A 54,863-nucleotide genomic window follows, 5' to 3' on the forward strand; every position below is an offset into this window, starting at 1 on the left:
AGCGCCGAACGCGACCGGTCCGCCGGATACCGGGCGATGATCTCCCGCGCCCGGACGCGGGTCGTTTCGGAAAAGCTCATCGGTCACAACCACCCATCACGGGGTCCAGCGAGGCGCCGCCGGCGATCACGTCGGCGATCAGGCCACCCTCGGCCATGGCCGGGAGGGCCTGGAGGTTGATGAAGCTCGGTTCCCGGTAGTGCACCCGGTAGGGCCGGGTGCCGCCGTCGGACACCGCGTGCACGCCCAGCTCGCCGCGGGGCGACTCGATGCCGACGTACACCTGGCCCGGCGGAACCCGGAAACCCTCGGTGACGAGCTTGAAGTGGTGGATCAGCGACTCCATCGACTGACCCATGATCTTCGCGACGTGCTCCAGCGAGTTGCCCATGCCGTCGACGCCGATGGCGAGCTGCGCCGGCCAGGCGATCTTCTTGTCGGACACCATCACCGGGCCCGGCTTCAACCGGTCGAGCGCCTGCTCGACCAGCTTCAGCGACTCGCGGATCTCCGCCAGTCGGACCAGGTAGCGACCCCACACGTCACCGTCGGTGTGGGTCGGCACGTCGAACTCGTACGTCTCGTAGCCGCAGTACGGCATGGTCTTGCGCAGGTCCCAGGCCAGGCCCGCGGAGCGCAGCACCGGGCCGGTCACGCCGAGCGCCAGGCAGGCGGTCACGTCGAGCACCGCGACGTTCGTGGTGCGCTCGATCCAGATCGGCTGGCCGGAGAGCAGGTTCTCGTACTCCTTGAGCTTCTTCGGCATCAGCGCCAGGAAGTCGCGGATCTTGCGGATCGCGTCGTCCGGCACGTCCTGCGCCACGCCGCCCGGCCGCACGTACGCGTGGTTCATCCGCAGGCCGGTGATGGTCTCGAAGATGTCGAGGATGTACTCCCGCTCCCGGAAGCCGTACAACATCATGTTGATCGCGCCCAGCTCCATGCCGGTGGTGGCCAGCCAGACCAGGTGCGAGGAGATCCGGTTCAGCTCCATCATCAGCACCCGGATCGTGGTGGCCCGCTCGGTCACCTCGTCGGTGACGCCGAGCAGCTTCTCCACCGCGAGCGCGTACGCCGTCTCGTTGAAGATCGGGGAGAGGTAGTCCATCCGGGTCACGAACGTCGAGCCCTGGACCCAGTTGCGGTACTCCAGGTTCTTCTCGATGCCGGTGTGCAGGTAGCCGACGACCGAGCGGGCCTCGCGGACCGTCTCGCCCTCCAGCTCCAGGATCAGCCGGAGCACGCCGTGCGTGGACGGGTGCTGCGGACCCATGTTGACGACGATCCGCTCGTCGTTGATCGGGTCGGTGCCGGAGACGACCTGGTCCCAGTCGCCACCGGTGACGGTGAAGACCTTGCCCTCGGTGGTCTCGCGCTCGGTCGCGTAGTTCGACGTGGTCACTGGTACGACCTCCTCCGGTCCGGCGGCGGGATCTCGGCGCCCTTGTACTCCACCGGGACGCCGCCGAGCGGGTAGTCCTTGCGCTGGGGGTGCCCCTCCCAGTCGTCCGGCATGAGGATCCGGGTCAGGTTGGGGTGGCCGTCGAAGACGATGCCGAACATGTCGTACGCCTCCCGCTCCTGCCAGTCGGCGGTCGGGTAGACGGCCGTGACGCTCGGCAGGTGCGGGTCCTCGGCGGAGACCGCGGCCTCCAGCCGGACCTGCCGGCGGTAGGTCATCGAGGTCAGCTGGTAGACCACGTGCAGCCGGCGCTCGTCGGCGCCCAGGTAGTCCACACCGGACACCGAGGAGCAGAGCTCGAAGCGCAGCGACAGGTCGTCGCGCATCACCTGGCAGACCTCGGCGATCCGCTCCGGCCGCACGTGCAGGGTCAGCTCACCCCGGTCGACCACGACCTTCTCGATCGCGTCGCCGAAGGCCGGGTAGGCCTCCTCCAGCGCGTCCCGCACCTCGTCGAAGTAGCTCCCGTACGGCCGGGCGGCCTCCTCGATGGGCTTGCGCTGGCGGACCAGGCCGCCGTAGCCGGAGACGTCGCCGGTGCCCTGGTTGCCGAACATGCCCCGGCCGGCCGGGGAGGCCGGCGGGTACTCGGCCGGCGCGGTGGAACTGGCCCCGGCGGGGGTGGTCGGTACCGGCACCCCGCCGTCGTTGTTCCGGTCGTTCGGCGAGGTCATTTCGGGCCCCCCTGCGTCTGGAGGTGGTTCTGCGCCTTCATCCAGTTCTCGATCCGCAACTGCTCCTCGCGCCCCTCGCGGACCGCCTTCGTCCACTCGGCGCGCCGGGCCTTGTCGTTGCGGTACGACGACGGCATCGAGCCGTACGGCACGACGGGGACGTCACCGCGCTCCTTGCGGGCCTCCAGCATCTTGCGACCGTTCGGGCCCAGCGGCTCGTACATGATCTTCTCGCGGAGCTTGAGCACCGCGTCGATGAGCATCTCCGGCCGGGGCGGGCAGCCGGGCAGGTACATGTCGACCGGCACGACGTGGTCGACACCCTGCACGATCGCGTAGTTGTTGAACATGCCGCCGCTGCTGGCGCAGACGCCCATCGAGATGACCCAGCGGGGCTCGGCCATCTGGTCGTAGATCTGCCGCAGCACCGGGGCCATCTTCTGGCTCACCCGGCCGGCGACGATCATCAGGTCGGCCTGCCGGGGCGAGGCGCGGAAGACCTCCATGCCCCAGCGGCCCATGTCGTAGTGCGGGCCGCCGGCCGCCATCATCTCGATGGCACAGCAGGCGAGGCCGAACGTGGCGCCCCAGACGGACGACTTCCGCGACCAGTTGACCAGCTTCTCGACGCTGGTGAGCAGGACGCCGGAGGGAAGCTTCTCCTCGATGCCCATCTGCTACCTCCTCAGTCCCAGTCCAGGCCGCCGCGCCGCCAGACGTAGGCGTAGGCGACGAAGACCGCGACGATGAACAGGACCATCTCCACGAAGCCGAAGATCGGCAGGGCGTCGAAGGAGACCGCCCAGGGGTAGAGGAAGATGATCTCGATGTCGAAGACGATGAAGAGCATCGCCGTCAGGTAGAACTTGATCGGGAACCGGCCGCCGCCGACCGGCTGCGGGCTCGGCTCGATGCCACACTCGTACGCCTCGAGCTTGGCCTTGTTCAGACGCCGGGGGCCGGCGAATCGGGCGGCGGCCACGGAGAACAGCGCGAACCCCGCGGCGAGGGCGAACAGCCCGATGATGGGTGCGTAAGGAGAGAGCGTCATCGTTGTCCCCTGCTCGTCCTTCCCTGACCTCGGTGGTTGGCCAAAATCACACTATTCACGTCCCTCACGACCTCGGTCGGCGGGGGTCGATCTCCGTCCGTCCCGTGGGCACGCCCCCGGGCCGGTGGTCTCCTACACGGCCGGGGCCGCCTTCGTCATCGCGTTGATGACCCGGTCCATCGCGTCCCCGCCGCGCGGGTCGGTCAGGTTCGCCAGCAGCTTGAGCACGAAGCGCATCAGCATCGGGTGCGGCATGCCGTGCTTGGTGGCCAGCCGCATCACCTCGGGCCGGCCGATCAGCTTCACGAAGATGCCGCCGAGCCGGTAGTAGCCGCCGAAGCGGGCCTTCAGCTCCTGCGGGTAGGCCATCAGCGCCCGCTCCCGCTCCGCGCCGGCCGGGCGGGCGAGCGCCTGCACCGCGACCTCCGCGGCCAGCTCGCCGGACTCCATCGCGTACGCGATGCCCTCGCCGTTGAACGGGTTGACCATGCCGCCGGAGTCGCCGACGAGCAGCACGCCGCGGGTGTAGTGCGGGACCCGGTTGAAGCCCATCGGCAGCGCGGCGCCGAGGATCGGACCCTCCGCGTTGGCCTCGTCGGTCATCCCCCAGTCCTCCGGGGTGTTGGCCAGCCAGTCGGTGAGCAGTCGCCGGTAGTTCGTCTTGCCGAACGCGGAGGAGGAGTTGAGCACGCCCAGGCCGACGTTCACCCGGCCGTCGCCGAGGCCGAAGATCCAGCCGTAGCCGGGCAGCAGCGCGTCGTTGCCCTTGGCCCGCAGCTCCAGCCAGGATTCCAGGTAGTCGTCGTCGTGCTTGGCGGGCGAGCGGTAGTAGCGGCGGACCGCGACGCCGATCGGCCGGTCCTCCCGCTTGGTCAGCCCGAGCGCGAGCGGGAAGCGGCCGGAGACCCCGTCGGCGGCGACCACCAGCGGCGCGTGGAAGGTGGCCGGCTCCTTGTCCGGGCCGACCTCGGCCTGCACGCCGATCACCCGGTCGTCCGCGTCCAGCACCGGGGTCAGGACGTTCACCCCGGTGCGCAGCTTCGCGCCGGCGGCGACGGCCCGCTGGGCGAGCAGGTCGTCGAAGTCGAGCCGGGTCCGGACCAGGCCGTAGTTGGGGAAGCTGGCCAGGTCGGGCCAGTCCAGCTCCAGGCGTACCCCACCGCCGATCACCCGCAGGCCCTTGTTGTGCAGCCAGCCGGCCTCGGGCGAGGTGTCCACGCCCATCCGGATCAGCTGCCGCACGGCGCGGGGCGTGAGCCCGTCGCCGCAGACCTTCTCCCGGGGAAACTCCGTCTTCTCCAGCAGCAGCACGCGTACGCCGTGCCGCGCCAGGTGGTACGCCGTGGCCGATCCTCCGGGACCGGCGCCCACGACGATGACGTCGGCGTCGTTCTCCACCGCGGTCATCCGCGCCTCCTCCCGCATGCTCGTGAAATGCTTCACAAGCCGATCGGGTTGGAGTCTATGACCGGCGTTACACCTGTATGCGACCAGGGGTGCCTAACTTCACGGAAACCCGCCGGTAAGGATGTGGATATCGGTCACGGGCGGGCCGGCGTGGCCGGCCCCAGACCGGCGTCGAGCCGGATCGCCTCGGGCAGGTGGTCGCGCAGCGCGCCCCCGGCCGCGCGGTCCAGCGCCGCCAGCACCTCGGCGACGACCTGACGGACGTCCGCGGGATCCGCCCCGGCCAACTCCCTGAGCTGGGCGATCAGCTCGGCGGCGTCGTCGTCGGTGGCGACCTGGTCCGATCCCGTCATGGGGGCGAGCCTACGGGACAAAGTAGACCAGAACCGGATATTCACGAAATGGTCGGTTTGAGTCGACCGAGGGATCAGTCCCGGACGGCGCGGTGCAGCGCGACGACGCCGCCGGTCAGGTTCCGCCAGGCCACCCGGCCCCACCCGGCCGCACCGATCCGCGCGGCCAGCGCGGCCTGGTCCGGCCAGGCCCGGATCGACTCCGCGAGGTAGACGTAGGCGTCGGGGTTGCTGGACACCGCGCGGGCCACCGCCGGCAGCGACCGCATCAGGTACGACAGGTAGACCGTGCGGAACGCCGGGTTCACCGGCGTGCTGAACTCGCAGACCACCAGCCGCCCGCCCGGCCGGGTCACCCGGGCCAGCTCGCGCAGCGCGGCGTCGGTGTCACTCACGTTGCGCAGCGCGAAGGAGATGGTCACCGCGTCGAAGCTGGCGTCGGCGAACGGCAGCCGCAGCGCGTCCCCGGCCAGCAGCGGCACCGCCGGGCGGGTGCGCTTGCCGGCGTGCAGCATGCCCAGCGACAGGTCGGCGCCGACCGCGTACGCCCCGGAGTGGGCCAGTTCCTCGGTCGACACGCCGGTGCCGGCGCCCACGTCCAGCACCCGCTCGCCGGGGCGCAGGCCGAGCGCCGCCCGGGTGGCCCGCCGCCAGGACCGGTCCTGCCCGAAGGAGAGCACGGTGTTGGTCAGGTCGTAGCGGGCCGCCACACCGTCGAACATGGCGGCGACCTCGTGCGGCTGCTTGTCCAGGCTGGCGCGCTGGCCCTGCGGGGTACGGCTCACCCCTCCACTCTGCCAGCCATGCCGGCCCCGGCTCCCCCCGGGTACGCGACGAGGGCGGGGTGGTCGCCCACCCCGCCCTCGTCAGGCAACCGTCTCCGGTCAGTCCTCGGTGCGCTCCTCGGTCGGGGCGACCAGGACCACCTTGCGGCGCCGGGACAGCATCATCAGCGCCGCACCGGCGGCGAGGACGACCGCGCCGATGCCGCCGATCAGGCCCACCTGCACACCGGTCACCGGCAGGCCGCCGTCACCGGAGCCACCGCCGCTGCCGCCACCCGCGGTCGGGGTCGGGACCGCGGTCGCGCCGCCGCTCGGGGTCGGCTCGGCGGTCGGCGTCGGCTGCGGAGTGCCGCTGGGGCCGGGCGTGGGCTCGGCGGACAGGTCGACGAAGGCCTCGAAGATGGTGTGGTTGTCCAGCTCGTCGACCTCGGCGAAGGTGCGTCGTTGCGCCTGGCTGGCGGCCTTGGGCGCCTCGTCCGGCGTGCCCTCGGCGCGGTCCAGTCCGTAGGCGAAGAAGTCGCCCTCGTGCAGCACGGTCTCGGTCACGTCGTCGCCGACGCGCACGGTGACCCCGGCGGTGTAGTACTGGCCGGGCCGGATCACCGCGCCCGCGTCCTCGCAGACGGCCTGCTGCTTGCCCAGCACCTCCTGGCGCACGCAGCCCTCCGGCAGGTCGACGAAGGCGACCCCGGCGGGCAGCGTGAGGCCGTAGACCACACCGGTGGCCGACTGGCTGCCGTGGTTGTAGGCCGCCCAGTCCAGCGGGACCGTCCTGCCCCGACGCACCGGCTTCAGGTCCGGCTCGTCCCGCACCGCGCCGTTGACCACGACGTTGTCCTGGATGTCCTGCACCCAGGCGGTGAGGTCGTAACCCGGCTTGGTCACCCGGATCGGTAGCTCGACGATGTCGTCGGCGGTGTTCGGCTGCGGGGTGGTGGTGGAGACGCCGACGGTCAGCACGCCGCCGTCGCCCTTGCCGCCGGTGCTGAACAGCGGGATGCCGAAGTCCTCGCTGGTGCCGGCCGGCACGTCGCCCAGGAGGCAGTCGAAGAGCTGCGGGGAGACCACCCGGCAGCCGGCCGGGCGCAGGTAGCCCACCCGCTTCGGGTTGAGATCGTCCACCTTGACCCGGACGCTGACGTCCTTGGCGGTGGCGGTGCCGACGTTGGTGACGGTGAACTTGACCGGCTTGGCCTGGGCCGCCTCGACGCCCCTGGCCAGCCCGGTGCTGATCGGGGCGAGGACGAGGTCGGCCAGGTCGGCCGCCTGCGCCGGCACGCCGAACGCGACCGGCGCGGCGGTGGAGAGCAGGGCCACCACGCCGGCGCGGGCCAGCGTGGAGCGGTATCGGAAGGTCATGGTTCCCCCGGGGGTAGGGACGTGCCGATCAGGCACGGAACGAACGGACGGTACCGGAGCGACGCATCGACGCGCCAGCGCCGTACGGTTGCAATTCCCACTGACCGCCACCGACAGCAAGGGCGGGATGGTCACCCATCCCGCCCTTGCCGCGGTGCGTTATGTGAACGGCCCTCATGGGCCGATGGAGGACGACGGTCCGCCGGACGCCGCCAGCGTAGTCGCCGCGACGGCGCGCGGTACCGCCCTCGACCGGGTCGCCGCCGACCTGTTACCTGGCAGCTCGCGGCCCTGATGGACGGTGCCGAGCGGGCACGTTAGCGGCCCGCCGACGGGCCCGTCGAGATCCACGCCGAAGCTTCACCGGAAACGACGGGCCGTCCAGCCGAACGGTGGAGCCGCGTCAGTTCACCTCGACCAGGGGCAGTGACTTCCCGGCGCCGCCGCCGGGCAGCGCGATCGACGAGAAGTGCGACACCACGCGGTCGTCGCTCGGGTCGTCGGCGGGCGTGTGGTGCACCGCGAGCCGGCGGTAGAGGGTGTCGCGCTGGGCCGGGATCCGGTCCGCCGAGCGGATCATGCCGATCAGCTCGTGCAGGTTGGACCGGTGCCGGGCACCGGCCGAGGAGATGACGTTCTCCTCCAGCATGATCGAACCGAGGTCGTCCACGCCCATGTGCAGCGCGAGCTGGCCCACGTCCTTGCCGGTGGTCAGCCAGGACGCCTGCAGGTGCGGCACCGTCTCGAAGAAGAGCCGGGCCACCGCGATCAGCCGCAGGTATTCCAGCGCGGTCGCCTGGGTGCGGCCCTTCAGGTGGTTGTTCTCCGGCTGGTAGGTCCACGGGATGAAGGCCCGGAAGCCGCCGGTGCGGTCCTGCACGTCGCGGATCATCCGCAGGTGCTCGATCCGCTCGGCGTTGGTCTCGCCGGTGCCCATCATCATGGTCGCGGTCGACTCCAGGCCCTGCCGGTGCGCCAGCTCCATGACCTCCAGCCAGCGGGCGCCGGACTCCTTCAGCGGCGCGATCGCCTTGCGCGGCCGGTCCGGCAGCATCTCGGCGCCGGCGCCGGCGATCGAGTCCAGGCCGGCGGCCTTGATCCGGGCGATCGCCTCGTCCAGGCTCACGCCGGAGACCTTCGCCATGTGCAGGATCTCGCTCGGCCCGATCGAGTGGATGGCGAGCTGCGGGTAGGCCTTCTTGACCGAGGAGAACAGCTCCTCGTAGTACTCCACGCCGTAGTCCGGGTGGTGCCCGCCCTGGAGCATGACCTGGGTGGCGCCCAGCTCGACCGCCTCGCCGCAGCGGCGCAGGATCTCCTCGGTCGGGTGGGTCCAGCCCTCCGAGTGCTTGGGCGCCCGGTAGAACGCGCAGAACTTGCACGCCGTCACGCAGACGTTCGTGTAGTTGATGTTGCGGTCGATCAGGTACGTGACGATGTTGTCCGGGTAGCGGCGGCGCCGGACCGCGTCGGCCGCCTCGCCCAGCGCGTGGAAGGGCGCGTCGGTGTAGAGCAGCAGGGCCTCCTCGGGCGTGATCCGCCCGCCGTCCGCGCCGCGTTGCAGGATGTCGTCGATCTCCTGGTTCGCCGTCACATCCCCGAGCCTACGTCGCCACCCGTGGATGCCGCCGTACCGGGCCCTCCGGTGTGAGCCGAACCCACCCGCCCAATCATATTACCAAGATCGATATAAAATTTTCGGTGGTCGTTGACAAGATGTTCAGCATCTCGCATCATCTTGTCGAGATCCATCGACGCATTGGAGTGGGATGTGAGCGAGACGGAAACCGCTCAAGGCATCGCCGCCCGTTGCCGAGCGGACGGAGGACTAACGGAAGCGACCCTCGGCGAGTTGCGGACCGAATTGGGCTACCGCAAGCTCGGCCGCTGGGTCCTGGCCGAGATCGCCGACACACTCAGGGCGACCGGCCTCGGCTTCTTCCCCTCCCACCGGCTCGACGCGGCGCTCAACGCCGAGCCACGGCAGTCGCAGACGGTCTGGATCTACGTCCGGGACGGCAGCCCTCGAGCGCGTGTGATCGATGCCGTCCTACAGCCGGACGACTGTGACGTCCGAGCAGAGCTGGACGTCATCGGCACCAAGAACCCCGCCGGCCTGACCGCCCGGCAGAAGCTCGACCGCATCAGGGAAATCGTCAACGCCTGACCAGGTCTGAGCAGCGACAGGAAGGCGACCTCGTCCCATGACCGCGCACGTCTTCGTCGACGAGACCAAGGAGCGAGGGCTTCTTGTCGCCGCCGTGGTCATGCACCCGGCCGATCTGACCGCTGCGCGCCGGTCGATTCGTGATCTCATCCTGCCCGGCCAACGCCGTATCCACTTCCACAAGGAGAGGGACGACCGGCGCCGTCAGATCGTCGACGGGCTTCTCGCGCTCTCCGCGCACGCCGTCATCTTCGACGCGAAGCACCATCGCAACGCCAGGGTCGCTCGCGAGGCATGCCTCGTCTCTCTGGTGGAGCACGCGGCAAAGATCGGGGCTGCGCGCCTCGTCCTGGAACGCGACGACTCGACCTTCCAAGCCGATCGACGCCTGCTGTTCGAGCAGGTCAGGAAGTACGGGGTGGACGGGAGGCTGCGTTACGACCAGCTGCATGCTCACGAGGAGTGCCTGCTGGCCATCCCCGACGCGCTGGCGTGGTGCTGGGCCAAAGGCGGGCGCTGGAGGAATTCCATCCGTCGCATGGTCAGTGAGTCGCGACAGGTCTGACGAGGCGCAGACAGCGCGAGACCCGGCCCACCCACCGTCCGGAAGGCTGCCGGGTCCACTTCCACGGGGCTAGTGCCCCTGGCAGTTGAAGGTTACCGCTGTCCGAACCGTTCGGACAAGAAATGGACGTGGCGCGCCGCGTCGGGTTCGGGGGTCGCGGCGCCACGGCACCTTGTGGTGTTGCCGCTAGGCGTCGTAGTCGACGGTCAACTTGTCGGTGACCGGGCTGGACTGGCAGGTCAGGACGTAGCCGGCGGCGACCTCGTCCGGCTCCAGGGCGTAGTTGCGCGCCATGGTCACCTCACCCTCGGTCACCTTGGCCCGGCAGGTCGAGCAGACCCCGCCCTTGCAGGCGTAGGGCAGCTCACCACGCACCCGCAGCGCCGCGTCCAGCACCCGCTCGTCCCGACCCATGGTGAAGCTCGACGAGCGGCCGTCCAGCAGGATCGTCACCTCGGCGCCGGCGCCGGGCCGGTCGGTCTCCCGGCGGACCGGCTCCGGCGGGGCATCCACGTGGAACAGCTCGGTGTGCACCGCCGAGTCGGGCACCCCGCGACCGGCCAGCACCGCCTTGGCGTCCACCACCATCCCGTACGGGCCGCAGAGGAACCACTCCTCGATCTCGTCGCCGGGCACGACGGTGTCCAGCAGCCGGGTCAGCCGGTCGGCGTCGATCCGCCCGGACAGCAGCGCCGACTCCCCCATCTCCCGGGACAGCACGTGCACCAGGTGCAGTCGGGTCGGGTAGCGGTCCTTCAGGTCGGCCAGCTCCTCGGCGAACATCACCGTGTTCGCCGTGCGGTTGCCGTACACCAGGGTGACGGTGCTCCCCGGCTCGACGGCCAGCGCGGTCGCGGCCAGGCCGAGCACCGGGGTGATGCCGGAGCCGGCCACCACCGCGCCGTACCGGCGGACCCGGTCCGGCGCGAACGCGGAGGTGAAGTGCCCCAGCGGGGGCAGCACATCGACGGTGTCGCCGCCGCGCAGCGCGCCGCAGGCGTACGCGGAGAAGGCACCGCCCGGGACCTCGCGCACCCCGATCCGCAACCGGCCGTGCCGGGCCAGCTCGTCCGGGGTGGAGCAGATCGAGTACGACCGTCGCGCCTCCCCGGCCTCCGGGTCGGCGGCGCTCGCCGGACGCCGGACCGTGAGGTGCTGCCCGGCAGAGAACGCGAACGTCTCCCGCAGCTCCTCGGGCACCGCGAACGTGATCGACACCGAGTCGTCGGTGAGCCGGTCGACGGCGGCGACGGGCAACGGGTGGAAGACCGGCCGGCGGCGGACCGGCCGGGTGATGGTGACAGTCACAGCGCCTTCAGGTGGTCGAAGGGTTCGGAGCAGGAACGGCAGCGCCACAACGCCTTGCACGCGGTGGAGCCGAACCGGCTGACCTGCGTGGTGTCCGGCGATCCGCACCGCGGGCAGCGGACCGCCAGGGTCAGCGGCACCACGGTGTCGTCGCCGCGCGGGCCGGGCGGCGCGATGCCGGCGGCGGCCAGCTTGGCCCGGCCGGTGTCGGAGATCCAGTCGGTGCTCCAGGCCGGGCTGTAGACCGTGCGGACCTCGGCGTCCGGATGCCCGGCCGCGGCGAGGGCGCGGCGGATGTCCGCGCGGATCACGTCCATGGCCGGGCAGCCGGTGTAGGTGGGGGTGATGGTGACCAGGACCCGGCCGGTGCCGGGCTCCTCCTCGACCGCGCGCAGGATGCCCAGCTCGTCGATGGTGATGACCCGGATCTCCGGATCCACCACCGCCGCCACGGCCGCCCTGACATCGCTCACCAGCGCGCTCCGGGGTGGGCGCGGTGCAGCACCTGCATCTCGGCCAGCAGGTAGGAGAGGTGTTCGGTGTGCACGCCGTCCCGGCCGCCACCCGGGGTCCAGCTCGTCTCCGGGCGGGTCAGCGTGGCCTCGTCCAGCACGGCGGCCACGGTGGCGTCGAAGTCGGCCCGCAGGGTGGTCGGGTCGACCGGCGCCGCCGGGTCCGGGACGAACAGCTCGTGCACGTACGGCCAGACCTCGTCCACCGCGTCCTGCATGCGACGGTGCGACTCGTCGGTGCCGTCGCCGAGGCGCTTCACCCAGAGCGAGGCGTGGTCCAGGTGGTACGCCGACTCCTTGCGCGCCTTGGCGCCGACGGCGGCCAGCCGGTCGTCCCCGCAACCGGACAGCGCGGTGTAGAGCGGGAGCTGCCAGGCCGCGAGGAAGAACAACTTCGCCATGGTCACGCCGAAGTCGCCGTTGGGCAGCTCGACCAGCAGGCAGTTGCGGAACTCCCGGTCGTCGCGCAGGTAGGCCAGGTCGTCCTCGTCCCGGCCGGCGCCCTCCAGCTCGCCCGCGTACGTGAGCAGCAGCCGGGCCGCGCCGAGCTGGTCGAGGGCGATGTTGGCCAGCGCGATGTCCTCCTCCATCTCCGGCGCGCGGGAGGTCCACTCGCCGAGCCGCTGCGCCGCGACCAGCGCGTCGTCACCGAGGCCGAGCGTGAAGCCGAAGACGCTGCTCACAGGTGTGCCACCCCGTCCGGCACCTCGTAGAACGTCGGGTGGCGGTAGACCTTGTCGGCCGCCGGGTCGAAGAACGCGTCCTTCTCGTCCGGGCTGGACGCGGTGATCGCGCTCGCCGGCACCACCCAGATGGAGACGCCCTCCTGGCGACGGGTGTAGAGGTCGCGGGCGTTGCGCAGGGCCAGCTCCGCGTCGGGCGCGTGCAGGCTGCCGACATGGGTGTGCGAGAGGCCCCGCCGGGCCCGCACGAAGACCTCCCACAGAGGCGAGGATTCCTTGCTCATGCGGCGACCTTCTCCTTCGTCCGGGCCTGCTTCGCGGCGTACGCCGCGGCGGCCTCCCGTACCCAGGCGCCGTCGGTGTGGGCCCGCCGCCGGTGCGTCATCCGCTCCCGGTTGCACGGCCCGTCACCCTTGATGACCCGCATCAGCTCGGCGTAGTCGGGCTGGGTGTAGTCGTACGCCTGCCGCTCGTCGTTCCAGCGCAGGTCCGGGTCCGGAATGGTCAGGCCGAGCACCTCCGCCTGGCCGACGCACATGTCGACGAAGCGCTGGCGCAGATCGTCGTTGGAGAAGCGCTTGATCTTCCAGGCCATGGACTGCGCGCTGTGCGTCGAGTCCCCGTCGGGCGGGCCGAACATGGCCAGGGAGGGGTACCACCAGCGGTCCAGCGCGTCCTGGGCCATCGCCTTCTGGGCCGGGGTGCCGTGCGCCAGCGTGTGCAGGATCTCGTAGCCCTGCCGCTGGTGGAACGACTCCTCCTTGCAGACCCGGATCATGGCCCGGGCGTACGGGCCGTAGGAGCAGCGGCACAGCGGCACCTGGTTGACGATCGCCGCGCCGTCCACCAGCCAACCGATGGCCCCGACGTCGGCCCAGGTGAGGGTCGGGTAGTTGAAGATCGAGCTGTACTTCTGCCGGCCGTCGAGCAGCAGGTCCACCAGCTCGTCCCGGCTGATGCCGAGCGTCTCGGCGGCGGCGTAGAGGTAGAGGCCGTGGCCGGCCTCGTCCTGCACCTTGGCCAGCAGGATGGCCTTGCGCTTGAGGGACGGCGCCCGGCTGATCCAGTTGCCCTCCGGCTGCATTCCGATGATCTCGGAGTGCGCGTGCTGGGCGATCTGCCGGATCAGCGTCTTGCGGTACGCCTCCGGCATCCAGTCCCGGGGCTCGATCTTCTGGTCCGCGCCGATGACGTCGGTGAAGTACGCCTCGACGTCCTCGTCCGGTGCCGGGCCGCCGCGCCGGGCGCGCGCCGCCGCCTCGCGCAGCGCCGCCTCCGCGGCCTCCACCTCGCCGAGCAGGCCGCCGCCCGGACCGTCCTCGGGCGGGGCGAAGTCGTTGCCATACATGAGGCCAGTGTTACAGCTCGCGACGCGTGACACCAGAGGGTGTAACAGGATTCCCCGGCCACCTTCGGTGACCGGGCGGACGCCCGCCGTGGTCGCGGCTGACCTGGGAAAACGTCTGTGACGTCGACCACTTGCCAAAGATGAAACCCCCCAAGTGCGGCATAGCGGTTCAATGTCCCGCCCACCCGGCGAGTCGGCGGGCGTCGGAGTCTGGCGTACGGCCGGTCCGGAAGTAGACTTCCCCCGGCACACCGATCGGCTGCCGTTGATCGCCACAGCTCAGGCCACCGTCCCCCGGCCTTGTGGCGACGGGGCCGAAGACATGCGGAAGCGCCGGTCCCCCCGGCCAGACATCTGGAGCTCACCCACTCATGCGACCTCGCGTGACCATGGTGCTCGCCATCGTGGCGGTCCTCATCGGCGGCGTCATGCTGGTCCCCGCCGCGTACGCGAAGCTCTCCGGCGGCGACGGCGGAAGCGGCCTCGGCGGCATCGGAGGCGGCCAGCAGGTGCCAGCGCCGAGCCCGACCGCGCCGCCGGCCCCGACGCTGGCCGACGCCCCGGTCTCGGTGAACTTCAAGGGCGAGTTCTTCTCCTGGGCCCTGATGGACCGCAAGACGGGCCGGATCACCGGCGCGAAGAACATGACGTCCACGAACTCGACCGAGTCGATGATCAAGGCGTGGATCGTCTCCGACTATCTGCGCCAGCTCGGCGACAAGCCGCTGAGCGCCCAGCGGCGGCAGCAGGTCGTCACCGCCATCCGGGACAGCAACGACAACGCGGCCGAGTCGCTCTACAACGCCGGCAAGCGCCGGCCGGTGCTCGAACGGATGATCAAGGTCTGCAAGCTGACCGACACGAAGCTCGAATCCACGTCGGCGAAGTGGGCGTACACCCAGATGTCGCCGCGTGACGCGGTGCGGATGGGCACGTGCATCGGGGACGGCCGCGCCGCCGGCCCGAAGTGGACCGACTTCGTGCTCAGCGAGATGACGAAGGTCCGGGGCGGCGTCAAGGACCAGAAGAGTGTCACCGTGCAGGGTGGGCGTTGGGGCATCATCGACGGCCTGCCCGCCTCGGTGAAGGCGCAGGGGCCGGTCAGCATCAAGAACGGCTTCACCATGCTCTGGGCCGATGTGCAGTGGCACGTGAACTGCCTGGCCATCACCGACGACTGGACCCTGTCCGTGATGATGCGCTACCCGCAGAAGAACGGCCTCGACTACGGCGCCAAGGTGTGCGCGAGCGTCGCCACGCAGCTCGTCACCCCGCAGCCCGGCGCGGCGCTCAAGGTGCCGCAGCAACCCGTCGGGAAGCTCTGATGGCCGGCGCCCGCCGCCGGCCCGGCAGCCACCGCCGGCCGCTGGCGTTCAGCGCCGTGGCCCTGGCCCTGGTCGGCCTGCTGGTCCTCTCGCTGCGGCTGGTGCCCGGCTCGCCGTTACGGACGACCTCCACCGCACACCCCGACGTGGCCGGCGACCGGTCCACCACCCAGCCCACCGACCGCAACGCCCGACCCCGACCCGCCCCGTCGCCGTCGCCGTCCCTGGAACCCCTGCCGTTCGCGGCCCAGGACCTCGACGACCTCGACCTCAAGGGCTGGTACGCCTGGTCCGTCCTGGACAAGCGGACCGGGAAGATCATCGGCTCGACGAACATGGGCGAGACGAGCACCACCGCGTCGCTGATCAAGGCGTGGGTGGTCGCCGACTACCTGCGCCGCAGCGCCGAGGCGGGCAAGACCCCGAGCGACGCCAAGCTGGCCGACGCCACGAAGATCATCCGGGACAGCGACAACACCCGGGCCCAGGAGTTCTACGAGAGCGTGGGCAGCGCGGCGTCGATCAAGCGGCTCATCTCGATGTGCAAGCTGACCGACAGCAAGGTGGCCGCCGACGGCGGCTGGAGCCGGACGCTGCTCTCCCCGCGCGACACCGCGCGGCTCGGACTCTGCATCGACGACGGCCGGGCGGCCGGGCCGAAGTGGACGAAGTGGCTGCTCAACGAGATGCGGCTGGTCCGCGGCGCCGGCGACTTCGGCATCCGCAAGGCGTTCCCCGCCGGCGAGCAGAAGAAGATCGCCATCAAGAACGGGTGGATCGACCGGCAGAAGGAAAAGGAATACCACGTCAACTGCCTGGCGATCGGTGACACCTGGACCATGGGCGTGATGGTCAAGAGCCCGTTCAGCGTCGGCGGGTGGGACTACGGCATGAAGGCCTGCGAGCAGATCACCGAGGCGCTGCTGCGCCCGGCGACCTGACCCGCGCCCCGGGCACTCAGCCCTGGAAGAACTCCGGGCCGTCCGCCGGCAGCGCCGGCACCTCCCCGTACGCGGCCGCCCGGCGGGCGAACTCGCGCAGCCCGGCCACCTGCCGCTCGCCCAACGAGAAGTCGAGCGTGCGGAAGTAGGTGGCCAGGGTGGCCGCGTCGAACGGCTCCCAGCGGGCCGCCGCCTCGGCGACCTGGTCCAGCTCGGCCAGGCACAGGTCACGCGAACGCAGGAACGCCTCGTGCACCTCCTTGACCAGGCCGGGATGCGCGGCGGCGAACTCCCGGCGTACCGCCCAGACCGCGAACACCATCGGCAGCCCGGTCCAGTCGTGCCAGGCCTGACCCAGGTCGGTCACCGCGAGGCCCTTGCCCGGCGCCTCGTACAGCGCGCGCAGCGCCACGTCGCCGATCAGCACCCCGGCGTCGGCCTCCAGCAGCATCTGGGTCAGGTCCGGCGGGCAGCGGAAGTATTCCGGGCGCACCCCGTGCCGCTCGGCGAGCAGAATCTGGGCCAGCAGCACCCCGGTACGCGAGGTGGAGCCCAGCGCCACCCGGGCGCCGTCCAGCTCACCCAGCGGCTTCGTGGACACCACGTTGACCGAGAGCACCGGGCCGTCGCTGCCCACCGCCAGGTCGGGCAGGAGCAGCAGCTCGTCGGCGTGCTTCAGGAACTCCACCAGCGTGATCGGGCCGATGTCGAGGTCACCGGCGACCAGGTCGGCGCTGAGCCGGTCCGGCGAGTCCTTGTGCAGGTCGACGTCGAGCAGCGCGCCGGACCGCATCAGACCCCAGTAGATGGGCAGGCAGTTCAGGAACTGGATGTGCCCCACCCGGGGGCGGGCGATGCGGTCGGCCATGACCCGACCGTATCCCCGCCGCCCCCGCCCCGCCCCACGGGCCGGCCGGTAAGTGGTTCATGCCGCACCGAGGGGGAAGGAGGGGCCCCCTGTTAACGCATTCGGTAGAGGAGGGGGCCCCGGTTAACCGCCCACCCCCGCCGGGGACGGCGCGGCGACGGGGGCGGCGGCGCGGTCGGCGCGTACCGCCCGGCGGACCGGCCCGGCCAGCGCGACGACCGCCAGCAGGCCGGCCACCCCGCAGCCGGCGACCAGCGGCCGGGGCCCGGCCACCTCCAGGAGCAGGCCGCCGACCAGGAAGCCGCCCATCCCGGCGCCCTGCACCGCCGCGCCGAAGACCGCGAACGCCCGGCCTCGGGCCTCCTCCGGCACCCGGCGCGCCAGCAGCAGCTGGTCGAAGACGTTGTTGCCACCGTTGGCCACGCCGCCCAGCAGCCAGACCGGCACGAGCAGCCACGCCACCGGCACCGCCGCCGAGACGAGCACGGCCAGGCAGCAGCCGCCGAGCAGCACCAGCCCGGCCCCGAGCAGCGCGCCGTCGTCGACGAGCCGCCGGGCGACCCGGGCGAACACCCAGGCGCCGACCACGATGCCCAGCGTCCAGGCCCCGGTGACCAGCCCGTACACGGTGGTGGAGCTGTCCAGCGTCTCCCGGATGAAGAAGACCTCGATCACGTTGATCGCCCCGACCGCGCCGACCACCGCGGCGACGCTGCCGACCATCACCATCAGCAGCGGGTCGCGACGCAGCCGCCACGCGGGCGTGACCGCCGTCGCGGCCCCGGCCGCCGTCGACCCACGCCCACCCCGACGGGTACGGATGAGCAACCCGGCCACCACCAGCGCGAGGTAGGTGCCCGCGTCGACGAGCAGCGGCACCCGGGTGCCGAACTGACCGACGAGCAGCCCGGCCAGCGCGGGCCCGGCGAGCGCGCCCAGCGTGCCGGCGGTCTGGTTGAGCGCGCCGGCCCGGGGCAGGTCCGCGGGTCGGACCATCACCGGCACCAACGCGGCGAGCACCGGCTGGGTGACCGCGAGCCCGGTGGCGAGCAGCGCCACCAGCGCGATGACCAGGACCGGGTCCCGCGCGTACGCGAGCGCCACGCAGATCCCCGCCTGGACCAGGCCGGCGGTGACCAACAGGACCCGGCTGTCCACCCGGTCGGCGAGGCGGCCGGTCAGCGGGGCGAGCGCGACCAGCGGCAGCGTCGCGGCGAGCAGCAGCCCGGAGACGGCCAGGCCACCGGCCCCGGCGGACTGGAGCGCGAGCGTGAGCGCGGTGGCCGCGAGGAAGTCGCCGCAGCTGGAGACGCCCCGGGCGACGGTGGCCAGCCAGACGTCGGACCAGCGCGAGCCGTCAGATGTGAAGGACATACTTCGAAAATATTCCTTCACACCTGCCGCGCGCAAGACCCAGGCTCAGTCGATCGGCATCGCCCGGTACTGCATCGCGACCTTGCGAACCCCAGCCGGCGGATCGGTCCGGGCCCGCTGCCGATAGGGCGCGATCAGCGCCTGGATCGCTTGGTTGACCTCGACCAACTCCTCCGAGGTCAGCAGCAGCACGCTGTCGCTGAGCCAGGTCGCCTCGTACCACTCGCGCGGCTCGTCCGGCGCGCGGCGCAGCCAGTCCCGGACCCGCTGGGCGTCGCGCACCAGGTGCGCCTCGACCAGCGCCGCCTCTGCCGCCCGGGTGTCCGGGTCGGCGTCCGGCCCCGCGTCGACCGAGTACGAGGCGTTCACCGCCTCCCACACCCGTTCCCGCGCGTCGCCTCGACCCGGCGCCTCCCGCACCAGGCCGAACTTCGCCAGCTCGCGCAGGTGGTAACTGGTCGCGCTCGGCGACAGGCCGGCGATCTCGGCGCACTCCGTCGCGGTCGCACCGCCCTCCACCGCGCTGAGGTGTTCCACGATCGCCATACGGGCCGGGTGAGCGAGCGCCCGCATCACCTGCGGGTCGCTGATCGTCACCCGGCGCCGCTCCGGCCGCGCTTCCGTCATGCCTCCATGATTGCCGCCCGCACGTCCCCGCCGGCATTCGGGGACGACGCGCCGGCACAGCGCCCCCTAGGCTGTCCGATCACCGTCGAAAGGGCACCGACCATGCGGACGTCCGTGGTCATCGGCCAGGTCCCCACCGGTTGGGACCTCGCCCGCAACCTCACCGGCATCGCCCGGGTCGTGGCCGCCGCCCGGCCCGGCGACATCGTGCTCCTGCCCGAGGGCGCACTCTCCGGGTACGCCCCGGACCTGTCCCCCCTGGCGCATCTCGACCTCGACGCTCTCGAACGGGGCATCTCCCGGCTGGCCGCACTCGCCCGGGAGCACGCCGTCCACCTCTTCTGCGGCTCCCTGCTGCACGACGACGGCGCCTGGTGGAACACCGCCCTCTACTTCGCGCCGGACGGCGGGCGGTGGACCTACCGGAAGATCAACCTGGCGATGAACGAACCGCAGTCCGGGCATCATGCCACCTTTCATCAGCCGTAATTCGGTGGCGCCGGCGGCTGGAGGGCCGTAACGTGGACGGCCGCCCGACGGCCGCGGTGAGCACGCACCGCAGCGGACGTCCCCGCGCCGGGAGCAGGCCAACCGCCCCGGACACGCGAGCGAGCATCATGTTGAGCCTTGGGAGTTCACAGTGCCCGCAACAGAACTGGAAGACGCCACGACCCTCGACGCCGATCTGGCCGCCGAGCGCGCCCACCTGGACACGTCCCGCGCCGCGTTGCGCCGGATGCGGGAACGCGCCGAGGCGCTCTTCGCCACCGGCGACAAGGTGGCCGGCGACGCCTACACCGCCGAGCAGCTCGGTCGGCACATGGCCCGCCGGGTCAAGGAACTGGCCGACGATCCCACCACCCCGCTCTTCTTCGGGCGGCTCGACTTCGGCGAGACGGACCCGGACCACGCGGGGCGGGACTACCACGTCGGGCGGCGGCACGTCACCGACGAGCGGGGCGAGCCGCTGGTGCTGGACTGGCGGGCCCCGGTCTCCCGGTCGTTCTACCGGGCCAGCGCCCGCGACCCGCAGGGCGTCGCGGTGCGCCGCCGGTTCGGGTTCAGCGTCGGCGTGCTCACCAGCTTCGAGGACGAGCACCTGGACCGGGGTGAGGAACTCGGCACCGCCAGCCGGATCCTCACCGCCGAGATCGAACGCCCCCGCGTCGGCCCGATGCGGGACATCGTCGCCACCATCCAGCCCGAGCAGGACGAGCTGGTCCGGGCCGACCTGGCCGACTCGATCTGCGTCCAGGGCGCGCCGGGCACCGGGAAGACGGCGGTCGGGCTGCACCGCGCCGCGTACCTGCTCTATCTGCACCGGGAGCGGCTGCGCCGGTCCGGCGTACTGATCGTCGGGCCGAACCGGGCGTTCCTGTCGTACATCGCGTCGGTGCTGCCCGCGCTCGGCGAGGTCGAGGTCGAGCAGGCCACGGTCGAGGACCTGGTCGCCCGGGTGCCGGTCCGCGCGGTCGACGACCCGGCCGCCGCGACGCTCAAGCACGACGTGCGGATGGCCGAGGTGCTGCGCCGTGCCGTCGACGCCCACATCGGTACGCCGACCGAGCCGATCATGGTCTCGGACGGCTCGTTCCGGTGGCGGATCGGGCTCGACCCGCTGCACCGGCTGGTCGCCGAGACGCGGCAGGAGGGACTGCCCTACGCCGTCGGCCGGGAACGGGTCCGGGCCCGGGTGGTGGGACTGCTGCAACGCCAGGCCGAGGCACGCCGGGCGGAGTCACCGAGCGACGCCTGGCTGCGCCGGATGAGCCGGATCAAGCCGGTCACCGATCTGCTCGACGCGGTCTGGCCGGCGCTCACCCCGGAGGGGCTGCTGCACCGGCTGCGCACCGACGCCGACGCGCTCGCCGCCGCCGCCGACGGCCTGCTCACCGGAGCGGAACAGGAGCTGTTCCGCTCCGGGAAGGTGGCGCGGACCGCGAAGGCGACCCGGTGGACCGCCGCGGACGCGGTGCTCGTCGACGAGGTGGCCGGGCTGCTGGAGCGGCCCGCCGGCTTCGGGCACGTGGTGGTCGACGAGGCGCAGGACCTCTCCCCGATGCAGTGCCGGGCCATCGCCCGGCGCAGCGAGCACGGCTCGATCACGCTCCTCGGCGACCTGGCCCAGGGCACCGCGCCGTGGGCGGCCACCGACTGGCGGGACTCCCTGGCGCACCTGGGCAAGCCGGACGCGGCGGTGGTGCCGCTGAGCGTGGGCTTCCGGGTGCCGGCCGCCGTGGTGGCGTTCGCGAACCGGCTGCTGCCCGCGCTCGCCGTCGACGTACCCCCGGCCCGGTCGCTGCGCCACGACGGCGCGCTCGACGTGCGTACCGCCGAGGACCTGACGGCCGCGACGGTGGCCGAGGTGCGGGCGGCGCTCGCGCACGACGGCTCGGTCGGTGTGATCGCCGCCGACTCCACCGTGGACGCCCTCCGCGCGGCCCTCGCCGAGGCGGGCGTCGAGACCGCGACCGCCGACGACGTCGAGGCCGCGGCGCGGGTCACCGTGGTCCCGGCGACGCTGGTCAAGGGCCTGGAGTACGACCACGTCGTGGTCGTCGAGCCGGCCGCGATCGTGGCCGCCGAGCCGCGCGGCCTGCACCGCCTCTACGTGGTGCTGACCCGGGCCGTCTCCGGGCTGGCGGTGCTGCACCGCGAGCCGCTGCCCGCGCCGCTGGCCGGCTGAGTCGCCTGACGTCGGTCACCCGCGCCCGTGGCTGCCGGCCGCGTCGCTCAGCCCGACCGGCGTCGCTCAGCCCGACCGGCGTCCGTCGGCCCGACCGGCATCGCTCAGCCCGACCGGCATCGGTCAGCCGACCGGCGTCCGTCGGCCCGACGGGCGTCGGGCGACCGCGTCCCGGAGCGGTCAGGCCGACAGCGCGGCGGCGACCCCGCGCAGCGGGCGACCCGACTCCGCGATCGGCACGGTGAACGACAGCCAGGATCCGTCGGCGAAATCGATCCGCAGCCGCTTCGGGTTGAGCCGGTGCCAGCCCACCCGGGCGGAGGCGACCTGCGACCGCGCGGCCGACCACGCCACCTCGGTCTCGGCCAGTGCCCGCTCCTCGGCATCGCGCCCGCCGAGCAACGCCACCGGGCCGGTGCGGCAGACCAGCAGCCGCCGGTCGGTGACCGCGAGCAGGGTCTCCCGGACCGCGCCGTCCGGGCGGGGCGGATTGATCGCCCGGTGCAGGCGGGAGGCGGTCGAGCCGGCGGCGCCGCGACCGGCGATCCCCCAGCCGACGAGGTCGACCAGGCGGTCGCCACGGTCCCAGGTGGCCAGTGGCAGGAGGACGTTGAGCAGCACGGACCCGACGGTCCGCCGGCCGGCCCCGGCGGTGGGCGACGGCTCCGGCGGCGGTGGCGGGGTCAGCCCTCCGCCGACATCGGCCTTGGCGTGGGCCAGCACGTGCTCGCCCGGCTCGACGAGCCGGTCGATCCGCTCGCGGTATCTGGTCTCGTCCATCGGCTCAGTATCGGTCGTGGTCGTAGCCGTCGTCGGTGCGGCGCTCCGCGGCCGGTGCGTTGCCCATCACCTCGCCGACGATCTCGCGCACCCGCGCGGCGGCGGCCTCCTGCGCGCGGTTCGCCGCGGCGGTCAACTCCTCGGCCAACGTGTAGGAGTCGAAGCGCATGGCCCGCGCGTTGATCTCGGTGGAGAGGATCCTGCCGTCGGCGGCGGCCACGACGGTGACCAGGCCGGAGTCGCTCACGCCCTCGGCGCTGCTCTGCTCCAGCTCGGCCATCCGCGCGCCGAGCTCACGCTGCCACCCGTCCAGGTTGCGGGCCAGCGCCTCGATCCGGTCCAGGGCCGGGAACGTCATGGCTGCCTCTCAGTTCACGATCGAGTCGAACACGTTCTGCACGCCCTTGGTGTACGGGCCGAGGTCCTCGCGGTAGGTGCCGTCCACCAGGTAGTTGCGGTCCTTGTGGCCGTCGGAGACGTCGTGCAGGCCCACCCCGGTGTCGAGCAGCGCGCCGCCGATGCCCGGGATGTTCACCGGGGACGCCTGGTTGATCGCGAACTTGCCCGGGAACAGGATGGCGGTGCGCTTCATCTTGAACGCGAACGCCTCCTTCGTGTAGCCGGACTTGTTCCACGCCTTGTACGCCTTCTTGGCCTTGCGCAGCTCCATCACCAGCTTGCGGTAGCGGGTGAGCAGCTCGGCGACCTTCTCCAGCTTGGTGACCAGCTTGGTGAGGATCTCCGCGAACCGGGCCACGATCTTGACCATGCGACCGACGGTGGTGGCCAGCCTGGCCAGCACCCGGACGACGGTGGCGGCCAGCGTCACGCCGGCGCTCAGCGCCGCCGCCACCGCGGCGATGATGACCTCGGTGAGGAACCAGAGCAGGAACTCGAGGATCAGCTCGACCAGCAGGTTGAACGCGTCGACCGCCGCGTTCGCGGCGTCGACCAGCACCTCCTTGGTGCCGTCCAGCCCCTTGGTCAGCTCCTCGATCGCCTGCTCGACGGATTCCATCGAGGCGTGGAACTTCTCCGCCGCGTCGCCGTCCCAGGCGCCGCGCAGGCGGGCCCGGTCGGCGACCTGGTCACCCGCGATCTGCCGGACCGCCTCGCCGGTGGTCAGCGCCAGCTGTGCCGCCCGCATCAGGTCGTCCGGCTCACCGGCGACCAGCTCCAGCAGCTGCTCGAACGGCCACAGCACCGCGTTGGAGAGCGGCTTGAACGGGTCGGGTGTGCCCGACACGATCTGCTCGAAGTAGGTCTTGTTGCGCTGGAGCGCCTCGGTGCTCATCGATGCCCCCTCAGGCGCCCGGCGTGAACATGTCGGTGGTCGCCACGTCCGTGCCGGTGTAGGCGGCGGCGGTGTCGGTCAGCCCCTCGGCGATGTCGGCCATCACCTCGGCGCCGTCCGCCAACCCCTCCAGGCAGGCCTCGAACTGCTCGGCGTACGCGGCGGCGAGGCTGAACGACGCGGGCATCACGCCGAAGGAGTGCCGGGCCACGTGCCCGTCGCCGAACAACCGGTGCAGCTCGCGGAAGCGGGTGGCCCGGTCCCGGGAGGCGGCGGCGAACGCCGTCAGCGCCTCCGGCTGGACGTCGAGATTCCTGCTCGGACTGGTCACGGACCCTCCCCAGTGTCCGGTCGGAAACCACCGTCGCCCTCGACGGCGCCACCAGACTAGGTGATGCGCACACCCCGGCAGGGGGCGGTGCGACTGGCGTGCACACGGTAGACAGAGAAGGCACGTTCCTTCGCCCGAGGAGTCCGCCGATGATCCTGGCCCACGCCGAACAGGTGAGCCGCCGCTACGGCGAGGTGCTGGCGCTGGACCGGGTCGACCTGACCGTCCGGGCCGGGGAGCTGGTCGGCCTGCTCGGCCCGAACGGCGCCGGCAAGAGCACGCTGATCAACCTGCTGGTGGGGCTGCGCCGCCCCACCGCCGGCCGGGTCGAACTGCTCGGCGGCGACCCCCGCGACCCGGCGAGCCGACGGCAGCTCGGCGTGACCCCGCAGGAGACCGGCCTGCCCGGCACATTGCGGGTCGGCGAGGTGGTCGACTTCGTCTCCGCGCACTTCCCCGACCCGGTGCCCCGGGGCGAGCTGCTCGACCGCTTCGGCCTCACCGACCAGGTGCGCCGGCAGACCGGCGGTCTCTCCGGCGGCCAGCGACGCCGGCTGGCGGTGGCGCTGGCGTTCGTCGGCCGGCCTCGGCTGGTGGTGCTGGACGAGCCGACCACCGGGTTGGACGTGGAGGCGCGGCACGCGCTCTGGGAGGCCATCCGCGGCTTCCACACCGAGGGTGGCACGGTGCTGCTGAGCAGCCACTACCTGGAGGAGGTGGAGGCGCTCGCGCAGCGGGTGGTGGTGATCGGCCACGGCCGGGTGCTCGCCGACGACTCGGTGACGGCCGTCCGCGGCATCGTCGGCGTGCGCCGGGTCAGCCTGGTCGCCGACGACCTGCCGGCGTTGCCCGGGGTGGTCGCCACCGAACGCGTCGACGGGCGCGTCCACCTGCTCACCGCCGACGCCGACCAGCTCGTCCGGGACCTGGTCACCACCGGCGTGGCGTTCCGCGACCTGGAGGTCCGCCCCACCTCGCTGGAGGAGGCGTTCCTCGCCATCACCGCCGACGACCGGCCCGCGCCCACCCCCGCCGTCTAGGAGACCGCCGTGCCGCTCGCCCTCGTCCACGCCCGCTACCAGCTGATGGAGATCCTCCGGGTCCCGGTGGCCGTGGTGGGGAGTGCGTTCTTCCCCGCCGCCTCGATGCTCTTCTTCGTGGTGCCGTTCGCCGGCGACGACCCCACCGGGGCCAGCTACGCCACCGCCGCCATGGTCACGTTCGCCGTGATGACCGCCAACATCTTCCAGTACGGCGTGGGTGTCTCCGAGGATCGCGATCAGCCCTGGAACCCGTACACCCGGACCCTGCCGGCCGGGCCGGCGCCGCGGCTGGCCGGGCGAATCCTGGCCGGCCTGGTGCTGACGTACCTGTCGATGGTCCCGGTGGTGGTGATCGCCGCGGTGGCGACCGCGGCCCGGGTGACCGCGCCGCAGTTCCTGCTCGGGCTCGGCGCCGTCGCCGTGATCTCGGTGCCGTTCACGCTGCTCGGCCTCTCGATCGGCTACTCGCTGCCGAGCAAGGCGGCGATCGTGGTGGCACAGGTGGTCTTCTTCCCACTCGCCTTCGGCGGCGGCCTGCTCTCCGGGCCGGACGACGCACCCGGTTTCATCAAGGCGATCGCCCCCTACCTGCCGACCCGGGGCGCCGTCGAGCTGATGTGGGCGGCCGTCACCGACTGGCAGCCCGATCCCCGGGCGCTGGTGATGCTGGTGGTCTGGGTGGTGGCGCTCGCCGCGGTGGCCGGTTGGGCCTACCGGCGGGACGAGGGTCGCCGCTTCAGCTGACCTTTTGTCCGGTTCCGGCCCGAGGGTCGATCCGACGGTGCCACGATGCCGGCAGGCGGGCCAGTGGGGGCCGCCCCGGCGAGAGGGGCAACCGTGAACGGCGTCGAGCCCGGCACGCCCTGCTGGACCGACCTGGCCACCCCCGGCCTGGAGGACGCGAGACGGTTCTACCCGCAGCTGTTCGGCTGGACCGGACGGGTCTCGACCGAACCGGACGCCGGCGGCTACACGGTCTTCCTCAAGGACGGCAGGGCCGTCGCCGGCGCCGGACCGCCCGCCACGCCGGACCAGGTGCCGATCTGGTCGACGTACGTGGCGACCGACGACGCCGACCTGGTGGCCACCCGGGTCGAGGCGGCCGGCGGGCAGGTGGTGGTCTCCCCGTTCGACGTCGCCGGGCAGGGCCGGATGGCGGTGCTCGCCGACCCGGCGGGCGCGGTGTTCAGCGTCTGGCAGCCGATGGCGATGCGCGGGGCGGAGCTGTTCAACGTGCCCGGTGCCATGTGCTGGAACGAACTGGTCACGCCCGACCCGGAGGGCGCGCGGGAGTTCTACGCGCTGGTCTTCGGCTGGCATCCCGAGGAGCGACCGACCGGGCCGGTCGCCTACGTCGGGTGGCGCTGCGGCGCCCGCATCGTCGCCGGCATGCTGCCGCAGGCCGAGCCGCTGCCGGCCGACCTGCCGGCGTACTGGACGGTCTACTTCGCGGTGGCGGACGCCGACGCCACCGCGGCCCGGGCCACCGAGCTGGGCGGCACGATCCTCGTCCCGCCCCGCGACAACCCGGCCGGCCGTAGCGCCGCCCTCCGCGACCCCCAGGGCGCCCTCTTCTCCGTCTCCACCCTCCGCTGACCGCCCCCGTGTAAGGAGGGGCCCCTTCTTAACAGGTGGCGTTAAAAGGGGGCCCTTCCTCTACCGGAGGCGTTAAGAAGGGGCCCTTCCTTCTACCGCCGGCGGAGCGGGACCACGTGCGGCCCGTGCGGGCCGGGGATGACGCGGACGTGGGCGCGGTAGTGGAGGCCTAGGAGGTCCTCGGTGAGCACCTCCTCGGGTGGGCCGGCGGCGGCCACCCGACCGTCGGCGAGCAGCACCAGGCGGTCGGCGTACTCGCCGGCGACGGAGAGGTCGTGCATGGTGGCGAGCACGGTCAGGTCGTGCTCGCGGCGGAGCTGGTCGACCAGTTCCAGCACCTCCTGCTGGTGCCCGATGTCCAACGCGCTGGTCGGCTCGTCGAGCAGCAGCAGCGTGGCGCCCTGGGCCAGGGCCCGGGCCAGGAAGACCCGCTGCCGTTCCCCGCCGGAGAGGGTGGCCAGCTCACGCCGGCCGAATCCACCCAGGTCCAGCCCGTCCAGCACGTCGTGGACGGCAGCGAGGTCGGCGGCCGACTCGCGGCCCAGCGGCGGGATGTACGGGGTGCGCCCCAGCAGCACGTAGTCGAAGACCGACATGCCGGCCGGCACCACCGGGGACTGCGCCACGGTGGCCACCACCCGGGCCCGGTCACGGCGACGCAGCGCGCGGATCGGCGTACCGAAGAGGGCGACCTCGCCCGCTCCGGTGAGCAGACCGCCGACGGCGCGCAGCAGGGTGGACTTGCCGGCGCCGTTGGGTCCGATGACGGTGACCCACTCGCCCACCGCGACGGTCAGGTCGACGCCGGCCAGGATCGGGCTGCCGCCCAGCTCGACCCGCAGGTCCCGGACCCGCACCGCGGCGGCGGGCTCGGCTCGCGAGCCCGGCTCACTCCTCGCGCTCACAGAGCCACCTTCCGTTCGCGACTGCGGGGCTCGCAAACCCGGCTCACTCCTCGCGCTCACAGAGCCACCTTCCGTTCGCGACTGCGGGGCTCGCAAACCCGGCTCACTCCTCGCGCTCACAGAGCCGCCTTCCGTTCGCGACCGCGGGGCTCGCAAACCCGGCTCACTCCTCGCGCTCACTGGCCCACCCGACGGGCGGTACGCAGGATGAGGACGAAGAACGGTCCGCCGAGCACGGCGGTGACCACGCCGATCGGGATCTCGGCGGGGGCGGCGGCGGTGCGGGCGACCACGTCGGTCAGGGCCAGGAACGCGCCGCCGAAGAGCATCGACAGCGGCAGGATCACCCGGTGGCTGGCGCCGGCGAGCAGCCGGACGGTGTGCGGCACGATGATGCCGACGAAGCCGATCAGGCCGGACGCGGACACGGCGGCGGCGGTGCCGAGCGAGGCGGCGGCGATCAGCAGGTAGCGGGAGCGCTGCGGGTGCAGCCCGAGGCTGCTGGCCTCGTCGTCGCCGACGGAGAGCACGTCCAGCTCGCGCCGGTGCAGCAGCACCACCACGGCGGTGAGCGCGAAGTAGGGCAGGACCAGCCGTACGTCGTGCCAGCCGGCGGTGGCGAGCCGGCCGAGCAGCCAGGAGTAGACCTGCTGGATGGTGTCGGAGTGCTGTTGCAGCAGGTAGGTCTGCCCGGCGGAGAAGAACGCCGAGACCGCCACCCCGGCCAGGATCAGAGCGGCCGGTGAGCGGTCCCGCCCGCCGGCCGCGCCGAGCAGGTACGTCAGCACGACCGCGCCGAGCGAGCCGACGAACGCGGCGAGCGGGATGGTGACCGGCAGCCCGGTCAGCGCGCCGCCGGCCCCGGCGCCGAGCACGATCGCCACGGTGACCGCGAACCCGGCCCCGGCGGCGACCCCGAGCAGGTACGGGTCGGCCAGCGGGTTGCGGAAGACGCCCTGGTAGCAGCCGCCGGCCAGGGCGAGCAGCGCGCCGACGAGCAGGCCGAGCACGACCCGGGGCAGCCGCAGCTCGGTGACGATGGCGACCTCCCGCTCGGTGAGCCCGCTGTCCAGGTGCACGCCGGGCAGCAGGTTGAGCAGTTCGGCCGCGACGCTGCCGGGCGGCAGGTTGACCGGGCCGAGCGAGACGCCGGCCACCAGCGCGACCAGGACCGCGGCGAAGCCGGCGAGCAGCCACCGCTTGCGCAGCCCGGCCGGCCGGGCCGGAGCCGCCACCGCGCCGGGTCGTGGTCCGCCTCGGCCGGGTCGGGGCAGTCGGCCGCCCGGCCGGGACGCGTCGGGCGTCCCGGCCGGCACGGCGTCCACCGGTCGCAGGGCCACGGTCAGGCCGGGACCTTGGCGGTGGCGTCGACGATCACCTTGAGCAGGTCGACCACGCGGGGCCCCCAGCGCGACGCGATGTCGTCGTCCAGCGCCACGATCTGGTTGTTCTTCACCGCGGTGACGCCGCCCCAGCCGCTGCGCGCCTTGACCGTGTCCGCGTTCTGCTGGCAGCACTTGGTGTCGGCGAGGAAGACGAAGTCGGGGTTCGCCTTGACGATGACCTCCTGCGACAGCTGCGGGTAGCCGCCGTTCTTCCCGTCGGCGTCGGCCGGGTCGGCGATGTTCTCCAGGCCGGCGAGCGCGTAGATGGTGCCGATGAAGGTCTTGCTGGTCGCGCTGTACAGCTCGGGACCCAGCTCGTGGTAATAGGTCAGCTTCTCGGCGCGCTTGGGCAGGTCCTTGGTGAGCGCGGTGATGTCGTCCTTCATCCTGCGCACCACGGCGTCCGCCTCGGCCGGGTGGCCGGTGAGCTTGCCCAGGTCGGTGAGCTGCCGGTAGGTGTCGTCGAGCGTGCTCGCCGCCGGGGCGAGCAGCACCGGGATCTTCAACGCCACGAGCTGGCTGGCGATCTTGTTGGTGTCGTTGGCGATCACCACGAGATCGGGGTTCCTGCCGGCGATCGCCTCGGCGTTGGGCTGGTAGCCGGAGAGGTCGCTCTTCGGCGCGTCCGCCGGGTAGTTCGACTGGTCGTCGACGGCGGTGACCTGCTTGCCCGCGCCGATGGCGAAGAGCATCTCGGTCGAGGTCGGCGAGAGCGAGACGATCTTCTCGGGTCGCTTCTCCAGCGTCAGGTTGCCCACGCTGACCGGGAAGGCGCCACCGGAGCCGCCGGCGGCGGGGGTGTCGGTGGCGGTCTTCTCGGCGCAGCCGCCGAGCAGCAGCGCGCCGGCCGCGAGCGCGGCGGCGAAGAGCCGGGGGGTACGTCGGGACATCGATCCTCCTGTCGGTCGAGGAGCGTGGTGCTTCGCCGACAGGAGGGAAGGCCCGTCCGCGAGGCGCCCTTCCTCGAGAGCGCGTGTCGCGACCGGGCCGCAGGCGACCTGGCTCGTCCCACGTCCGTCGGCGCCGGCGGGAGGCCGACGCCGCGCGTACGGGGCATCACAGTTGCGGGACAGCGCCGGTTTCGCACCGGCTTCGCTGTGGCACGGTCGGTGCCACGGTAGCGCACGAGCAGCGGAGATCGTCCGGACGGGCGGGGTGGGTGGGGACCCCGGCGGGGGTGGAACCGGGATCCCCACCTCGTGGTGAGGTCAGCAGTACTGGCTCTGCTTGTTGATCGCCCGGTACGGGCAGTCGGCGTACTCGGACAGCAGCAGCACGGCCTCGCGGTTGCGCGAGGTCTGCGCCGGGATCACCTCGTCGGGCGGGTAGAAGCCGCCGCCGGAGGCCGAGCCGGGGTACATCTCGAAGGTGTACGCCCAGATCTTGTGGGCGCCCCACATCCAGTCGATGCTGGTGCCGTCGGCGATGTAGAGGTCGCTGGACTGCTCCGGGGTGTAGCCGTTGGTCGCCGCCATCTGCCGACCGATGGTGGCGAAGGTGTTGTACTGGTCGGCGTTCATCCCGGTGGCGGTGTTGCTGTACGTGTAGCCGTACGGCCAGAGCACCAGCTGCGAGTAGGTGTGGAAGTCGATGTTCGCCTTGATCTGCTGCACGCCGCCGACGACCCGGCCGTTGACGAAGTTGCGCAGCGCCGCCGTCTCCGGGGCGGAGAAGGCGGACGGGCCGCGGTAGGTGTCCGACGACTTCGAGCTGGACGAGCCGCCGCAGCAGCCCCACTGGTAGCTCCAGTTGCGGTTCAGGTCGGTGCCGACGTACGAGGAGCCGCTGTTGGGCTGCCGGTTCTTCCGCCAGGAGCGGTAGGAGCCGGTGGCGATGTCGTACTCGCTGCCGTCCGGGTTGACCGTGGGGACGATCCAGATCTCCCGGGAGTTGACGATGTTGGTGATCCGGGAGTCGGTGCCGTAGTTGTCGGTGAACAGGTTGAGCAGGTAGATCGCCATCTCGACGGTCAGGTGCTCGCGGGCGTGCTGCTGGGCGTTGAAGAGGATCTCCGGTTCGCTCTCGTCGGTGCCGACGTTGTCGGAGATCTTCACCGCCATCAGGTCCCGGCCCTGGTAGGAGGTGCCGATGCTGAGCTTGCGGGCGATGCTCGGGTGGTCGGCGACCACCTGGTTCACCACCGTGGTCAGCTCGGCGTAGTCGTGGTAGTTGGAGTCGGCGGGCGGGAAGGCGTACGCGGTCGCGCCGCCGGCCGGTGCCGGCGCGACGTCCTTCTCCAGCCGGAAGCCGAGCCGGTTGATCGCGGCGGCCTCGGCGCTGGTGGCCGTGACGTGCAGCACACCGTGCTCGGAGTAGTCGATCGCGGCGCCGGTGCGGGCGACCGCGCTGCGGTCGGCGACGGTACGCGGGCCGAGCACCCGGTAGGCGACGGCGGCCGGTTCACCGGACCGCTCCGGGGCCGGGCGGGCGGCGGCCGGTCCGGCGGCCGCGGTGACGAGGGTCAGGCCGACGGCGGCGGCGAGCGCCAGCCGGCGGCGGAGCGGGGATGTGCGGAAGGCCATCGACAACCTCCTGGGGGTACGGGAGATCCCGTTGTCCGCACACTTCACCAGGAGTCACATGGTCATATCAACATCTGTCTCTTCGTGGGGGCATCCCGACCGGATCGTCACGCCGGCAATGATTTTCCATGCCTGAACATCTGGCGAAACTTCCCGCCAAGCGCGACAGTGAACGGCAACGATGCCGTTTCCCTGTGGAGCTGCCATGTTCGGAAGACCCCTGCGCGCGGTCGCCCTCGCCGGCCTCACCGCGCTCACCCTCCTCGGCACCACCGCGCCCGCCCAGGCGCACGGCCACCGGCCGGGTGTCACCCACGACGAACAGATCACGTTCCAGGAGTTCTCCCGCTACCCCGACTGGCGCGGCGGTTCCCACCAGGGCACCCGGGCCGTCCCGGGCCGCCACCCCGCGCTGACCATCGCCCGGCCCGCCGGCACGACCGAGTTCACCGACGAACACACCGGCACGACCCGGACCTGGGAGTACGCCACCTGGACCTCGCCGGAGCGGCGGATCGGGTTCGACGCCACCGAACTGGTCGCGTCGTGGAACGCCAGCACCCCGGCCGGCACCTGGATCCAGGTCGAGCTGCACGGCACCTACAACACCGGCGCGCAGACCCCGTGGTACGTCATGGGCCGCTGGGCCTCCGGCGACCAGGACATCAAACGCGCCACGCTGGACGGTCAGGGTGACCCCTGGTCGAGCATCTGGACCGACACGTTCTCGATCGACGACGCTGCGGCAGGGGTGCTGCTGCGCTCGTACCAGCTCCGGCTGACCCTCTACCGCGCGCCGGGGCAGGCCGCCGCGCCGCAGGTCCGGATGGTCGGCGCGATGGCCTCGAACGTGCCGGACCGGTTCACCGTCACCCCGAGCCGGGGCGGCATCGCCTGGGGCACCGAGCTGGCCGTGCCGCGCTACTCGCAGAACGTCCACATCGGGGAGTACCCGGAGTACGACGGCGGCGGCGAGGCGTGGTGCTCCCCCACCTCCACCGAGATGGTGGTCGAGTACTGGGGCCGCAAGCCCTCGGCCGAGGACACCGCCTGGGTCGACCCCTCCTACCCCGACCCGACCGTCGACCACGCCGCCCGGATGACCTACGACCACGAGTACGAGGGCGCGGGCAACTGGCCGTTCAACACCGCGTACGCGGCCGGATTCCCGGGCCTGGAGGCACGGGTCACCCGGCTGCACTCGCTGGACGAGGTCGAGCGCTTCATCAAGGCCGGCATCCCGGTGGTCACCTCGCAGTCGTTCCTGGCCAGCGAGCTGGACGGGGCCAACTACGGCACCTCCGGGCACCTGTTCGTGATCGTCGGCTTCACCGCCGACGGTGACGTGATCGTCAACGACCCCGCGTCCTCCTCCAACGAGGCGGTCCGCAACGTCTACCAGCGCGAGCAGTTCGAGCAGATCTGGCTGCGCACCAAGCGCTACCGGGCCAACGGCACGGTGGCCTCCGGCTCCGGCGGCATCGCGTACCTGATCAAGCCGACCGACCGGCGGTGGCCGGTGGTCCCGGGCTCGACCAACTGGTGACCCGGACCGGGGCCCGGCGCGTTCCCCGCGCCGGGCCCCGGTGCGTCGCTGTCAGAGGGACGGGGCGAACGAGACAGGCTCGCCCTCGGGCTTGGCGCGGCGGTTGCGCACCGTCCGCACGATGATCACCACCCACGCCACCAGCGCGGCGACGCCGGCCAGGGTCAGCCCGGTGACCAGCAGGTACGTCGACCCGCCGGTGGTGGAGAAGACCCCGGCCCGAGCGCCGGTGTCGCGCGCCGGGGCGGTGCCGCCCACGGCGAGGCCGTCCGGAGCGTCGTAGAGGATGACGTCGGCGCGCCGGTCGTCACCCTGGTCGGCGGCGAAGGTGCCGCGCCACTCGCAGTTGCGCCGGCCGCAGTCCTCGTACACGGCGGTGAACGTGCCCGCCGTGCCGCCACCGTTGTGCGCCTGCCAGGTGGGCAGGAGGTCGGTCGCACCCATCATCAGCCCGATGCCGGCGATCACCGGCAGGCCGATCCAGACGAACACCTTGGTCCGCCATCCGTCGATCTTGTTCAGGAAACTCACGGCGGCTGACCCTAGCGGCCGGGTCGGGCAGCCGCTGCCCCGTTTCCGGGCGGGCGGCGCGTCAGCCGTCCCGGCGCTCGCCCTCCGGCGCGGCCTGGTCGTCACCGGCGAGCGCGGACCGCAGCCGGTCCTTCTCCGCGCGGCGACGCTCCGACGCGTCGGCCATCTCCCCGGCCATCTGGTCCCGCCAGCCCTTGAGCAGGAAGAACGACAGCGCGGCGGAGAACACCAACGCCAGCATCAGCCGCAGGAACATGTTCATGTCGACGAACCAGAGGGCTGCCAGCACGGCGACGAACAGCCCGATCCGGCCCAGCGTGTACTTGACCGCCGCGCTCATGCCCGCAATTCCCACTCTCTCCGCGCCTCAGCCCGTCCGCCGGGCCAACCAGTGCACGCCATGAAACCAGATGACCGCGTAGACCACGGTGAACACCGCCGCGGCCAGCGCGCCGGTGAACAGCGCCGGCAGGCCGGCGGCCAGCCCGGCCACCAGCAGACCGGCGAGGACGCCGACCGCGATGCCGACCAGCGCGGCCAGCACCCGGGCCGCGCCGAACTCCCACGCCCGGAAGTCGTCCCAGAACAGCCAGAGCGGCAGGATCACCGCCAGCCACCCGTTGGTGCGCCCGAAACCGCCGGCGCCCACGGTGGCGAACGCCCACTCGAAGAGCAGCAGCGCCAGCAGCCCGATCACCAGGCCGGCGAGGGTCACCCCGAGCAGGTCGCCGAGGGTGAGGATGCGCCCCTCGGCGTCCCGCCGGGGAAACGCGCGCTGCTGCTCCGGCGTGCTCATCGCCGGGTCAGGCCCAGACCTGCTGCGGCTCGGAGCGACGCTCGGCCATCGACGGCGCGGCGTCGTACTCGCGGACGGTCTCGTAGCGGGTGTTCCGCTCCACCGGCCGGAAGCCGGCGTCCCAGATCAGGTGGAGCAGGTCGTCCCGGTGCATGGTGTTCGGCGTGCCGTACGAGTCGGCGTCGTGAGTGATCTTGTATTCGACGACCGAGCCGTCCAGGTCGTCCACGCCGAAGTTGAGCGAGAGCTGGGCCACCGAGAGCCCGTGCATGACCCAGAAGCACTTCACGTGCGGGACGTTGTCGAACAGCAGCCGGGAGACCGCGAAGGTCTTGAGCGACTCGGCCGGCGAGGCCATCGTGGTGCTGGCCTGGATCCGGTTGCGGATCTTCCCGTCCGCCGAGTCGACGAAGTCGTGCTGGTAGCGCAGCGGGATGAAGACCTGGAAGCCGCCGGTCTCGTCCTGCAGCTCCCGCAGCCGCAGCACGTGGTCGACCCGGTGCCGGGGCTCCTCGATGTGGCCGTAGAGCATCGTCGACGGGGTCTTCATGCCCTTGGAGTGGGCGAGCCGGTGGATCCGCGACCAGTCCTCCCAGTGGCAGGCGTGGTCGACGATGTGCTGCCGGACCTCCCAGTCGAAGATCTCCGCGCCGCCGCCGGTGAGCGACTCCAGGCCGGCGTCCATCAGCTCGTCGAGGATCGCGTCGGCGGTGAGCCCGCTGATCTTCTCGAACCACTGCACCTCGGTCGCGGTGAACGCCTTGAGGTTGACCTTCGGCAGCGCGGCCTTCAGCTCGCTCAGCACCTTGGGGTAGTAACGCCAGGGCAGCGTCGGGTGCAGGCCGTTGACGATGTGCAGCTCGGTGAGCTGCTCGTCCTCCATCTCCTTGGCCTTGCGCACCGCCTCGTCGATCCGCATCGTGTAGGCGTCCTTCTCGCCCGGCTTACGCTGGAACGAGCAGTATGCGCACGACGCGGAGCAGACGTTGGTCAGGTTGAGGTGGCGGTTGACGTTGAACATCACCCGGTCACCGTTGAGCTCCGTACGCCTGTGGTGGGCGAGCCGGCCCAGCCAGGTCAGGTCGTCGCTCTCGTAGAGGGCGATGCCGTCCTCGCGGGTCAGGCGCTCCCCCGCGTAGACCTTCGCTTCGAGCTCGCGCTTGAGTCCGGCGTCCATCCGAAAGCCACGTCCTTCCACCTGGGGTACCGATCGAGCGTACGTCGCGGGTCGGACGGACCGCCCACGCGGTCGGCGGCAGCGACCCGGTTCACCTCCCGTCACCCTCCGCACATCGACATCGCTGCGTCGGTGAGGTAAGACAGGGTGGGGCGGAACACACACCGGGGCCGTCCTGTCCCAACACGCCCACGACGCGTGGCGCGCACCAGACCGGACGGGGAGCGGAATGGTCGACAGCACCAAGGCCCGACGGCGACGAGGTCGGCAGCCGGTGATCTCACCGGTCCTGCGCCCGGCGCTCTGGTCCGCCCTCCTGGGGGCGGTCGCGGCCGCGGCGCTCGCCACCCCCGCCTGGGCCGACCCGCTCCCCGACACCGTGCCCAGCACCGGCTCCCGGCCTCAGGTCACCGGCACGCTCCAGTTGCCCACCGCGCCCGGCGCGGTTCCGGGCCAGCCCGGCGCCGTTCCCGGCCTGCCCGGCGCCACCGGCCCGGGCCGCACCCCGGGCCTCCCGGGCGCCACGACCGGCGTCACCAATCCCGCCGACGGCCCGCTCGTCGCGCAGATCAACCAGGTTGACGCGCTCGTCGCCCAGCTCGGCGACAACCTCCTGCGGGTCAAGGGTGAGCGCGACGCCGCGCAGACCGAACTGACCGCCGCCGCCGGCCGGCTCAAGGAGGCGCAGGACGCGCTCGTGCGCGCCCGGGACAACGCCAAGAGCGCCGCCGCCGACGCGGTCAAGGCCGACGCGGCGCTGCCGCCCGGCGAGTTCGGCAGCAGCCTGCGTGAGTTCGCCAACCTCCAGCGGATCACCCGGGGCGACCGGGCCGAGGGCGCGGCCACCACGTCGGTGACCGGAGAGCTGCTCCGGGCCACCACCGCCGAGCAGGTCGCCCGCGAGGCGCACGACGCGGTCCAGCGGCGGGTCACCGAGAAGACCGCGGAATACACCAAGGTCGAGACGGACCTGCACAAGCAGGAGGCGGCGCTGCTCAAGCTCCGCCGGGACAACGCCGCCAAGCTGCTGGACATCGAGCGCCGCGAGGACGTGGCCGAGCAGCGGCTCGGCAACTCGTACGTGGTCAACCAGAGCATCGCCGGCATGGTCGCCGACCCGCGGGCGCTCGCCGCCGTGCGCTACGCGCTGGCCCAGCTCGGCGACCCCTACCTCTGGGCGGCCGAGGGACCGGACCGCTTCGACTGCTCCGGCCTGGTGCTCGCCTCCTACCAGTCGGCCGGCTACCGCGGCCTGCCCCGGGTCTCCCGGGACCAATACTTCGCGACCCGCGCCCGCACCGTCGACCCGAACGCCCTCCTCCCCGGTGACCTGCTCTTCTTCGCCTCCAGCGGCAGTTGGACGAGCATCCACCACGTCGCCATGTACGTCGGCAACGGCAAGATGGTCGAGGCGCCGCGCACCGGCGACGTCGTCAAGATCTCGGTGGTCCGCTGGTCCCGGCTCTACGCCGCCACCCGCGTGGTCGGCGCGGTGCCCGCCCCGGCCACGCCCGTGCCGCCGCCGACCGTGCCGACGGCGCCGACCACCCCGGCCAAACCCACCCCGACGCCGAAGCCGACGAAGACGGCGACGCCCAAGCCGACCAGCTCGCCCAAGCCCACCGGCTCGCCCAAGCCCACCGACACGCCGAAGCCGACGCCGACCACCTCCAGCCCGTCGCCCACGCCGTCGACCAGCACCACGCCGCCGGCCAGCCCGTCCGACTCGCCGAGCCCGACGCCGAGCCGCACCGCCGGGGCCGAGCCGACCGGCAGCGCGGCGGAACCGAGCACGAGCAGCGTCGCGCCGTCGCGCACCGTGTCCGGCAGCGGATCCGCCAGCCCGAGCAGCGCCGACTGACCCAACCGTCCACTCCGGCTGTGCTCCCGGGCCGGAATGTGGCACGGTGAGATCCGGGCAGTTCCGGCCGACGCCATGGTCGGGGCCGAGCGCGGGTGCGGAGGGCGAGATGGGCGATAACGAGGTTCCGGCGGAGACGGTCCACCCGGGATCCACGCCCGACCCCGCCGTTGACCAGGCAGAACGGGCACAGCCGGGCCAGGTGGCCGTCGCCCGGGCCCGGGTGAGCGTCGCCGGCTCGGCCGTGCCGCCGCCGGACGAGGAGCTGCCCGCGCCGCCGGCCACCGCCACCACCTACCGGGCCGGCGCCCCGGCGGACGCGCCGCCGCCCCTGGACCGGCGCCGCCCCGGTGCGACGGTTCCGCCGTCCAGCTGGTCCGCCTTCGCGGCGGCCGACCGCCCGGCCACGCCCACCGAGTCGGCCGACCAGCCGCCCGCCGACCCGGCCGGCACACCCGACGACCCGCCCGCCGCCGTCCCGCCACCGCGGGCCTCCGCCTCGGCCCGGGTGCCCGCGCCGCGGACGGAGACCCCGACCGGCGGCCCGGGCGCGGGGGACGGCCCGGCGGGTGCCGGGGGTGCCGCCGACCGGCCGGCCGAACCGGCCACCTCCGCCGACGCCGAGGTGCCGCCCGGACGCGACCCGTCGCCCGAGCCGGCCGACCCCACCGCCACGGCCCCGCCGCCCGCCGGCCCCACGGCCCCGTCGCCTGCCGGCCCCACCGCCCCGCCGGCGACCGGCGTCGCGCACGCCCGGGCCAGCGTCTCGGTGCCCGGCCTGAGTCCCGTCTCGGCCGACGAGGCCGCGGCCTCGGTGGCGGCCGCTCCCGCCGCCGCGCGGATCTACCGGGCGGGACCGGTCAACCCGGAACCGCCGGAGCCCGCACAGCCGCCGGAGCCGGCGGAGCCCCCGACACCGCACGGCCCGGAGCCCGAGCCGGCGCCGACCCCGGTACCGGGTCCGCCGCCTCCCTCGCCCGCGCCGCCCGGGCCCGAGCCGGAGCCGCCGCTGCGTCCGGAGCCGCCGCTGCCCGCACCCCCGGCGCCCACGCCCGCGCCGCCGGTGCCGCCGGTGCCCGCGCCGCCCGTTCCGGGGCCGAACCCGCCCGGACCGGTCCCGCCGCTCCCCGGGCCGCCGACGCCGCCGCCGGGGCCGGCCGTACCTCCGCCCCCGCCGCCGCCCGGCCCGATGCCCGCGCCGCCGTTCCCGCCGCCGCCCGCCATGGCCGGCGCGCAGCCGGCCTGGGCCGTCGCGCCCGTGTCGGCGCCGCCACCACCCGCCGCGTCGCCGGTGGTGCCGGCGCCGGCGCTGCCGACCTGGCCGCCGCCGGCCGCCCACCAGGCCGCACCGACCCGTCCGGTGCGCCAGCAGTCGGGTGTTCAGGACCTGGCCTCGACCGTGTACGGCGGCACCGAGGGCCCCGGCTTCGCCACCGTCTCGCTGCCGCAGGGCGGTCCCACGGAGACCTCCGGTTCGCTGACCGGGCACATCCTGGCCCAGGGCTGGGCCGAGGACTCCCCGACCACCCGGGCCAGCAACACCAAGGTCATCATCGTGCTGGCCGTCGCGTTGACCATGCTGATCGCGATCAGCCTGCTCGTGGTCTTCCTGGCCAACGACGCATTGAGCGGGCTGACCGGCTGACCCCGGGGGTGAGTCCGCCCACTACCACCTCGCGTCGAGGTGGCCGGTTCGGCGGAGCGCCGTACACTTGTCGGGATCACTGACCCGGCGCGACCGACTGCGCGCCCATGGGCGATCTTGCGGGCGATTCGACGGCATGACTGCCGCGGCGGCCATCGCGAAGATGCGCCCCGCTCGAAAGGCATTTCTTGACCACCTTCGCTGCCCCCGGCACGTCCCCGTCCACCGACCCGATCCTCGAGGTCACCGACTTCGCCTCCCTCGGCCTGCCCCGGCCGGTGGTCGAGGCGCTCGCCCGCCAGGGCATCACCACCCCGTTCGAGATCCAGCGGGCCACGCTGCCGGACGCGCTCGCCGGCCGCGACGTGCTCGGTCGGGGCCAGACCGGCTCGGGCAAGACGCTCGCCTTCGGCCTGCCGGTGATCGCGCGGCTCGCCGACCGCAACCGGGCCCGGCCGCTGCACCCCCGCGCGCTGGTCCTGGTGCCCACCCGTGAGCTGGCCATGCAGGTCAACGACGCGCTGATGCCGCTCGGCAAGGCGGTCGGCATCTTCCTCAAGACCGCGGTCGGCGGCGTGCCCTACGACCGGCAGATCGATGCGCTGCGCCGCGGCGTGGAGATCGTGGTGGCCACTCCGGGCCGGCTCGGCGACCTGATCCAGCGCGGCGTCTGCCGGCTCGACGACGTCGAGATCACGGTGCTGGACGAGGCCGACCAGATGGCCGACATGGGCTTCCTGCCCGAGGTCACCGAACTGCTGGCGAAGACGCCGGCGGACGCCCAGCGGCTGCTCTTCTCGGCCACTCTGGACAACGACGTCGACACGCTGGTCAAGCGGTTCATGACCGACCCGGTCACCCACTCGACCGCCCCGGCGACCGCCGCCGTGTCCACCATGGACCACCACCTGCTGCTGATCCCGCCGCACGACAAGTTCGCGGTCACCGCGGCCATCGCCGCCCGCGAGGGACGCACCATGTTCTTCGCCCGCACCCAGCTGGGCGTCGACCGGCTGGTCGAGCAGCTCGCCGCGGTGGGTGTGCGGGCCGGTGGGCTGCACGGCGGCAAGACCCAGCGGATGCGCACCAAGACGCTCGCCGAGTTCCGCGAGGGCCGGACGAACGTGCTGGTCGCCACCGACGTGGCGGCCCGCGGCATCCACGTCGACGGCGTCACGCTGGTGCTGCACGTGGACCCGCCGAAGGACCCGAAGGACTACCTGCACCGGGCCGGCCGCACCGCCCGGGCGGGTGAGTCGGGCGCGGTGGCGACGCTGGTGCTGCCGAAGCAGCGCCGGACCACGCTGGCCATGCTGGAGAAGGCGGGCGTCGAGCCGGCCCAGACCCGGGTCCGCGCGGGCGACGCGGCGCTGGCCGAGCTGACCGGCGCCCGCGAGCCCAGCGGCGTGCCGGTCCGGGAGGAGCCGGAGCCGCGGCGGGGCGGCCCGCGCCGCTTCGGCGACCGGGACGGACGCGGCTTCGACCGGGGCGACCGCGACGGGCGCGGCTTCGGCCGCAGCGATCGCGACGGACGCGGCTTCGACCGCGGTGCCGGCGACCGGGACGGGCGGGGCGAGCGACGCTACGGCGACCGGCCCACGGGCGAGCGACGCTACGGCGACCGGCCGACCGGTGAGCGGCGCTACGACGACCGCTCCACCGGCGAGCGCGGCTTCGGCGGTGACCGCCGCTTCGACCGGACCGAGGGTCGGGACGACCGGCGCTTCGGCGACCGGCCCGCCCGCGACGACCGCCGCTTCGGCGATCGGCGGCCCGACGACCGGTTCGGCGCCCGGCAGTCCGACGACCGGCGCTTCGGCGACCGGGCGGAGCGCGGCCGGGCCGGCGGCGACCGTCCGTTCGGCGGCGACCGGAACCGTCCGGCGGGCGGGCCCGGTTACGACCGGGACGCCCGCACCGACCGGCGGCGTGACGACCGGCCGAGCGGTGGGCACGGCTTCGGCGACCGCCGCCACGAGGACCGCCCGCAGGGCGAGCGGCGCTTCGGCGACCGGGACGGCCAGGGCGAGCGGCGCTTCGGCGACCGGGACGGCCAGGGCGAACGGCGCTACGGCGACCGGGGCGACTTCCGGTCGGCGGAGCGTCGGGGCGGATTCCGGCCGGAGGGGCGGGGTCGGGACGACCGGCCGCGCGACGACCGGCGCGGATTCGGCGGGCGCCCGCCGGCCCGCACCCACTGACGACCGACACCACCGCGAACGCCGCCGTCGAGCACCCGCTCGGCGGCGGCGTTGGCGCATCCGCTGCCGGTGCCGGCCGGCTCGCGTAACGTCCGGAGCATGCCGAAGTCGCTCTTCTGGGTCCGGACCGACACCGCCGGCTCCGAGCACGTCGTGCTCGACGAGCGTCAGGGGTTGACCGCGCACGGTGTGGCGCTGGCCGTGGACCCGATCCCCTACACCTGCCGCTACCGCCTGACGCTCGCGCCGGACTGGTCGACCAGCCGGCTGGAGGTCGACGCCGACGGCGCCGGCTGGTCGCGGAGCGTGCGCCTGGAGCGGGCCGGCGACGGGTGGCGCGTGCGCACCGGTGAGGAGGGTGACCTGGACGCGGCGCTGCGCGCGGCCGGGCATCCCACGGCGGGCCTGCCCGGCACGGACGACCCGGGCCGGTTGGCCGAGGCGCTCGACGTCGACCTGGGCGGCTCCCCGCTGACCAACACGCTGCCGATCCGCCGGATCGGGCTGGGCCGGCTCCCCGCCGACCTGGCCACCGGCGTGAAGGTGGCGTGGGTGCTGCTGCCCTCCCTGGCCGTGATCCCCGCCGAGCAGGTCTACACCTCGCTCGGTCCGGGCCGGGTCCGGTACGCCGGCGACGGCTTCACCGCCGAGCTGGAGGTCGACCCGGAGGGCTTCGTGGTGCGCTATCCCGGGCTCGCCGAGCGGGCCGACCCGCGCTGAGCGGTCAGGCCGGCCACACGCCGTCGGCCAGGAACCGGTCGATGGTGGCCAGGTGCGGGGCGAGGTCGAGCCCCTGCGCGGCCACCCACCGGTCGGAATAGTAGGTGTCGACGTAGCGGTCGCCCGGGTCGCAGATCAGCGTGACCACCGAGCCGGTGCGGCCGGCGGCGCGCATCTCCGCGATCAGCCCGAAGGCGCCCCAGAGGTTGGTGCCGGTGGAGCCGCCCACCCGGCGGCCGAGCACCGTCGAGCCGGCCCGCATCGCGGCCAGCGACGCGGCGTCCGGCACCTGGACCATCCGGTCGACCACACTGGGCAGGAAGGACGGCTCGACGCCGGGCCGCCCGATGCCCTCGATCCGGGAGCCGCGGTCGGTGCGTACCGACCAGTCGCGGGCCTGCCAGGCGGGATAGAACGCGGAGTTCTCCGGGTCCACCACACAGAGCTTGGTGGGCAGCCGGCGGTAGCGGACGTACCGGCCGATGGTCGCGCTGGTGCCGCCGGTGCCGGCTCCCACCACGACCCAGGCCGGCACCGGGTGCCGTTCCAGCGCGAGCTGGGCGTAGATCGACTCGGCGATGTTGTTGTTCCCCCGCCAGTCGGTGGCCCGCTCGGCGTAGGTGAACTGGTCCATGTAGTGGCCGCCGGCGTCCTCGGCCAGCCAACGCGCCTCGATCACCACCTTGCCCGGGTCCTCGACCAGGTGGCAGCGCCCGCCCTGGAACTCGATCTGGGCGATCTTCTCGGGCGAGGTGGAGGCGGGCATGACCGCGATGAACGGCAGGCCGAGCATCCGCGCGAAGTAGGCCTCGGAGACCGCCGTCGAACCGGACGACGCCTCGACGACGGTGGTGTCCGGGCCGATCCAGCCGTTGCACAGCCCGTAGAGGAACAGCGAGCGGGCCAGCCGGTGCTTGAGCGATCCGGTGGGGTGCACCGACTCGTCCTTGAGGTAGAGGTCGATCCCCCACTCGCGCGGCAGCGGGAAGGGCAACAGGTGGGTGTCGGCGGACCGGTTGGCGTCCGCCTCGACCGCGGCGATCGCCTCGGTCACCCAGCGCCGGCTGGCCTCGTCGCACCGGTCGAGATGAGTCACGCCGGCAACGTTACAAGCGAGGTGGGCTCGGATCGGCCGGGACCCGGCGGGCCTGCCGCCGCTGGCCGGCCCGACCCGCCGCCCGCACCACCGGGGTGAGGGCCAGGGCCAACCGGGGGAAGGTGTCGAGGAGACGGACCTGCGCGCCGCGCCAGCGCGGCAGGCTGACCACCGGGCGGGGCCGGCGGGCCAGCCGTACGGCCCGGGCGGCCACCCGTTCCGGTGTGAGCAGCGCGCCGGTGAAGGACGCGAGCGCGCCCGGGTCGTCCAGCTTGTCGTGCAGCATCGGCGTCCAGATCCCGTCCGGGCACAGGCAGGACACGTGTACGCCCCGGACGCCCGCCATCCGCAGGTCGGCCAGGGTGCCGAGGCTGAACGCCAGCAGCGCGTGCTTGCTGGCCGCGTAGACCGTCTCCCCGGGCGCGGCGATCAGCCCGGCCAGCGAGACGATGTTGAGCACGTGCCCGTGGCCCTGCCGCCGCATGACCGCCAGCGCCGCCTGGGTGCCGTTCATCGCGCCGAGCGTGTTCACCTCGACCACCCGTCGGCGGGTCGGCGCGTCGTGCGCCCAGGACGGGCCGGTGACCAGGATGCCGGCGTTGTTCACCCACAGAGCGAGGCCACCCGGCGCGTCCGCCGCCTCGGCGGCGACCGCCGCGCAGGCGGCCTCGTCGCGTACGTCGAGGGGGTGGGACCAGCCGCCCAGCGGCTCGGCGGCGGCGGCCACGGCCGTGGCGTCCACGTCGGTGAGCAGCACCCGCCAGCCGTCGGCGTGCAGCGCGGCGGCGGTCGCCCGACCCAGCCCGCCGGCCGCCCCGGTCACCACGGCGGCGCCCCGCCCCGAGGTCGTCATCGGCGCACCGTAGCCGTCCGCACCGCCTCCGGGCCAGGGGTGGCGGTCAGGCGGGCGGCGGTTCGAGTGGTTGCGGGCGGTTCTCCCACTTCGTCGACAGCGCGATGCCGGTGCGGGTGGAGGCGACGCCCGGGGTCCGGTTGAGCCGGACGATCAGCTGCTCCAACTCGGCGATGGTGCCCACCCGGGCCTTGAGCAGGAAGGACTCGACGCCGGCCATGAAGTAGCAGGACTCGATCTCGGGGATCTGCCGGAACGCGTCGAGCACGTCGTCGGTGTCCGCGTCGGAGTCCTCGATGATGCCGATCAGCGCGGTCACGCCGAGCCCGATCGCCTCCGGCTCGACCTCGGCCCGGTAGGCCCGGATCACCCCGCTGGACTCCAGCTTGCCGACCCGCTCGTGCACGGCCGGGGCGGAGAGGCCGACCTGCCGGGCCAGCTCGGCGTACGACAGGCGGGCGTTGCCCCGCAGCAGCTCCACGAGGCTCAGGTCGATCGTGTCCACGGAGAGTGACCCTATCCGTTTGGGCGTCACCGGACGCGGTCGGCACCCGTTGAACATGACGTCGCGTCGCCATTCACAAACGTGCGGTCACGGGGGTTCTACGCCGGTACCATTTACTAACTTCTCAGTGTGTGCGTTTTTCGCGTTTGGCGGACACGCCCGGTCGCTGGTGCTGTAATTGCCATACGTCCCTCATGACGGCTCTGGGCTCGCACCGGCCGGGGGCAGTGTGTTCAGCCGGGGGCTTCGTCGACGCGAGGAGGGGGCTGTGGACACTGGAGATCGCCTGCTGACACCGGGTGAGGTCGCTGCGCTGTTTCGGGTTGACCCGAAGACCGTGACCAGATGGGCAGCGGCCGGCCGGATAGGCAGCATCCGGACTCCAGGCGGGCATCGCCGGTTTCGGGAATCCGAGGTGCGAGCCCTGCTGGAAGGGGAGGGCATGCTGGACGAGGCGGACGACATGGGCAAGGCCCGCAACATGGGTCCGACCGCCTCCACCGGCCCCGGCCCGGCGAACGCCGGCATGTACTGAACGAGCGGGGCGCGGTGCGGCCGGTGGGCCGGGCCGCGCCCCGTCCGGTGTCCGCGGGGTCGGTCAGGCCGGGTCGGCGTCCCGCCGGGCCGCGGCCAGTTCACCGGACCAGCGCCGGAACAGTGTGTGCGGGACGCCGAGCGCGTCGAGCACCTTGCCGGCCACGAAGTCGACCAGCTGCGCGGCGGAGGCCGCCGCCCCGGCGCCGTAGAAGCCCGGGCTGGCCGGCAGCACCACGGCGCCGGCGTCGTGCAGCGCGATCAGGTGCTCCAGGTGGCTGCGGGTCACCGGGGTCTCCCGGGGCACGACCACGACCGGCCGGCGTTCCTTCAGGTTCACCTCGGCGGCGCGCTGGAGCAGGTCCTTGGAGAGCCCGATCGCGATGCCGGCGCAGGCCGCGGTGCTGGCCGGCACGACCGCCATCCCGCGTACCGGGTAGGAGCCGCTGCTCGGGCCGGCCGCCAGGTCACCGGCGGGCCAGTGCCGCAGGTCCGAGCCGGTGAGGTCGCGGTCGAGCCAGGCCGCCAGGTCCTCGGCCCAGTGCGCGTCCCGGAACGGCCGGCCGGTCTCGTCCAGGACGGTCAGCCGGGCGGCCCGCGACACGATCAGGTCCACCGCCTGGCCGGCGTCGAGCAGGCCCCGCACGACCGCCGCCGCGTACGGTGTGCCGGAGGCGCCGGAGACGCCCACCACCCATGGTTCGCGCATGCCGTCAAGCCTGCCTGGTCGCCGGGGACCGCCGGAAGGCGGCCCCGGAACGGCGGCCCGGACCGTCCCGCTTTCGGCGTGCCCGGCCCGGATGTCCACCGGGTCGGCGGACCTTTCCACGGCATGGGATTCTCTGATCGGCGATCCACATCCATGGAAGGGCCCGGTGATGACGGCGGCGGTGCTGCGGGCGCTGCGCTCCGACTGCCCCATCGCGCCCGGGATCTCGCCGCACGCCGACGTCGTGCAGGGCTGGCTGGTCGGTCAACTCGACCGGCTCGGCCTGCCGCTGGACCCGGCCACCCGGCAGCGGCTGGTCCGCGCCGGCTTCGCCCGCTACGCCGGCCGGCTCTACCCGGACGCCACGGAGCCCGACCTGCGGGTGCTGACCGCGCTGTTCACCTGGTTCTTCCTCGTCGACGACGCCTGCGACGGACCGGACCGGCTGACGCCGGAGCAGATCCGGGCGCTGCGTGACGGCACGCTGGCGCTGCTGCGCGAGGGTCCCCGGGCCCGTCATCCCGGCTTCTCCGGCCCGCTGCGCCGGCTGCTGGTCCAGGCCTGGCGCGAGCCGCGTCGCCGGATGCCGGCGCGCTGGCGGCTGCGGTTCGCCGACGCCGTGGCCGACCACCTCGACGGCGTCGCCCGGGAGTCGGCGGCCACCACCGCGGGCCGGCCGCCGGGCGTCGCCGAGTACGTGCGGCTGCGCCGGGCCACCTCGGCGGCGTTCGTGTCGTACCCGCTGATCGAGTTCGCCGCCCGGCGACCGCTGCCCGACGCGGTCTACCACCACCCGGCGCTGCGCCGCCTCGCCGAACTGGCCAACGACCTGTTGTCGTGGTTCAACGACATCGCCTCGCTGGAACGCGACCGCGCCACCGGCGGCGGGCACAACCTGGTGCTCGCGGTGGCCGTCGAGCGGGGCGTGCCGCTGCCGGTGGCGGTCGACCTGGTGGCGGGTCACTGGCGTGCCGAGATGAGCCGGTTCAGCGCGCTGCGCGCGGCGGTCCCGTCGTTCGGCCCGGCGCTGGACGAGGCGGTCACCGCCCATCTCGACGGGGTGGCCGCCGCCGTGCGCGGCACCATCGACTGGACGCTGGAGAGCGCCCGCTACCCGGCCGCCGTGGCGACCTGAGCCACCCGTCGATCGGCCGGCCGGGTCACGGACGCAGGCCGAGCCGCACCACGAGGTCGAGCAGGGCGAGGACGAACAGCGCGATGCCGACGAAGCCGTTGGCGGTGAAGAACGCCCGGTTGACCTTGCTCAGGTCGGTGGGGCTGACCACCAGGTGCTGGTAGGCGAAGGCGACCGCGGTGAGCGCCAGTCCGATCCACCAGAGCCAGCCGAAGCCGACCAGCGCGCCGAACCAGATGAACAACGCGAACGTCACCACGTGCGCGACGGTGGAGGCGTGCAGCGCGAACCGCCGGCCGTACCGGGCGGGGACGCTGTGCACGCCGATCTGCCGGTCGATCTCGGAGTCCTGGCAGGCGTAGATCAGGTCGAAGCCGCCGATCCACAGGCCGACCGCGGCGCCGAGCAGCCACGCCGGCCCGGAGCCGGCGAGCGTGCCGGTGACCGCCAGCCAGGCGCCGACCGGGCCGACCGCCTGGGCCACCGCGAGGATGGCATGCGGCCAGTTGGTGAAGCGCTTGCCGTACGGGTAGACCACCAGCGGCACCACGGCCAGCGGGGCGAGTGCCAGGCACAGCGGGTTGAGCAGGGCGGCGGCGGCCAGGAAGACCACCAGCGCGACGGCCGCGCCGGTCCAGGCCGTCCGCACGCTCACCGCCCCGGTGACCAGTTCCCGGTTCGCCGTACGCGGGTTGCGCGCGTCGATCCGCCGGTCGAGGATCCGGTTCGCGGCCATGGCGAACGTCCGCGCGCCCACCATCGCCACGGTGATCAGCAGCAGGTCTCCCCAGCGCACCCGCCCGCCGTCGAGCCGCATCGCGGTGAGCGCCGACAGGTACGCGAACGGCAGCGCGAACACCGAGTGCTCGATGGCGACGAGTTTGAGGAAGGACGAGATCCGGCCGGGCCGCTCCTGCACTGCCGCCGTCATCGGATCCCGTACTCCTTCCAGCGCTTGTCGACCAGCGAGACCACCTCGGGTGACATCCGCATCTCCTCCGGCCAGCCTCGGGAGTAGCCCTCCTCGGGCAGCTTGCGGGTCGCGTCGACGCCCGCCTTGCCGCCCCAGAACTGCTGGTAGGACGCGTGGTCCAGGTGGTCCACCGGCCCTTCGGTGACCATCAGGTCGCGGGCGTAGTCGACGTTGCCGAAGGCGCGGAAGGCGACCTCCTGGTAGTCGTGCACGTCGCAGTCCTCGTCGACGACCACGATCAGCTTGGTCAGCGACATCATGTGCGCGCCCCAGATCGCGTTCATCACCTTCTGCGCGTGCTTCGGGTAGCGCTTGCGGATCGACACGATCGCGCAGTTGTGGAAGACCCCGGCGGCCGGCAGGTCGTAGTCGACGATGTCCGGGATCAGGAAGCGCAGCAGCGGCGCGAAGATCCGCTCGGTGGCCTTGCCGAGGCCGTGGTCCTCCTGCGGCGGCTGGGACGTGACGATCGAGTGGTAGACCGGGTCGCGCTGGGTGGTCATGCACTCGATGTGCAGCACCGGGAACGGCTCCACCGGCGTGTAGAAGCCGGTGTGGTCGCCGAACGGCCCCTCGGGCAGTCGCTCGCCCGGCTCCAGGTAGCCCTCCAGCACGATCTGCGAGTGCGCCGGCACCTGGAGCGGCACGGTGAGGCAGTCGACCATCTCGACCCGCTCACCGCGCAGGAAGCCGGCGAACAGGTATTCGTCGATGTCGGCGGGGAGCGGCGCGCTGGCCGAATAGGCGACGGCCGGGTCGGCGCCGATGGCGATGGCCACCGGCAGCCGCTGCCCGAGCCGTTCGGCGACCGCGTGGTGCGCGGTGGAGTTCTTGTGGATCTGCCAGTGCACGCCGAGCGTGTTGCGCGAGTGCTGCTGGAGCCGGTAGAGCCCGAGGTTGCGCTTGCCGGTCTCCGGGTGCTTGGTGTGGGTCAGCCCGAAGTTGTGGAAGATGCCGCCGTCGCCCGGCCAGACCTGGAGCCCGGGCAGGCGGTTCAGGTCGACGTCGTCGCCCCGGTAGACCACCTGCTGGCAGGGGGCGGTCTTCACCTTCTTCGGCGGCATGGACTTGAGCTGCATGACCTTGCCGAGCCCGCCCATCATGCCGGCGAAGCCCTGCGGCAGCTCCGGCTTGAGCATCTCGCCGATCCGCTCGCCGATCTCGTCGAGCCGCTCGACGCCGAGCGCCATGGCCATCCGCTTCTCGGTGCCGAACAGGTTGATCGCCACCGGCATCTCGCCCCGGGTGGGCCGCTCGAACAGCAGCGCCGGCCCGCCGTCGCGGACGGTCCGGGTGACCACCTCGCTGATCTCCAGCGTGGGGTCGACCGGGACGCTCACCCGCCGCAGTTCCCCGGCGCGCTCCAGCGCCGCGACGAAGTCCTTGAGATCGGTGTACGGGAAGCCACGCGCCATACCTCCATCCTCCCCCACCTCCCTGAGGTGCAAGGAAGGGCCCCTTCTTAACGCCTGCGGTAGAGGCGGGGCCCCCTCTTAACACCCCGACCGCATGGACGGGGGTCAGCCGGGTAGTCCGCGGCATGGGCGGGGAACGGGTGCCAGCGGGCCTCACCGAGCAGCAGGTACGGGTCGGCGAGGTGACCTGGAACTATGTCCGGGGCGGTCGGGGGCCCACGCTGGTGCTGCTGCACGGCTATCCGCAGTGCTGGCGCATGTGGCGGCACCTGCTGCCGGAGCTGGCGCAGTCGTACGAGGTGATCGCCCCCGACCTGCGCGGCTTCGGAGACAGCGACGCTCCGCCCGGCGGGTACGACAAGAAGACCGTCGCCGCCGACCTGCACGGGCTGCTCACCGGGCTCGACCTGGCCGGGGACATCCGGCTGGTCGGCCACGACCTGGGCACCATGGTCGCGTACGCCTACGCCGCCGCCCACCCCGACTCCGTCGCCCGGCTGGTGCTCAGTGAGGCGCCGATCCCCGATGAGAGCATCTACACGATCCCCGCGCTGACCGCCGCCGGCCCGGCGGTGTGGAACTTCGGTTTCTTCACCGTCCTTAACGGCCTGCCCGAGCAGCTCGTCGCCGGCCGGGAGGCGCTCTGGGTCGACCGCTTCACCGACTCCATCATGGTCAACAAGGGCAGCCTGGGCCCGGACGACGTCGAGGAGTACGCGGGCCACCTGCGCGACGAGGCGCACCTGCGGGCCAGCTTCGCCTACTTCCGCGCCTTCGGGCAGGACGTCGCGGACAACACGGCGTACCGGGCCACGAAGCTGCCGATGCCGGTGCTCGCCGTCGGCGCCCAGGCCAGCCTCGGCGGGCAGGTGGCCGAGCAGGTGCGCCGCTATGCCGACACGGTCACCGGCGAGGTGGTCGAGGAGTGCGGCCACTGGCTCTTCGAGGAGCAACCGGCGAAGCTCGCCGCCCTGCTGCTGCCCTTCCTGCGGGGCTGACGAGCGCCCGGGCAGGTCAGTGCCGGGGCAGCGGTCCCGGCTCAGGCGGCCGGCGTCCAGGCGTACTCCTGAAGGGGTTCGTCGAGTGGCGCGGCGGTGAGCCGGTTCGCGAACGTGGAGATGGTGTACGTGCCGACGCCGAGCACCACGTCGAGCGCGTGCCGGGGCTGCCAGCCGGCGGCGAGGAGTGCGTCCAGCTCGGCGTCTGCGACCGCGCCCCGGTGGTCGAGCACGGCGACGGTGAAGCGGCGCAGCGCCTCCAGCCGGGGCTCGGGCAACGTCGTGCCGTCGCGCAGCGCCTCGACCAGCTCGGGCGCGGCGTCGTGCCGGGTGAGCGTCGCGGTGTGCATGGCCACGCAGAGGTGGCATCCGTTGCGGGTGGCCACGGTCAGCACGACCACCTCCCGGGCGACCGGGTCGAGGTCGGTGGCCTCGAAGGCCGCGTTGGCGGCGAGGAAGCCCTTGAGCAGCTCGGGCGATCCGGCCATCAGGCCGACGGCGGCGGGCAGGTGGCCCAGGGCGCGGCGGACGCCGGCCATCACCGGACGGGCGGCGTCGGGCGCGGTGTCGAGTTCGTACGCGGTGAAGTGGGACATCGGAGGGCCCCTCTCGTAAGATAGTCAACGTGGTTGACGAAATAGTAAACGAGGTTGTCGAACATGACAACGCCTGACCGGCCCGGCTTCGCGCTGCCACTGCTCCTGCTCGCCGGCTTCCGCACGCTCGTCGACGACCTGCACGCCGAGCTGGCCCGCCAGGGGCACCCCGACCTGCGCCCGGCGCACGGCTTCGTGCTCCAGGCCGTCGGCCCGGCCGGCACCACCGCCTCCGACCTCGGGCAACGCCTCGGCGTCTCGAAGCAGGCCGCCGGGAAGACGGTGGACCGGCTGGTCGCGCTCGGCTACCTGGAACGGGTCGACGACGCGGCGGACGCGCGCCGCAAACTGGTCCGGGTGACGGCGAAGGGCCGCGACGGGCTGCACCGCTCCGCGGCCGTCTTCGACCAGTTGCGCGGGCGGTGGGCCGCCACGCTCGGCGCCGACCGGGTCACGGCCATCGAGGACGACCTGCGCCGGATGGTCCCGGCCGACGTGTTCCGCCTCGACGTCCCCGGCTGGTTCGGCGGGTGAGGAAATCCTCCGCCCCTTGACCGCCGGTCCGGAGCGGGCGCCGAATGGACGGATGGACGACGCGTACGTGGTGGGAGATCCGGACGGCCTGACCCCGCTCCAGGCCGACATCCGCGACGCGGTGGCCCGCGAGCTGCACGCCCAGTTCGCGCTGCGGGCCGACCGCCTCGACCTGGCCGACCTGCCCGAGGTGGCCTACCAGGTCACCCGCCGGGTGGACGAGGTGCTGAGCGGGATCAGTTCACGCCGGCGTACGAGTGCAGGCCGGTGAAGAAGAAGTTGACCCCGAACAGGTTCATCAGCACGGTCAGGAAGCCCACGATCGCGATCCAGGTGGCCACGTTGCGCCGCACGCTCGGCGTCGCCCGGGCGTGCAGGTAACCCGCGTAGACCACCCAGGAGATGAACGCCCAGGTCTCCTTCGGGTCCCAACCCCAGGCCCGGCCCCAGGCCGCCTCGGCCCAGATCGCCCCGGCGATCACCGCGAAGGTGAAGATCGGGAAGGCAAAGGCGTGCAGGGTGAAGGTCAGCCGCTCCAGGCCGGCCGCCGCCGGCAGCCGGCGGGCCAGGGTGTACGGGAAGCTGCGCCGCCCCTGCTCCCAGCCGGACCGCATCAGGTACGCGGCGGCGGGCACCACGCCCAGCAGGAAGATGCCCGAGGCGAAGATGATCGTCGAGACGTGGATGATGAACCAGTACGACTGCAGCGCCGGCATCAGCGGCTGCACCTGCACATAGAGCTTCAGCTCGGCGAACGCCAGCAGCAGCACCATCACCAGCGTCAGGAACAGCCCGAGCCGGCGCAACGACGGCTGCTTCCAGAGCACCACGAGCCAGGCGGCCACCCCGATCCAGGTGACCGTCAGCACGAACTCGTACATGTTGCCCCAGGGCATCCGCTCGGCGGCGAGGCCCCGGGTGACCACCGCGCCCAGGTGCAGCGCGGCGGCGAGCGTGGTGAGCCAGGCGGCGATCCGCCCGGCCAGGGCGGCCCGCGCGGCCGAGCGGTCGGGGCGCTGCGGCGCGACCGGCTCGTCCACCGTCCCACCGGCGCCGCCGACGCCCGCGCCGACCAGCTCCCGGGCCGGGGAGGCCGCGACCACCTTGCGGGCGTTGCCCACCGCGAACTCGACGGCGTGGCTGATCATCGCGACCAGGTACGCCAGGATCGCGAACGTGACCAGCTGGTCGGAGAGTGCGGACATCACTCGTCTCCTTCTCGCGCCCGCCGGTCGTCCGACCCGCCGCCGCTGACCGCGGCGACGAGCTGCGCGAACTCGTCGGCGAACCCTGGGTGCTCGGTGCGCGGCAGCCCACCGGCCTCCACCAAACTACTACCGCTCGTCGGAGATCCACCCTCGGGGGGCGAAACCCGGAACCAGACCCGGCGGCGGCGGGCGAACAGCGAGCCCATCAGGCCGAGCAGCAGCGTGCCGCTGGCCACCAGCAGCAGCGTCTGCCCGGGCGCGTGCCGGACGGCGAGCGTGACGTACGGCTCGGTGCCGACGAACTCCAGCGTGCTGCCGTCGTCCAGGGTCCACGTCTCGCCCGGCCGGAGCAGCTTGGTGCCGATCTGCTTGAGCTTGCCGTTGGCGACCTGCCGCTGGTCGAGCTGGTAGACCGAGCCCGGGATGCCGGCGTCCAGCCCGAGGTTGCCCCGGTAGGCGGTCAGGTTCACCACCGGGTCCCGCTCGGCCGGGAACCGCGACGCGACGAACGGCGCGCTCTCCGGCGCGGTGGGCAGGTAGAGGCCGTCGAAGGCGACCTGCTGGTCCGGGGCCCGGGTGCCGGTCTTCGGATCGATGTTCGCGTCCGGGAAGATCGCCACCCCCTCCTCGGTCGCGTTCGGGTCGCCGGTGCGCAGGAACGGCTCGTCGCTGGTCTGGCTCTTGCCGTACCGGTCGGTGTACTTCAACACCGGCGCATAGCCGTTGCCGAGCAGGTAGACGTTGGCCGAGCCGAGCCGCAGCGGCGAGTTGACCGAGAAACCGGCGCTGCGGACGTCCCGGCCCGGCTCGTCCACCGACACCGTGGCCCAGAAGCGGGACGCCTGCCCGGAGTCGAGGTAGTCGGCCTCGAACTTCTCCAGCGTGAGGCAGAACGGCGGCAGGTCGGCGCTGTCCACGCGGGGGCCGAGCGACGCCTCGGCGTACTGCTGGCGGGTGTTGCAGAACGCGTTGTCCGCGCCGGCGACCAGGATCCGGTTGCCGTGCCAGCCGTACCAGGATCCGAGCGCCACCCCGAGCAGGACGGCGACCAGCGACACGTGGAAGAGCAGGTTGCCGGTCTCCTTGAGGTAGCCCTTCTCGGCGGAGACCTCGTTGCCCCGGACGGTGACCCGCCACCGGCGGCGGCGCAGCACCGCCGCGATCGCCTCGGGATCGGCGGCGGCCGGGGCCTCCAGCACCGCGTGCTGGGGCAGCCGGTCGAACCGCTTCGGGGCGGCCGGCGGGCGCATCCGCAGCGCGCGCACGTGGTCGCGGGCCCGGGGCAGGATGCAGCCGATCAGGGAGGTGAACAGCAGCAGGTAGATCGCGGAGAACCAGACCGAGCCGAAGACCTCGAACATGCCGATCTGGTCCAGCCGGGGCGCCAGGTCGGGGTGGTCGGCGAACCACTCGTTGACCTTCTCCGGGTTGACCCCGCGCTGCGGCAGCACCGAGCCGGGAATCGCGGCGACCGCGAGCAGGAACAGCAGGATCAGGGCGGTACGCATGCTGGTGAGCTGCCGCCACGAGTTGCGCAGCAGGGCCAGCACCGGGTTGACCCGTCGTCGGGGCGCCTCGGCCGGCGGGGTGGCCGGCCGGTCGTCCACGGTCGTCATCAGATGCTCACCTCGCCCACCCCGACGTGCGTCTGCAACCAGATCACCACGTTCTGCCAGCCGCCCGTGACCAGCGCCAGGCCGATCACGATCAGCAGCGCGCCACCGATCCGGGTGACCCAGCGGCTGTTGCGCCGGACGGCGCGGAACACCCCGAGCAGGCGCTGGAAGCCCAGCCCGAAGGCGACGAACGGTACCCCCAGCCCGAGGCAGTACGCCACGGCGAGCACCACGGCCCGGTCGGTGCCGCCCTCGGTGACCGCCATGCCGAGCACCGCGCCGAGCGTCGGGCCGGTGCACGGCAGCCAGCTGAGCGCGAAGACCGCGCCGAGGACCGGCGCGCCGAGCAGACCGGCGGCGGGCAGCCAGCGGATCCGGAACTCGCGCTGCATGCCGGGGACCAGGCCGAGATAGCCGAGCCCGAGCACCACCACCAGCGCGCCGATGACGATCTCCAGCGTGCGCTCGTACCGGAAGAAGAGCCGGCCGACGCCGGAGAAGAGGATCGCGGTGGAGACGAACACAGCGGTGAAGCCGGCGATGAAGAGCAGCGTGCCGGCGAGCACCCGCCCCTTGACGGCGGCGGTGGTCCGCTCCGGCGCCCGTTCCACGACGCCCACCCCGGTGCCGGCGCCGGTGTTGAGCGGGGCCCCTTCCTCTACCGGAGGCGTTGAGCGGGGGCCCTTCCTTGCACCCTCCAGGTCGGAGCCGGCCAGGCCGGTCACGTAGGAAAGGTAGCCGGGCATCAGCGGGAGCACGCACGGGGAGAGGAAGCTCACCAGGCCGGCGAGGACCGCCGCACCCACCGCGAGCAGCAACGGCCCGGACGACGCGAGCTCAGCGAACGTCTCGCCCATCAGCGG

59 protein-coding genes, 2 pseudogenes and 1 riboswitch (2 of these 62 cut by a window edge) are annotated in these 54,863 nt (G+C 72.8%); of the genes and pseudogenes, 19 read left to right on the plus strand and 42 right to left on the minus strand.

The window, feature by feature from the left end; translation table 11 throughout:
- The 11 genes and pseudogenes from nuoE to CO540_RS30210 form a co-directional block, all read right to left on the minus strand.
- Positions 1–80, minus strand: a pseudogene (gene nuoE, locus CO540_RS17760) (NADH-quinone oxidoreductase subunit NuoE) (its annotated part extends 766 nt beyond the left edge of the window); the annotation flags it as partial.
- Positions 77–1,402: an NADH-quinone oxidoreductase subunit D gene (locus CO540_RS17765; RefSeq protein WP_091583700.1), complete on the minus strand. Its 1,326-nt coding sequence runs from the start codon at positions 1,400–1,402 to the stop codon at positions 77–79. The pseudogene nuoE and the gene CO540_RS17765, both read right to left, overlap by 4 nt.
- A complete protein-coding gene (locus CO540_RS17770; protein WP_099162920.1) occupies positions 1,399–2,136 on the minus strand; it encodes an NADH-quinone oxidoreductase subunit C in 738 nt (245 codons plus the stop codon). The genes CO540_RS17765 and CO540_RS17770 overlap by 4 nt, the downstream gene beginning before the upstream one ends.
- Positions 2,133–2,810: an NADH-quinone oxidoreductase subunit B family protein gene (locus CO540_RS17775; RefSeq protein WP_091062855.1), complete on the minus strand. Its 678-nt coding sequence runs from the start codon at positions 2,808–2,810 to the stop codon at positions 2,133–2,135. The genes CO540_RS17770 and CO540_RS17775 overlap by 4 nt, the downstream gene beginning before the upstream one ends.
- An 11-nt stretch (positions 2,811–2,821) precedes the next feature.
- Entirely contained in the window at positions 2,822–3,187 is a 366-nt protein-coding gene (locus tag CO540_RS17780) for an NADH-quinone oxidoreductase subunit A (protein WP_073834101.1), read from the minus strand.
- Positions 3,188–3,319: 132 nt separating this feature from the next.
- The gene (locus tag CO540_RS17785) at positions 3,320–4,594 is read right to left on the minus strand and encodes a geranylgeranyl reductase family protein (protein ID WP_098746117.1); all 1,275 of its coding nucleotides are present in this window, start codon (positions 4,592–4,594) and stop codon (positions 3,320–3,322) included.
- Positions 4,595–4,728: 134 nt separating this feature from the next.
- Positions 4,729–4,947 carry a hypothetical protein gene (locus CO540_RS17790; RefSeq protein WP_091565146.1) on the minus strand — a complete coding sequence of 73 codons (219 nt, stop codon included), beginning with the start codon at positions 4,945–4,947 and terminating at the stop codon, positions 4,729–4,731.
- Between the two features lie 74 nt (positions 4,948–5,021).
- A complete protein-coding gene (locus CO540_RS17795) occupies positions 5,022–5,732 on the minus strand; it encodes a demethylmenaquinone methyltransferase (protein ID WP_091565145.1) in 711 nt (236 codons plus the stop codon).
- A 99-nt stretch (positions 5,733–5,831) separates the two neighbouring features.
- A complete protein-coding gene (locus CO540_RS17800) occupies positions 5,832–7,091 on the minus strand; it encodes a cell wall anchor protein (RefSeq protein WP_099162921.1) in 1,260 nt (419 codons plus the stop codon).
- A gap of 403 nt (positions 7,092–7,494) precedes the next feature.
- Positions 7,495–8,685 (minus strand): cyclic dehypoxanthinyl futalosine synthase, encoded by a 1,191-nt coding sequence (gene mqnC, locus CO540_RS17805; protein ID WP_099162922.1) that lies wholly within the window; start codon positions 8,683–8,685, stop codon positions 7,495–7,497.
- A complete protein-coding gene (locus CO540_RS30210) occupies positions 8,682–8,843 on the minus strand; it encodes a hypothetical protein (protein ID WP_157779150.1) in 162 nt (53 codons plus the stop codon). The genes mqnC and CO540_RS30210 overlap by 4 nt, the downstream gene beginning before the upstream one ends.
- A gap of 19 nt (positions 8,844–8,862) precedes the next feature.
- Here CO540_RS30210 and CO540_RS17810 point away from each other — a divergent pair, with 19 nt between their 5' ends.
- Positions 8,863–9,258, plus strand: a complete 396-nt coding sequence (locus tag CO540_RS17810) for a hypothetical protein (RefSeq protein ID WP_099162923.1) — start codon at positions 8,863–8,865, stop codon at positions 9,256–9,258.
- Positions 9,259–9,295: 37 nt separating this feature from the next.
- Positions 9,296–9,823 carry a hypothetical protein gene (locus tag CO540_RS17815; RefSeq protein WP_099162924.1) on the plus strand — a complete coding sequence of 176 codons (528 nt, stop codon included), beginning with the start codon at positions 9,296–9,298 and terminating at the stop codon, positions 9,821–9,823.
- A 186-nt stretch (positions 9,824–10,009) separates the two neighbouring features.
- Here the strand turns inward: CO540_RS17815 and paaE are convergent, their stop codons facing one another.
- Genes paaE through paaA form a run of 5 tightly spaced genes read right to left on the minus strand, consistent with a single transcriptional unit; the run spans position 10,010 to position 13,674 of the window.
- Positions 10,010–11,131, minus strand: coding sequence for a 1,2-phenylacetyl-CoA epoxidase subunit PaaE (gene paaE / locus CO540_RS17820; protein ID WP_099162925.1), 1,122 nt, complete (start codon positions 11,129–11,131; stop codon positions 10,010–10,012).
- A complete protein-coding gene (gene paaD, locus CO540_RS17825) occupies positions 11,128–11,604 on the minus strand; it encodes a 1,2-phenylacetyl-CoA epoxidase subunit PaaD (RefSeq protein ID WP_099162926.1) in 477 nt (158 codons plus the stop codon). The genes paaE and paaD overlap by 4 nt, the downstream gene beginning before the upstream one ends.
- Positions 11,601–12,326, minus strand: a complete 726-nt coding sequence (gene paaC, locus CO540_RS17830; RefSeq protein WP_099162927.1) for a 1,2-phenylacetyl-CoA epoxidase subunit PaaC — start codon at positions 12,324–12,326, stop codon at positions 11,601–11,603. Before paaC ends, paaD begins: the two co-directional genes overlap by 4 nt.
- Complete coding sequence (paaB, locus tag CO540_RS17835) at positions 12,323–12,610, minus strand: 1,2-phenylacetyl-CoA epoxidase subunit PaaB (RefSeq protein ID WP_088959289.1); 288 nt, start codon at positions 12,608–12,610, stop codon at positions 12,323–12,325. The genes paaC and paaB overlap by 4 nt, the downstream gene beginning before the upstream one ends.
- Positions 12,607–13,674 carry a 1,2-phenylacetyl-CoA epoxidase subunit PaaA gene (paaA, locus tag CO540_RS17840; RefSeq protein ID WP_099162928.1) on the minus strand — a complete coding sequence of 356 codons (1,068 nt, stop codon included), beginning with the start codon at positions 13,672–13,674 and terminating at the stop codon, positions 12,607–12,609. Before paaA ends, paaB begins: the two co-directional genes overlap by 4 nt.
- A 371-nt stretch (positions 13,675–14,045) precedes the next feature.
- Here paaA and CO540_RS17845 point away from each other — a divergent pair, with 371 nt between their 5' ends.
- Both CO540_RS17845 and CO540_RS17850 read left to right on the plus strand, forming a co-directional pair.
- The gene (locus CO540_RS17845) at positions 14,046–14,999 is read left to right on the plus strand and encodes a hypothetical protein (protein WP_099162929.1); all 954 of its coding nucleotides are present in this window, start codon (positions 14,046–14,048) and stop codon (positions 14,997–14,999) included.
- Positions 14,999–15,940: a hypothetical protein gene (locus tag CO540_RS17850; protein WP_099162930.1), complete on the plus strand. Its 942-nt coding sequence runs from the start codon at positions 14,999–15,001 to the stop codon at positions 15,938–15,940. Before CO540_RS17845 ends, CO540_RS17850 begins: the two co-directional genes overlap by 1 nt.
- 16 nt (positions 15,941–15,956) lie before the next feature.
- On the opposite strand, the gene CO540_RS17855 is transcribed toward CO540_RS17850, so the two are convergent.
- The 3 genes from CO540_RS17855 to CO540_RS17865 all read right to left on the minus strand — a co-directional run bounded on the left by CO540_RS17855 (position 15,957) and on the right by CO540_RS17865 (position 18,809).
- Positions 15,957–16,808, minus strand: coding sequence for a menaquinone biosynthetic enzyme MqnA/MqnD family protein (locus CO540_RS17855; RefSeq protein ID WP_099162931.1), 852 nt, complete (start codon positions 16,806–16,808; stop codon positions 15,957–15,959).
- 123 nt (positions 16,809–16,931) lie between these two features.
- Positions 16,932–18,182, minus strand: coding sequence for an MFS transporter (locus CO540_RS17860; protein WP_099162932.1), 1,251 nt, complete (start codon positions 18,180–18,182; stop codon positions 16,932–16,934).
- A gap of 45 nt (positions 18,183–18,227) precedes the next feature.
- Positions 18,228–18,809: a helix-turn-helix domain-containing protein gene (locus CO540_RS17865; RefSeq protein ID WP_099162933.1), complete on the minus strand. Its 582-nt coding sequence runs from the start codon at positions 18,807–18,809 to the stop codon at positions 18,228–18,230.
- Positions 18,810–18,911: 102 nt separating this feature from the next.
- Here CO540_RS17865 and CO540_RS17870 point away from each other — a divergent pair, with 102 nt between their 5' ends.
- Together CO540_RS17870 and CO540_RS17875 are read left to right on the plus strand one after the other, a co-directional pair.
- Entirely contained in the window at positions 18,912–19,298 is a 387-nt protein-coding gene (locus tag CO540_RS17870) for a nitrilase-related carbon-nitrogen hydrolase (protein WP_157779151.1), read from the plus strand.
- Positions 19,299–19,449: 151 nt separating this feature from the next.
- Complete coding sequence (locus CO540_RS17875) at positions 19,450–21,495, plus strand: AAA family ATPase (protein WP_099162935.1); 2,046 nt, start codon at positions 19,450–19,452, stop codon at positions 21,493–21,495.
- Positions 21,496–21,675: 180 nt separating this feature from the next.
- Here CO540_RS17875 and CO540_RS17880 read toward each other — a convergent pair whose 3' ends face one another.
- From CO540_RS17880 to CO540_RS17895, 4 genes are read right to left on the minus strand one after another with little or no spacing between them, the layout of a single operon-like run.
- Positions 21,676–22,275 (minus strand): hypothetical protein, encoded by a 600-nt coding sequence (locus tag CO540_RS17880; RefSeq protein WP_099162936.1) that lies wholly within the window; start codon positions 22,273–22,275, stop codon positions 21,676–21,678.
- Positions 22,276–22,279: 4 nt separating this feature from the next.
- Positions 22,280–22,633 (minus strand): YbaB/EbfC family nucleoid-associated protein, encoded by a 354-nt coding sequence (locus CO540_RS17885; RefSeq protein WP_099162937.1) that lies wholly within the window; start codon positions 22,631–22,633, stop codon positions 22,280–22,282.
- A gap of 9 nt (positions 22,634–22,642) precedes the next feature.
- Positions 22,643–23,569 carry a WXG100 family type VII secretion target gene (locus CO540_RS17890; RefSeq protein WP_099162938.1) on the minus strand — a complete coding sequence of 309 codons (927 nt, stop codon included), beginning with the start codon at positions 23,567–23,569 and terminating at the stop codon, positions 22,643–22,645.
- Between the two features lie 10 nt (positions 23,570–23,579).
- Positions 23,580–23,900, minus strand: coding sequence for a type VII secretion target (locus CO540_RS17895; RefSeq protein WP_099162939.1), 321 nt, complete (start codon positions 23,898–23,900; stop codon positions 23,580–23,582).
- Positions 23,901–24,049: 149 nt separating this feature from the next.
- On the opposite strand from CO540_RS17895, the gene CO540_RS17900 reads away from it, so the two are divergent.
- From CO540_RS17900 to CO540_RS17910, 3 genes are read left to right on the plus strand one after another with little or no spacing between them, the layout of a single operon-like run.
- Positions 24,050–24,940, plus strand: a complete 891-nt coding sequence (locus CO540_RS17900; RefSeq protein ID WP_099162940.1) for an ABC transporter ATP-binding protein — start codon at positions 24,050–24,052, stop codon at positions 24,938–24,940.
- Between the two features lie 9 nt (positions 24,941–24,949).
- Entirely contained in the window at positions 24,950–25,687 is a 738-nt protein-coding gene (locus CO540_RS17905; RefSeq protein WP_091565198.1) for an ABC transporter permease, read from the plus strand.
- A gap of 45 nt (positions 25,688–25,732) precedes the next feature.
- Entirely contained in the window at positions 25,733–26,539 is an 807-nt protein-coding gene (locus CO540_RS17910; RefSeq protein WP_371682226.1) for a VOC family protein, read from the plus strand.
- Between the two features lie 92 nt (positions 26,540–26,631).
- Here CO540_RS17910 and CO540_RS17915 read toward each other — a convergent pair whose 3' ends face one another.
- From CO540_RS17915 to CO540_RS17930, 4 genes and pseudogenes are all read right to left on the minus strand, one after another.
- Complete coding sequence (locus CO540_RS17915; RefSeq protein WP_099162942.1) at positions 26,632–27,396, minus strand: ABC transporter ATP-binding protein; 765 nt, start codon at positions 27,394–27,396, stop codon at positions 26,632–26,634.
- A 224-nt stretch (positions 27,397–27,620) separates the two neighbouring features.
- Complete coding sequence (locus CO540_RS17920; RefSeq protein WP_099164818.1) at positions 27,621–28,718, minus strand: iron ABC transporter permease; 1,098 nt, start codon at positions 28,716–28,718, stop codon at positions 27,621–27,623.
- Between the two features lie 68 nt (positions 28,719–28,786).
- Positions 28,787–29,719, minus strand: a complete 933-nt coding sequence (locus CO540_RS17925; protein WP_099162943.1) for an ABC transporter substrate-binding protein — start codon at positions 29,717–29,719, stop codon at positions 28,787–28,789.
- A 107-nt stretch (positions 29,720–29,826) separates the two neighbouring features.
- Positions 29,827–29,920: riboswitch (cobalamin riboswitch) on the minus strand.
- Between the two features lie 120 nt (positions 29,921–30,040).
- Positions 30,041–31,351, minus strand: a pseudogene (locus CO540_RS17930) (M14 family metallopeptidase); the annotation flags it as partial.
- A gap of 205 nt (positions 31,352–31,556) precedes the next feature.
- Here CO540_RS17930 and CO540_RS17935 point away from each other — a divergent pair.
- Positions 31,557–32,897, plus strand: a complete 1,341-nt coding sequence (locus CO540_RS17935; protein WP_099162945.1) for a C39 family peptidase — start codon at positions 31,557–31,559, stop codon at positions 32,895–32,897.
- 51 nt (positions 32,898–32,948) lie between these two features.
- Here the strand turns inward: CO540_RS17935 and CO540_RS17940 are convergent, their stop codons facing one another.
- From CO540_RS17940 to mqnE, 4 genes are all read right to left on the minus strand, one after another.
- Positions 32,949–33,428, minus strand: coding sequence for a hypothetical protein (locus tag CO540_RS17940; protein WP_099162946.1), 480 nt, complete (start codon positions 33,426–33,428; stop codon positions 32,949–32,951).
- Positions 33,429–33,489: 61 nt separating this feature from the next.
- Positions 33,490–33,768 (minus strand): DUF4229 domain-containing protein, encoded by a 279-nt coding sequence (locus CO540_RS17945; protein WP_098744053.1) that lies wholly within the window; start codon positions 33,766–33,768, stop codon positions 33,490–33,492.
- Positions 33,769–33,795: 27 nt separating this feature from the next.
- Positions 33,796–34,224 (minus strand): hypothetical protein, encoded by a 429-nt coding sequence (locus tag CO540_RS17950; RefSeq protein ID WP_099162947.1) that lies wholly within the window; start codon positions 34,222–34,224, stop codon positions 33,796–33,798.
- Positions 34,225–34,231: 7 nt separating this feature from the next.
- On the minus strand, positions 34,232–35,401 hold the full coding sequence (gene mqnE, locus CO540_RS17955) for an aminofutalosine synthase MqnE (protein ID WP_099162948.1): 1,170 nt from the start codon (positions 35,399–35,401) through the stop codon (positions 34,232–34,234).
- Positions 35,402–35,630: 229 nt separating this feature from the next.
- Between mqnE and CO540_RS17960 the strand changes: the two genes are divergently transcribed.
- The 4 genes from CO540_RS17960 (at position 35,631) to CO540_RS17975 (ending at position 41,828) form a co-directional block, all read left to right on the plus strand.
- Positions 35,631–37,262, plus strand: a complete 1,632-nt coding sequence (locus CO540_RS17960; RefSeq protein ID WP_172967868.1) for a C40 family peptidase — start codon at positions 35,631–35,633, stop codon at positions 37,260–37,262.
- 202 nt (positions 37,263–37,464) lie between these two features.
- Positions 37,465–38,907 (plus strand): hypothetical protein, encoded by a 1,443-nt coding sequence (locus tag CO540_RS17965; protein WP_253866018.1) that lies wholly within the window; start codon positions 37,465–37,467, stop codon positions 38,905–38,907.
- Between the two features lie 188 nt (positions 38,908–39,095).
- Positions 39,096–41,108, plus strand: a complete 2,013-nt coding sequence (locus tag CO540_RS17970; RefSeq protein WP_099162950.1) for a DEAD/DEAH box helicase — start codon at positions 39,096–39,098, stop codon at positions 41,106–41,108.
- 99 nt (positions 41,109–41,207) lie between these two features.
- Positions 41,208–41,828 carry a putative glycolipid-binding domain-containing protein gene (locus CO540_RS17975; protein ID WP_099164820.1) on the plus strand — a complete coding sequence of 207 codons (621 nt, stop codon included), beginning with the start codon at positions 41,208–41,210 and terminating at the stop codon, positions 41,826–41,828.
- A 4-nt stretch (positions 41,829–41,832) separates the two neighbouring features.
- On the opposite strand, the gene CO540_RS17980 is transcribed toward CO540_RS17975, so the two are convergent.
- From CO540_RS17980 to CO540_RS17990, 3 genes are read right to left on the minus strand one after another with little or no spacing between them, the layout of a single operon-like run.
- The gene (locus tag CO540_RS17980; RefSeq protein WP_098744057.1) at positions 41,833–42,924 is read right to left on the minus strand and encodes a PLP-dependent cysteine synthase family protein; all 1,092 of its coding nucleotides are present in this window, start codon (positions 42,922–42,924) and stop codon (positions 41,833–41,835) included.
- Positions 42,925–42,934: 10 nt separating this feature from the next.
- Positions 42,935–43,777: an SDR family oxidoreductase gene (locus CO540_RS17985; protein WP_099162951.1), complete on the minus strand. Its 843-nt coding sequence runs from the start codon at positions 43,775–43,777 to the stop codon at positions 42,935–42,937.
- 46 nt (positions 43,778–43,823) lie between these two features.
- Positions 43,824–44,282 (minus strand): Lrp/AsnC family transcriptional regulator, encoded by a 459-nt coding sequence (locus CO540_RS17990; RefSeq protein WP_091565250.1) that lies wholly within the window; start codon positions 44,280–44,282, stop codon positions 43,824–43,826.
- 268 nt (positions 44,283–44,550) lie between these two features.
- Here CO540_RS17990 and CO540_RS17995 point away from each other — a divergent pair, with 268 nt between their 5' ends.
- Entirely contained in the window at positions 44,551–44,817 is a 267-nt protein-coding gene (locus CO540_RS17995; protein ID WP_091565253.1) for a BldC family transcriptional regulator, read from the plus strand.
- 63 nt (positions 44,818–44,880) lie between these two features.
- Here CO540_RS17995 and CO540_RS18000 read toward each other — a convergent pair whose 3' ends face one another.
- Positions 44,881–45,525 carry a UbiX family flavin prenyltransferase gene (locus CO540_RS18000; RefSeq protein ID WP_099162952.1) on the minus strand — a complete coding sequence of 215 codons (645 nt, stop codon included), beginning with the start codon at positions 45,523–45,525 and terminating at the stop codon, positions 44,881–44,883.
- Positions 45,526–45,694: 169 nt separating this feature from the next.
- Here CO540_RS18000 and CO540_RS18005 point away from each other — a divergent pair, with 169 nt between their 5' ends.
- Positions 45,695–46,660: a terpene synthase gene (locus CO540_RS18005; RefSeq protein ID WP_099162953.1), complete on the plus strand. Its 966-nt coding sequence runs from the start codon at positions 45,695–45,697 to the stop codon at positions 46,658–46,660.
- Positions 46,661–46,685: 25 nt separating this feature from the next.
- On the opposite strand, the gene mqnP is transcribed toward CO540_RS18005, so the two are convergent.
- Together mqnP and CO540_RS18015 are read right to left on the minus strand one after the other, a co-directional pair.
- Positions 46,686–47,612, minus strand: a complete 927-nt coding sequence (gene mqnP, locus CO540_RS18010; protein ID WP_371682307.1) for a menaquinone biosynthesis prenyltransferase MqnP — start codon at positions 47,610–47,612, stop codon at positions 46,686–46,688.
- On the minus strand, positions 47,588–49,048 hold the full coding sequence (locus CO540_RS18015) for a menaquinone biosynthesis decarboxylase (protein WP_099162955.1): 1,461 nt from the start codon (positions 49,046–49,048) through the stop codon (positions 47,588–47,590). The genes mqnP and CO540_RS18015 overlap by 25 nt, the downstream gene beginning before the upstream one ends.
- A 140-nt stretch (positions 49,049–49,188) precedes the next feature.
- On the opposite strand from CO540_RS18015, the gene CO540_RS18020 reads away from it, so the two are divergent.
- Entirely contained in the window at positions 49,189–50,046 is an 858-nt protein-coding gene (locus tag CO540_RS18020) for an alpha/beta fold hydrolase (protein ID WP_253866020.1), read from the plus strand.
- A 41-nt stretch (positions 50,047–50,087) separates the two neighbouring features.
- On the opposite strand, the gene CO540_RS18025 is transcribed toward CO540_RS18020, so the two are convergent.
- A complete protein-coding gene (locus CO540_RS18025; protein WP_099162957.1) occupies positions 50,088–50,642 on the minus strand; it encodes a carboxymuconolactone decarboxylase family protein in 555 nt (184 codons plus the stop codon).
- Between the two features lie 63 nt (positions 50,643–50,705).
- On the opposite strand from CO540_RS18025, the gene CO540_RS18030 reads away from it, so the two are divergent.
- Both CO540_RS18030 and CO540_RS18035 read left to right on the plus strand, forming a co-directional pair.
- The gene (locus tag CO540_RS18030; RefSeq protein ID WP_099162958.1) at positions 50,706–51,176 is read left to right on the plus strand and encodes a MarR family winged helix-turn-helix transcriptional regulator; all 471 of its coding nucleotides are present in this window, start codon (positions 50,706–50,708) and stop codon (positions 51,174–51,176) included.
- A 16-nt stretch (positions 51,177–51,192) separates the two neighbouring features.
- Positions 51,193–51,447, plus strand: coding sequence for a hypothetical protein (locus tag CO540_RS18035; protein WP_253866022.1), 255 nt, complete (start codon positions 51,193–51,195; stop codon positions 51,445–51,447).
- Here CO540_RS18035 and ccsB read toward each other — a convergent pair.
- The 4 genes in view from ccsB to CO540_RS18055 are tightly spaced (each overlapping or abutting the next) and all read right to left on the minus strand, a layout consistent with a single transcriptional unit that may run on beyond the window.
- On the minus strand, positions 51,413–52,381 hold the full coding sequence (gene ccsB / locus CO540_RS18040) for a c-type cytochrome biogenesis protein CcsB (RefSeq protein WP_099162960.1): 969 nt from the start codon (positions 52,379–52,381) through the stop codon (positions 51,413–51,415). The two genes, CO540_RS18035 and ccsB, sit on opposite strands and share 35 nt — an antisense overlap.
- A complete protein-coding gene (locus tag CO540_RS18045; RefSeq protein WP_099162961.1) occupies positions 52,381–54,000 on the minus strand; it encodes a cytochrome c biogenesis protein ResB in 1,620 nt (539 codons plus the stop codon). Before CO540_RS18045 ends, ccsB begins: the two co-directional genes overlap by 1 nt.
- Positions 54,000–54,857 (minus strand): cytochrome c biogenesis CcdA family protein, encoded by an 858-nt coding sequence (locus CO540_RS18050; protein WP_099162962.1) that lies wholly within the window; start codon positions 54,855–54,857, stop codon positions 54,000–54,002. The genes CO540_RS18045 and CO540_RS18050 overlap by 1 nt, the downstream gene beginning before the upstream one ends.
- Positions 54,857–54,863 carry the final stretch of a TlpA disulfide reductase family protein gene (locus tag CO540_RS18055; protein WP_099162963.1) on the minus strand. It continues 569 nt past the right edge of the window, so the window shows 7 of its 576 coding nt (coding positions 570–576); its start codon lies beyond the right edge, outside the window; the stop codon is at positions 54,857–54,859. Before CO540_RS18055 ends, CO540_RS18050 begins: the two co-directional genes overlap by 1 nt.

Origin of the sequence: Micromonospora sp. WMMA2032, from assembly GCF_002688545.1 — a bacterium.
GTDB classification, from domain to species: domain Bacteria; phylum Actinomycetota; class Actinomycetes; order Mycobacteriales; family Micromonosporaceae; genus Micromonospora; species Micromonospora sediminicola.

Coding starts and splice junctions, on each gene's coding strand:
- CO540_RS17770 (WP_099162920.1), bottom strand. CDS start 2,136: ATGACCTCGCCGAACGACCGGAACAACGACGGCGGGGTGCCGGTACCG.
- CO540_RS17775 (WP_091062855.1), bottom strand. CDS start 2,810: ATGGGCATCGAGGAGAAGCTTCCCTCCGGCGTCCTGCTCACCAGCGTC.
- CO540_RS17780 (WP_073834101.1), bottom strand. CDS start 3,187: ATGACGCTCTCTCCTTACGCACCCATCATCGGGCTGTTCGCCCTCGCC.
- CO540_RS17785 (WP_098746117.1), bottom strand. CDS start 4,594: ATGACCGCGGTGGAGAACGACGCCGACGTCATCGTCGTGGGCGCCGGT.
- CO540_RS17790 (WP_091565146.1), bottom strand. CDS start 4,947: ATGACGGGATCGGACCAGGTCGCCACCGACGACGACGCCGCCGAGCTG.
- CO540_RS17800 (WP_099162921.1), bottom strand. CDS start 7,091: ATGACCTTCCGATACCGCTCCACGCTGGCCCGCGCCGGCGTGGTGGCC.
- CO540_RS30210 (WP_157779150.1), bottom strand. CDS start 8,843: ATGGATCTCGACAAGATGATGCGAGATGCTGAACATCTTGTCAACGAC.
- CO540_RS17815 (WP_099162924.1), top strand. CDS start 9,296: ATGACCGCGCACGTCTTCGTCGACGAGACCAAGGAGCGAGGGCTTCTT.
- paaB (WP_088959289.1), bottom strand. CDS start 12,610: ATGAGCAAGGAATCCTCGCCTCTGTGGGAGGTCTTCGTGCGGGCCCGG.
- paaA (WP_099162928.1), bottom strand. CDS start 13,674: ATGTATGGCAACGACTTCGCCCCGCCCGAGGACGGTCCGGGCGGCGGC.
- CO540_RS17845 (WP_099162929.1), top strand. CDS start 14,046: ATGCGACCTCGCGTGACCATGGTGCTCGCCATCGTGGCGGTCCTCATC.
- CO540_RS17850 (WP_099162930.1), top strand. CDS start 14,999: ATGGCCGGCGCCCGCCGCCGGCCCGGCAGCCACCGCCGGCCGCTGGCG.
- CO540_RS17855 (WP_099162931.1), bottom strand. CDS start 16,808: ATGGCCGACCGCATCGCCCGCCCCCGGGTGGGGCACATCCAGTTCCTG.
- CO540_RS17860 (WP_099162932.1), bottom strand. CDS start 18,182: ATGTCCTTCACATCTGACGGCTCGCGCTGGTCCGACGTCTGGCTGGCC.
- CO540_RS17865 (WP_099162933.1), bottom strand. CDS start 18,809: ATGACGGAAGCGCGGCCGGAGCGGCGCCGGGTGACGATCAGCGACCCG.
- CO540_RS17870 (WP_157779151.1), top strand. CDS start 18,912: ATGCGGACGTCCGTGGTCATCGGCCAGGTCCCCACCGGTTGGGACCTC.
- CO540_RS17880 (WP_099162936.1), bottom strand. CDS start 22,275: ATGGACGAGACCAGATACCGCGAGCGGATCGACCGGCTCGTCGAGCCG.
- CO540_RS17885 (WP_099162937.1), bottom strand. CDS start 22,633: ATGACGTTCCCGGCCCTGGACCGGATCGAGGCGCTGGCCCGCAACCTG.
- CO540_RS17890 (WP_099162938.1), bottom strand. CDS start 23,569: ATGAGCACCGAGGCGCTCCAGCGCAACAAGACCTACTTCGAGCAGATC.
- CO540_RS17900 (WP_099162940.1), top strand. CDS start 24,050: ATGATCCTGGCCCACGCCGAACAGGTGAGCCGCCGCTACGGCGAGGTG.
- CO540_RS17910 (WP_371682226.1), top strand. CDS start 25,733: ATGCCGGCAGGCGGGCCAGTGGGGGCCGCCCCGGCGAGAGGGGCAACC.
- CO540_RS17925 (WP_099162943.1), bottom strand. CDS start 29,719: ATGTCCCGACGTACCCCCCGGCTCTTCGCCGCCGCGCTCGCGGCCGGC.
- CO540_RS17935 (WP_099162945.1), top strand. CDS start 31,557: ATGTTCGGAAGACCCCTGCGCGCGGTCGCCCTCGCCGGCCTCACCGCG.
- CO540_RS17945 (WP_098744053.1), bottom strand. CDS start 33,768: ATGAGCGCGGCGGTCAAGTACACGCTGGGCCGGATCGGGCTGTTCGTC.
- CO540_RS17950 (WP_099162947.1), bottom strand. CDS start 34,224: ATGAGCACGCCGGAGCAGCAGCGCGCGTTTCCCCGGCGGGACGCCGAG.
- mqnE (WP_099162948.1), bottom strand. CDS start 35,401: ATGGACGCCGGACTCAAGCGCGAGCTCGAAGCGAAGGTCTACGCGGGG.
- CO540_RS17960 (WP_172967868.1), top strand. CDS start 35,631: ATGGTCGACAGCACCAAGGCCCGACGGCGACGAGGTCGGCAGCCGGTG.
- CO540_RS17975 (WP_099164820.1), top strand. CDS start 41,208: ATGCCGAAGTCGCTCTTCTGGGTCCGGACCGACACCGCCGGCTCCGAG.
- CO540_RS17985 (WP_099162951.1), bottom strand. CDS start 43,777: ATGACGACCTCGGGGCGGGGCGCCGCCGTGGTGACCGGGGCGGCCGGC.
- CO540_RS18000 (WP_099162952.1), bottom strand. CDS start 45,525: ATGCGCGAACCATGGGTGGTGGGCGTCTCCGGCGCCTCCGGCACACCG.
- CO540_RS18005 (WP_099162953.1), top strand. CDS start 45,695: ATGACGGCGGCGGTGCTGCGGGCGCTGCGCTCCGACTGCCCCATCGCG.
- CO540_RS18015 (WP_099162955.1), bottom strand. CDS start 49,048: ATGGCGCGTGGCTTCCCGTACACCGATCTCAAGGACTTCGTCGCGGCG.
- CO540_RS18025 (WP_099162957.1), bottom strand. CDS start 50,642: ATGTCCCACTTCACCGCGTACGAACTCGACACCGCGCCCGACGCCGCC.
- CO540_RS18030 (WP_099162958.1), top strand. CDS start 50,706: ATGACAACGCCTGACCGGCCCGGCTTCGCGCTGCCACTGCTCCTGCTC.
- ccsB (WP_099162960.1), bottom strand. CDS start 52,381: ATGTCCGCACTCTCCGACCAGCTGGTCACGTTCGCGATCCTGGCGTAC.
- CO540_RS18045 (WP_099162961.1), bottom strand. CDS start 54,000: ATGACGACCGTGGACGACCGGCCGGCCACCCCGCCGGCCGAGGCGCCC.
- CO540_RS18050 (WP_099162962.1), bottom strand. CDS start 54,857: ATGGGCGAGACGTTCGCTGAGCTCGCGTCGTCCGGGCCGTTGCTGCTC.